The sequence below is a fragment of the Streptomyces sp. YJ-C3 genome (genome assembly GCF_053891275.1).
Map to the genome: position 1 here is coordinate 4,721,307 of NZ_CM132685.1, position 56,363 is coordinate 4,777,669.

49 protein-coding genes and 1 pseudogene (2 of these 50 cut by a window edge) are annotated in these 56,363 nt (G+C 70.4%); 24 read left to right on the forward strand and 26 right to left on the reverse strand.

Going from position 1 to position 56,363, the window contains the following annotated elements:
* The 3 genes in view from ACVHNB_RS21055 to ACVHNB_RS21065 are tightly spaced (at most 9 nt apart) and all read left to right on the forward strand, a layout consistent with a single transcriptional unit that may run on beyond the window.
* A protein-coding gene (locus tag ACVHNB_RS21055) for a VOC family protein (RefSeq protein WP_456225555.1) crosses the window boundary here: on the forward strand, nucleotides 1-862 show its 3' portion. 80 nt of this gene lie to the left of the window's left edge; 862 of the gene's 942 nt are visible here — the last part of the coding sequence; its start codon lies off the left edge, out of view; its stop codon occupies nucleotides 860-862.
* Nucleotides 863-871: 9 nt separating this feature from the next.
* Nucleotides 872-2,491, forward strand: a complete 1,620-nt coding sequence (mhpA, locus tag ACVHNB_RS21060; protein WP_456225556.1) for a bifunctional 3-(3-hydroxy-phenyl)propionate/3-hydroxycinnamic acid hydroxylase MhpA — start codon at nucleotides 872-874, stop codon at nucleotides 2,489-2,491.
* A complete protein-coding gene (locus ACVHNB_RS21065; RefSeq protein WP_428957181.1) occupies nucleotides 2,488-4,467 on the forward strand; it encodes an acetoacetate--CoA ligase in 1,980 nt (659 codons plus the stop codon). Before mhpA ends, ACVHNB_RS21065 begins: the two co-directional genes overlap by 4 nt.
* Before the next feature lie 54 nt (nucleotides 4,468-4,521).
* Here ACVHNB_RS21065 and ACVHNB_RS21070 read toward each other — a convergent pair whose 3' ends face one another.
* Both ACVHNB_RS21070 and ACVHNB_RS21075 read right to left on the reverse strand, forming a co-directional pair.
* Complete coding sequence (locus ACVHNB_RS21070; protein ID WP_456225557.1) at nucleotides 4,522-5,517, reverse strand: hypothetical protein; 996 nt, start codon at nucleotides 5,515-5,517, stop codon at nucleotides 4,522-4,524.
* The gene (locus ACVHNB_RS21075) at nucleotides 5,514-6,086 is read right to left on the reverse strand and encodes an RNA polymerase sigma factor (RefSeq protein ID WP_456225558.1); all 573 of its coding nucleotides are present in this window, start codon (nucleotides 6,084-6,086) and stop codon (nucleotides 5,514-5,516) included. Before ACVHNB_RS21075 ends, ACVHNB_RS21070 begins: the two co-directional genes overlap by 4 nt.
* A 245-nt stretch (nucleotides 6,087-6,331) precedes the next feature.
* Here ACVHNB_RS21075 and ACVHNB_RS21080 point away from each other — a divergent pair.
* Nucleotides 6,332-6,549 (forward strand): annotated as a pseudogene (locus ACVHNB_RS21080) (tylosin resistance protein TlrC); the annotation flags it as partial.
* Here ACVHNB_RS21080 and bla read toward each other — a convergent pair.
* From bla to ACVHNB_RS21095, 3 genes are all read right to left on the reverse strand, one after another.
* Nucleotides 6,531-7,514 (reverse strand): class A beta-lactamase, encoded by a 984-nt coding sequence (gene bla / locus ACVHNB_RS21085; RefSeq protein WP_456225559.1) that lies wholly within the window; start codon nucleotides 7,512-7,514, stop codon nucleotides 6,531-6,533. The pseudogene ACVHNB_RS21080 and the gene bla overlap by 19 nt on opposite strands.
* Nucleotides 7,515-7,703: 189 nt before the next feature.
* Complete coding sequence (locus ACVHNB_RS21090) at nucleotides 7,704-8,762, reverse strand: hypothetical protein (protein WP_456225560.1); 1,059 nt, start codon at nucleotides 8,760-8,762, stop codon at nucleotides 7,704-7,706.
* Nucleotides 8,763-8,871: 109 nt separating this feature from the next.
* The gene (locus ACVHNB_RS21095; RefSeq protein WP_456225561.1) at nucleotides 8,872-9,246 is read right to left on the reverse strand and encodes a hypothetical protein; all 375 of its coding nucleotides are present in this window, start codon (nucleotides 9,244-9,246) and stop codon (nucleotides 8,872-8,874) included.
* A gap of 207 nt (nucleotides 9,247-9,453) precedes the next feature.
* Between ACVHNB_RS21095 and ACVHNB_RS21100 the strand changes: the two genes are divergently transcribed.
* From ACVHNB_RS21100 to ACVHNB_RS21110, 3 genes are all read left to right on the forward strand, one after another.
* Nucleotides 9,454-9,756: a hypothetical protein gene (locus ACVHNB_RS21100; RefSeq protein WP_456225562.1), complete on the forward strand. Its 303-nt coding sequence runs from the start codon at nucleotides 9,454-9,456 to the stop codon at nucleotides 9,754-9,756.
* Between the two features lie 74 nt (nucleotides 9,757-9,830).
* Nucleotides 9,831-10,442, forward strand: a complete 612-nt coding sequence (locus ACVHNB_RS21105; RefSeq protein ID WP_428957174.1) for a GOLPH3/VPS74 family protein — start codon at nucleotides 9,831-9,833, stop codon at nucleotides 10,440-10,442.
* 210 nt (nucleotides 10,443-10,652) lie between these two features.
* Nucleotides 10,653-11,015 carry a winged helix-turn-helix transcriptional regulator gene (locus ACVHNB_RS21110; protein WP_428957173.1) on the forward strand — a complete coding sequence of 121 codons (363 nt, stop codon included), beginning with the start codon at nucleotides 10,653-10,655 and terminating at the stop codon, nucleotides 11,013-11,015.
* 128 nt (nucleotides 11,016-11,143) lie between these two features.
* Here ACVHNB_RS21110 and ACVHNB_RS21115 read toward each other — a convergent pair whose 3' ends face one another.
* From ACVHNB_RS21115 to ACVHNB_RS21135, 5 genes are all read right to left on the reverse strand, one after another.
* Nucleotides 11,144-12,115, reverse strand: coding sequence for a quinone oxidoreductase family protein (locus ACVHNB_RS21115; protein WP_456225563.1), 972 nt, complete (start codon nucleotides 12,113-12,115; stop codon nucleotides 11,144-11,146).
* Nucleotides 12,116-12,138: 23 nt separating this feature from the next.
* Nucleotides 12,139-12,390: a hypothetical protein gene (locus ACVHNB_RS21120; protein WP_456225564.1), complete on the reverse strand. Its 252-nt coding sequence runs from the start codon at nucleotides 12,388-12,390 to the stop codon at nucleotides 12,139-12,141.
* Between the two features lie 354 nt (nucleotides 12,391-12,744).
* Nucleotides 12,745-13,086: a WhiB family transcriptional regulator gene (locus tag ACVHNB_RS21125; RefSeq protein ID WP_428957170.1), complete on the reverse strand. Its 342-nt coding sequence runs from the start codon at nucleotides 13,084-13,086 to the stop codon at nucleotides 12,745-12,747.
* Between the two features lie 155 nt (nucleotides 13,087-13,241).
* The gene (locus tag ACVHNB_RS21130) at nucleotides 13,242-13,424 is read right to left on the reverse strand and encodes a hypothetical protein (protein WP_428957169.1); all 183 of its coding nucleotides are present in this window, start codon (nucleotides 13,422-13,424) and stop codon (nucleotides 13,242-13,244) included.
* 98 nt (nucleotides 13,425-13,522) lie between these two features.
* Nucleotides 13,523-13,705 carry a Bax inhibitor-1/YccA family membrane protein gene (locus ACVHNB_RS21135; RefSeq protein WP_456225565.1) on the reverse strand — a complete coding sequence of 61 codons (183 nt, stop codon included), beginning with the start codon at nucleotides 13,703-13,705 and terminating at the stop codon, nucleotides 13,523-13,525.
* 302 nt (nucleotides 13,706-14,007) lie between these two features.
* On the opposite strand from ACVHNB_RS21135, the gene ACVHNB_RS21140 reads away from it, so the two are divergent.
* The 6 genes from ACVHNB_RS21140 to ACVHNB_RS21165 all read left to right on the forward strand — a co-directional run bounded on the left by ACVHNB_RS21140 (nucleotide 14,008) and on the right by ACVHNB_RS21165 (nucleotide 21,068).
* Entirely contained in the window at nucleotides 14,008-14,193 is a 186-nt protein-coding gene (locus ACVHNB_RS21140; RefSeq protein ID WP_428957167.1) for a hypothetical protein, read from the forward strand.
* A gap of 130 nt (nucleotides 14,194-14,323) precedes the next feature.
* Nucleotides 14,324-15,766 (forward strand): aldehyde dehydrogenase, encoded by a 1,443-nt coding sequence (locus tag ACVHNB_RS21145; protein ID WP_456225566.1) that lies wholly within the window; start codon nucleotides 14,324-14,326, stop codon nucleotides 15,764-15,766.
* Nucleotides 15,767-15,847: 81 nt separating this feature from the next.
* On the forward strand, nucleotides 15,848-17,389 hold the full coding sequence (locus ACVHNB_RS21150) for an MDR family MFS transporter (protein ID WP_456225567.1): 1,542 nt from the start codon (nucleotides 15,848-15,850) through the stop codon (nucleotides 17,387-17,389).
* 154 nt (nucleotides 17,390-17,543) lie between these two features.
* A complete protein-coding gene (locus tag ACVHNB_RS21155) occupies nucleotides 17,544-18,272 on the forward strand; it encodes a molybdopterin-dependent oxidoreductase (protein ID WP_456225568.1) in 729 nt (242 codons plus the stop codon).
* Nucleotides 18,256-18,945, forward strand: coding sequence for a cytochrome b/b6 domain-containing protein (locus tag ACVHNB_RS21160; protein WP_456225569.1), 690 nt, complete (start codon nucleotides 18,256-18,258; stop codon nucleotides 18,943-18,945). The genes ACVHNB_RS21155 and ACVHNB_RS21160 overlap by 17 nt, the downstream gene beginning before the upstream one ends.
* A 488-nt stretch (nucleotides 18,946-19,433) precedes the next feature.
* Entirely contained in the window at nucleotides 19,434-21,068 is a 1,635-nt protein-coding gene (locus ACVHNB_RS21165) for a tannase/feruloyl esterase family alpha/beta hydrolase (RefSeq protein ID WP_456225570.1), read from the forward strand.
* A 353-nt stretch (nucleotides 21,069-21,421) separates the two neighbouring features.
* Here the strand turns inward: ACVHNB_RS21165 and ACVHNB_RS21170 are convergent, their stop codons facing one another.
* Entirely contained in the window at nucleotides 21,422-21,955 is a 534-nt protein-coding gene (locus ACVHNB_RS21170) for a hypothetical protein (RefSeq protein ID WP_456225571.1), read from the reverse strand.
* 368 nt (nucleotides 21,956-22,323) lie between these two features.
* On the opposite strand from ACVHNB_RS21170, the gene ACVHNB_RS21175 reads away from it, so the two are divergent.
* A complete protein-coding gene (locus tag ACVHNB_RS21175) occupies nucleotides 22,324-23,928 on the forward strand; it encodes an ISL3 family transposase (protein WP_456225572.1) in 1,605 nt (534 codons plus the stop codon).
* Nucleotides 23,929-23,968: 40 nt separating this feature from the next.
* Here the strand turns inward: ACVHNB_RS21175 and ACVHNB_RS21180 are convergent, their stop codons facing one another.
* Together ACVHNB_RS21180 and ACVHNB_RS21185 are read right to left on the reverse strand one after the other, a co-directional pair.
* Entirely contained in the window at nucleotides 23,969-25,345 is a 1,377-nt protein-coding gene (locus ACVHNB_RS21180; protein WP_456225573.1) for a hypothetical protein, read from the reverse strand.
* 247 nt (nucleotides 25,346-25,592) lie between these two features.
* Complete coding sequence (locus tag ACVHNB_RS21185) at nucleotides 25,593-26,660, reverse strand: alpha/beta fold hydrolase (RefSeq protein ID WP_456225574.1); 1,068 nt, start codon at nucleotides 26,658-26,660, stop codon at nucleotides 25,593-25,595.
* Between the two features lie 402 nt (nucleotides 26,661-27,062).
* Here ACVHNB_RS21185 and ACVHNB_RS21190 point away from each other — a divergent pair, with 402 nt between their 5' ends.
* Nucleotides 27,063-27,860, forward strand: a complete 798-nt coding sequence (locus ACVHNB_RS21190; RefSeq protein WP_456225575.1) for an alpha/beta hydrolase — start codon at nucleotides 27,063-27,065, stop codon at nucleotides 27,858-27,860.
* A 7-nt stretch (nucleotides 27,861-27,867) separates the two neighbouring features.
* Here the strand turns inward: ACVHNB_RS21190 and ACVHNB_RS21195 are convergent, their stop codons facing one another.
* Together ACVHNB_RS21195 and abc-f are read right to left on the reverse strand one after the other, a co-directional pair.
* Nucleotides 27,868-30,642: a helix-turn-helix transcriptional regulator gene (locus ACVHNB_RS21195; protein ID WP_456225576.1), complete on the reverse strand. Its 2,775-nt coding sequence runs from the start codon at nucleotides 30,640-30,642 to the stop codon at nucleotides 27,868-27,870.
* Nucleotides 30,643-31,053: 411 nt separating this feature from the next.
* The gene (abc-f, locus tag ACVHNB_RS21200) at nucleotides 31,054-32,688 is read right to left on the reverse strand and encodes a ribosomal protection-like ABC-F family protein (protein WP_456228920.1); all 1,635 of its coding nucleotides are present in this window, start codon (nucleotides 32,686-32,688) and stop codon (nucleotides 31,054-31,056) included.
* 1,107 nt (nucleotides 32,689-33,795) lie between these two features.
* On the opposite strand from abc-f, the gene ACVHNB_RS21205 reads away from it, so the two are divergent.
* Nucleotides 33,796-34,560: a hypothetical protein gene (locus tag ACVHNB_RS21205; RefSeq protein ID WP_456225577.1), complete on the forward strand. Its 765-nt coding sequence runs from the start codon at nucleotides 33,796-33,798 to the stop codon at nucleotides 34,558-34,560.
* The gene (locus ACVHNB_RS21210; protein WP_428957154.1) at nucleotides 34,557-35,402 is read left to right on the forward strand and encodes a prephenate dehydratase; all 846 of its coding nucleotides are present in this window, start codon (nucleotides 34,557-34,559) and stop codon (nucleotides 35,400-35,402) included. Before ACVHNB_RS21205 ends, ACVHNB_RS21210 begins: the two co-directional genes overlap by 4 nt.
* A gap of 55 nt (nucleotides 35,403-35,457) precedes the next feature.
* On the opposite strand, the gene ACVHNB_RS21215 is transcribed toward ACVHNB_RS21210, so the two are convergent.
* Nucleotides 35,458-36,006: a CGNR zinc finger domain-containing protein gene (locus ACVHNB_RS21215; protein ID WP_428957153.1), complete on the reverse strand. Its 549-nt coding sequence runs from the start codon at nucleotides 36,004-36,006 to the stop codon at nucleotides 35,458-35,460.
* 143 nt (nucleotides 36,007-36,149) lie between these two features.
* On the opposite strand from ACVHNB_RS21215, the gene ACVHNB_RS21220 reads away from it, so the two are divergent.
* Entirely contained in the window at nucleotides 36,150-36,344 is a 195-nt protein-coding gene (locus ACVHNB_RS21220; RefSeq protein WP_428957152.1) for a hypothetical protein, read from the forward strand.
* A gap of 95 nt (nucleotides 36,345-36,439) precedes the next feature.
* Here the strand turns inward: ACVHNB_RS21220 and ACVHNB_RS21225 are convergent, their stop codons facing one another.
* Nucleotides 36,440-36,763, reverse strand: coding sequence for an SsgA family sporulation/cell division regulator (locus ACVHNB_RS21225; protein WP_456225578.1), 324 nt, complete (start codon nucleotides 36,761-36,763; stop codon nucleotides 36,440-36,442).
* Nucleotides 36,764-37,112: 349 nt separating this feature from the next.
* Complete coding sequence (locus ACVHNB_RS21230; RefSeq protein WP_428957150.1) at nucleotides 37,113-37,580, reverse strand: sigma-70 family RNA polymerase sigma factor; 468 nt, start codon at nucleotides 37,578-37,580, stop codon at nucleotides 37,113-37,115.
* Between the two features lie 417 nt (nucleotides 37,581-37,997).
* Here ACVHNB_RS21230 and ACVHNB_RS21235 point away from each other — a divergent pair, with 417 nt between their 5' ends.
* The 3 genes from ACVHNB_RS21235 to ACVHNB_RS21245 all read left to right on the forward strand — a co-directional run bounded on the left by ACVHNB_RS21235 (nucleotide 37,998) and on the right by ACVHNB_RS21245 (nucleotide 40,964).
* The gene (locus tag ACVHNB_RS21235; RefSeq protein WP_456225579.1) at nucleotides 37,998-38,756 is read left to right on the forward strand and encodes an MBL fold metallo-hydrolase; all 759 of its coding nucleotides are present in this window, start codon (nucleotides 37,998-38,000) and stop codon (nucleotides 38,754-38,756) included.
* Between the two features lie 275 nt (nucleotides 38,757-39,031).
* Nucleotides 39,032-39,595, forward strand: coding sequence for a hypothetical protein (locus tag ACVHNB_RS21240; protein WP_428957148.1), 564 nt, complete (start codon nucleotides 39,032-39,034; stop codon nucleotides 39,593-39,595).
* 430 nt (nucleotides 39,596-40,025) lie between these two features.
* Nucleotides 40,026-40,964 carry an alpha/beta fold hydrolase gene (locus tag ACVHNB_RS21245; protein WP_456225580.1) on the forward strand — a complete coding sequence of 313 codons (939 nt, stop codon included), beginning with the start codon at nucleotides 40,026-40,028 and terminating at the stop codon, nucleotides 40,962-40,964.
* A 57-nt stretch (nucleotides 40,965-41,021) separates the two neighbouring features.
* On the opposite strand, the gene ACVHNB_RS21250 is transcribed toward ACVHNB_RS21245, so the two are convergent.
* From ACVHNB_RS21250 to ACVHNB_RS21265, 4 genes are all read right to left on the reverse strand, one after another.
* On the reverse strand, nucleotides 41,022-41,696 hold the full coding sequence (locus ACVHNB_RS21250; protein WP_456225581.1) for a TetR family transcriptional regulator: 675 nt from the start codon (nucleotides 41,694-41,696) through the stop codon (nucleotides 41,022-41,024).
* 134 nt (nucleotides 41,697-41,830) lie between these two features.
* A complete protein-coding gene (locus tag ACVHNB_RS21255; RefSeq protein WP_456225582.1) occupies nucleotides 41,831-42,652 on the reverse strand; it encodes an oxidoreductase in 822 nt (273 codons plus the stop codon).
* 876 nt (nucleotides 42,653-43,528) lie between these two features.
* Nucleotides 43,529-43,906 (reverse strand): VOC family protein, encoded by a 378-nt coding sequence (locus ACVHNB_RS21260; protein WP_456225583.1) that lies wholly within the window; start codon nucleotides 43,904-43,906, stop codon nucleotides 43,529-43,531.
* A 253-nt stretch (nucleotides 43,907-44,159) separates the two neighbouring features.
* Entirely contained in the window at nucleotides 44,160-45,086 is a 927-nt protein-coding gene (locus ACVHNB_RS21265) for an alpha/beta hydrolase (protein ID WP_456225584.1), read from the reverse strand.
* A gap of 244 nt (nucleotides 45,087-45,330) precedes the next feature.
* Between ACVHNB_RS21265 and ACVHNB_RS21270 the strand changes: the two genes are divergently transcribed.
* Both ACVHNB_RS21270 and ACVHNB_RS21275 read left to right on the forward strand, forming a co-directional pair.
* A complete protein-coding gene (locus tag ACVHNB_RS21270) occupies nucleotides 45,331-45,738 on the forward strand; it encodes a DUF2255 family protein (protein WP_456225585.1) in 408 nt (135 codons plus the stop codon).
* Between the two features lie 583 nt (nucleotides 45,739-46,321).
* Nucleotides 46,322-49,117, forward strand: coding sequence for an AAA family ATPase (locus tag ACVHNB_RS21275; protein WP_456225586.1), 2,796 nt, complete (start codon nucleotides 46,322-46,324; stop codon nucleotides 49,115-49,117).
* 47 nt (nucleotides 49,118-49,164) lie between these two features.
* On the opposite strand, the gene ACVHNB_RS21280 is transcribed toward ACVHNB_RS21275, so the two are convergent.
* The 3 genes from ACVHNB_RS21280 to ACVHNB_RS21290 all read right to left on the reverse strand — a co-directional run bounded on the left by ACVHNB_RS21280 (nucleotide 49,165) and on the right by ACVHNB_RS21290 (nucleotide 53,562).
* Nucleotides 49,165-50,115 carry an SDR family NAD(P)-dependent oxidoreductase gene (locus ACVHNB_RS21280; RefSeq protein ID WP_456225587.1) on the reverse strand — a complete coding sequence of 317 codons (951 nt, stop codon included), beginning with the start codon at nucleotides 50,113-50,115 and terminating at the stop codon, nucleotides 49,165-49,167.
* A gap of 139 nt (nucleotides 50,116-50,254) precedes the next feature.
* Nucleotides 50,255-52,969, reverse strand: a complete 2,715-nt coding sequence (locus tag ACVHNB_RS21285; protein ID WP_456225588.1) for an AAA family ATPase — start codon at nucleotides 52,967-52,969, stop codon at nucleotides 50,255-50,257.
* Between the two features lie 134 nt (nucleotides 52,970-53,103).
* Nucleotides 53,104-53,562 carry a hypothetical protein gene (locus ACVHNB_RS21290; protein WP_428957138.1) on the reverse strand — a complete coding sequence of 153 codons (459 nt, stop codon included), beginning with the start codon at nucleotides 53,560-53,562 and terminating at the stop codon, nucleotides 53,104-53,106.
* A gap of 324 nt (nucleotides 53,563-53,886) precedes the next feature.
* Between ACVHNB_RS21290 and ACVHNB_RS21295 the strand changes: the two genes are divergently transcribed.
* Nucleotides 53,887-54,462 (forward strand): TetR/AcrR family transcriptional regulator, encoded by a 576-nt coding sequence (locus ACVHNB_RS21295; RefSeq protein WP_428957137.1) that lies wholly within the window; start codon nucleotides 53,887-53,889, stop codon nucleotides 54,460-54,462.
* A 16-nt stretch (nucleotides 54,463-54,478) separates the two neighbouring features.
* Here the strand turns inward: ACVHNB_RS21295 and ACVHNB_RS21300 are convergent, their stop codons facing one another.
* A protein-coding gene (locus tag ACVHNB_RS21300; RefSeq protein ID WP_456225589.1) for an ATP-binding protein crosses the window boundary here: on the reverse strand, nucleotides 54,479-56,363 show its 3' portion. The gene runs 404 nt beyond the window's last position; the window shows 1,885 of its 2,289 coding nt (coding positions 405-2,289); its start codon lies off the right edge, out of view — the gene reads right to left on this strand; it ends in the stop codon at nucleotides 54,479-54,481.

Here is a 56,363-nt window from a genome sequence, read left to right on the forward strand (position 1 = left end):
GCTCACGCCGTCCGGCGTGCACGGCACCTCGCACACGTTGTCCACCGTGGACGGCGGCGAACAGCTGAGGATCGCCGAAGCGCCGCGGCGCCGTCTGCTCGAGCTCGGCGTCGGCGCCGACGACCCCGATGATCTGGCCCGCGTCGCCTCCCGGTTGACCCGGCTCGGCTTCGATCCCCAGCTCGGCGAGGGTTCCGTCACCGCCGTGGACCCCGGGACCGAGGTACTGGTCCGGGTCGAGATCGCCCCGCGCTACGCGCAGGAACCGACCACGCCCGGCCCCTACAACGCTCCCGGGTCGACGGAGCGGATCGGGCTGCGCGCACCGGGCATCCTGCGTGAGGACCGGGTCCGCCCGCGCAAACTGGGCCACGTGGTGCTCGGCTCCACCGACCAGGAGGGCTCGCAGCGGTTCTTCCAGGAGGGGATCGGCTTCAAGGTCAGCGACACCGTCCCCGGCTTCGCCGCCTTCATGCGCTGCTCCACCGATCACCACAACATCCTGGTGCAGCAGGCTCCCGTGGCCTTCCTGCACCACACGTCCTGGCAGGTGGACGACATCGACGAGATCGGCCGTGGCGCTTCCGCCATGCTCGAGGCCGATCCGGAACGGCACACGTGGGGCCTGGGCCGGCACTTCATCGGCTCCAACTTCTTCTGGTACCTCAAGGACCCGGCCGGCAACTTCTCGGAGTACTACTCCGACCTGGACTGCATCGTGGACGACGAGCTGTGGAAGCCCGGCGTCTGGGAAGGGGCCCGCGCGCTGTGGGCCTGGGGGCCGCCTCCGCCTCCCTCGTTCCTCGCTCCCGAGGATCTGGCCGGTCTGATGACGGGCGCTCACAGCGCCCCCGCCAATTAGGCGGCAGGCATGGACCGTTCCCTTCCTGACAGCGATGTGCTCGTCGTCGGCGCCGGCCCTGTCGGCCTGGCGCTGGCCCTCTTCCTGGCCCGCGACGGCGTACGGACCACCGTCGTCGAACGCTGGCCCCATCCCTACCGGCTGCCGCGCGCGGTCCACTTCGACGACGAGGTCGCGCGCCTGCTCGCCGGGGCCGGAGTCGGCGCCTATGCGGCTGAGCGGGTCGCGCCCGCGGACACATACGAGTGGCGCAACGGCGCGGGCACGCCGCTCCTGCGCTTCGACTGGTCCGGCACGGGGCCCTCGGGGTGGCCGACCGCGTCCATGTTCCACCAGCCGGAACTGGAACAGGCGTTGGAGGAGGCCGCACGCCTGCGCCCGGAGATCACCCTGCTGCGCGGCCTCGATGTCGTGTCCGTCCGTCAGGACGCCGACGCGGCACACCTGACCGCACGCGCCGCAGACGGCACCGAGCGCCGGCTCAGCGCCCCCTGGCTGGTCGGCTGCGACGGCGCGAACAGCTTCGTGCGCGCCGCGATGGACACCACCGTGACCGATCTCGGCTTCTTCTACGACTGGCTGATCGTGGACGTGCTGCCCCACGAGGAACAGCCGTGGTCGCCGACGAACATCCAGGTGTGCGATCCGGCCCGGCCCACCACCGCCGTCTCCGCCGGACCCGGCCGACGCCGGTGGGAGTTCATGCGGATGCCCGGTGAGAGCCGCGAGGACCTGAACACGGAGGCCACCGCCTGGAAGCTGCTGGAACCCTGGGGCATCGCACCGGAGAATGCGGCACTGGAACGGCACGCCCTGTACACCTTCCAGGCCCGCTGGTGCGACCGCTGGCGCGACGGCCGGCTGCTGCTGGCCGGAGACGCCGCCCACCAGATGCCGCCCTTCGCCGGACAGGGCATGTGCTCGGGCATCCGTGACGCCGCCAACCTCGGCTGGAAGCTGTCACTGGTCACCGGCGGTGCGGCGGACCCCGCGCTGCTGGACACGTACACCTCGGAGCGGACCACGCACGTACGCCATGCCATCGGCATTTCCGTGGAGTTGGGCAAGGTCATCTGTGTGACGGACCCGTCCGCTGCCACCGCCCGGGACGCCGCGCTGCTCGGGGCGGACTGCGACCCCGCGCGGGCTCTGCCGCCCGTGCCACCGCCCGCCCTCGGCGACGGCCTCGTGCACCATGGCCTCGACGGCGCGCCCGCCGGTGCGGCCGGGGCACTCAGCCCGCAGGGACGCGTCCGCCACCGGGGCGTGACGGACCTGCTGGACCAAGCCGTCGGAGCCGGTTTCCTGGTCTGCGCGAGCGAGGACCCGCGGGCCGCGCTGGACAGCGACGACCTGGCCTTCCTCGACACCATCGGTGCGCGCACGATCCGGTTCACCCCGCCGCAGGACCCGGGCGACGGTGAGCACGACGCGGTGGACGTCGACAACTTCTATCTCCCGCACCTGGCGGCCGCCGGGCATCTGGGCGCGGTGGTCCGCCCCGATCACTACGTCTTCGGCTCTTTCGAGGACGCGGACGGGCTGCGTGCCGTCGTCGCCGCGCTGCGTGCGGACCTCACGGGCGCCGACAGCCCCTCGATCGCCCCGGCCCTTGCAGGTGACGCATGAGCGCCGCCGTCGGGCCCATCTGGGTTCCTTCTCCAGAAATCGCAGATGCCTCGCGGCTGGCCGCCTTCACCGACCTCGCCGCCCGCCGCTCGGCCGCGGCTCCGCGCGATCCCTACGACTACGCCGCACTGCACGCCTGGTCGGTGTCCGACCTGGACGGATTCTGGTCGGCTGTCTGGGAGTTCTTCAAGGTCCGCTCCTCGACTCCGTACACGGCGGTGGTGGAAGGCGCGATGCCAGGCACCCGATGGTTCCCCGGTGCCCGCCTCAACTACGCCGAGCACGCGCTGCGCCACCCCGGTGGGGACAGCCCCGCGCTGATCGCCACGGGGGAGGACGGCACGTCCCGCGAGGTGGGCTGGGACGAGCTGCGCCGTCAGGTCGGGGCGCTCGGCGCATGGCTGCGGGGGCGCGGGGTGCGGCCCGGCGACCGGGTGGCGGGATACCTTCCCCATACCGAGCACGCGGTGATCGCGTTCCTGGCCGCCGCGTCCGTGGGCGCCGTCTGGTCCGTGTGCGCGCCCGACTACGGCGCGGCCGGAGCCGCCGCCCGTCTGGGGCAGCTCGAACCGGTCGTCCTGTTCACCGTCGACGGCTACCGCTGGAACGGCCGTGAACACGACCGGCGTGCCGAGTCCGACGAGCTCCGCACGGCGCTGCCGTCGGTGCGGGACACCGTCCGTGTCCCCGGTCCCGGCCCCACCGCAGGCACGTCGCCCCCGGCAGGGACCTGGTCGTGGGCGGAGGTGACGGACGGAGCGGCGGAGCCGGTCTACGAGCAGCTGCGCTTCGACGCCCCGCTGTGGGTGCTCTTCTCGTCGGGCACGACCGGCGTGCCCAAGGGCATCGTGCACGGCCACGGCGGCGTCCTCCTCGACCACCTGAAGGTCCTGGGGCTGCACATGGATCTCGCGCCGGGCGAGCGTTTCTGCTGGTACACGACGCCGAACTGGATGATGTGGAATCTCCTCGTCTCCGGTCTCCTGCACGGTGCGACGCTCGTCCTGTGCGACGGGGCGCCGGCCCATCCCCGCCCGGACCGGCTGTGGCAGGTCGCGGCGGAACACCGTGTCTCGGTCCTGGGGACCAGCCCCGGCTATCTGCTGGCCTGCGAGAAGGCGGGCGTCGAGCCGGGTCGCGATCTCGCTCTCGATGCGCTGCGCGTGGTCGGCTCGACCGGCGCGCCACTGCCGGCGAGCGCGTACGCGTGGGTGCGCGACCATGTCGGCCCCGGGGTCCAGCTCGCCTCGACGAGCGGCGGTACGGACGTGGTCAGCGGTTTCGCGGGCGGCGCACCGACCGTCCCCGTGTGGCCGGGCGAGATCTCCGCGCCGCTGCTGGGGGTGGACCTGCAGGCGTGGGACGCCGACGGCAGTGCCGTCACGGACGAGGTGGGCGAACTGGTCGTGACCCGGCCGATGCCCTCGATGCCGCTGCGGTTCTGGAACGACGCGGACGGCGAGCGCTACCGCTCGGCCTACTTCACGCCCTGGCCCGGCGTGTGGCGGCACGGCGACTGGACCACGGTGACCGCACACGGCAGCGTCGTCATCACCGGCCGTTCCGATTCCACGCTCAACCGGCACGGAGTACGGCTCGGCAGCGCCGACGTCTACGCGGTGGTCGACGAACTCCCTTACGTGGCGGATTCGTTGGTCATCGGCGCCGAACTGCCCGACGGCGGCTATTGGATGCCGCTGTTCGTGGTGCCGCCTGACGGTGTCACGCTCACCGACGCGCATCGCGAGGAGATCCGTACCGCACTGCGCACCCATGCCTCGCCGCGGCACGTCCCCGACGAGGTGATCGAGGTGCCCGCACTCCCTCACACCCGCACCGGCAAGAAGCTGGAGGTCCCGGTCAAGCGCATCCTGCAGGGCGGCGCCCCGGAACGGGTCGCCGGCCGGGAGGCGATCGACGACTTCGCGGCGCTCGCCTACTTCGCGCGGTTCGCGCCGGGAGCGGCAGCGCGGTGAGTCCGTACGTGCCGCACAGGCCCCTCCGTGGGGAGGGGCCTGTGGGGTGCTGGATCAACCGATGCGGTTCACCGGGCCGTTGAAGAGGAACGTCTGCCGACTGGTCAGATCGCCCTCGGACAGGGATGGCGTGCACTCCTTGTCCACGCCGTTCGAGGGCTCGCATCCCGAGCCGTCGTGGTCCTCGGCGGCGGTGCGGTTCTCCTCGAGGATTCCGCCCGTGGCCGGGTCGATGATCCAGTGCGGGGTGCTGGTGATGCCCGGACCGTCCGCGGCGGCGTACTTCCAGGTCACCTCCGTGCCCGTGCGCCCCTCCGCGTCGCTCGCTCCGGTGCGGATGCCTGCGCCGGGGGTGGTCGCCATCACCCGGTAGAGCGCGGCGCGCAGTTCGGCCCGGGCCGGGCTGAACGAGAGCAGTGCCCCGGCCTCGGTGACGACCTGCTCGTCCGCTGCCGCCCCGTCCTTACCGGCAGCCAGCCTGGCGCGGAGCGCCGACGGGTCGGTGGGGAGGTCCCTCAGTCCGTTCCAGTCCAGCCGCTCGTCTCCGACGGACCAGCTCATGCCGTGCGGCTGGGGTTTGGAGAGCGTCTCGCCGTTCTCGACGGCGGTCAGCCCGTCGGGTCCGAGGTAGACGGTCCGTGTCCTGGTCTTCGTGCCCGGACCGGACTGCGTCGAAGTGATCTTCCAGTACGGGCCGTTCGCGCCGGTGGCCGCCTTGTCCGCCATCGAGTTGAAGAACGCCGCGGCCTCCGCGCCGGCCGCCGGCCTGCCGCCGTCCAAGCTGACCACAGGGGCGACGATCGCCGCGGCGGCGACGGCCGCGACCGCTGCCGCGGAGGCGAGGAAGCGACGCCGGCGGTACAGGGGGACGACCACACGGGGGCCGACGGCGGCGGGGGCCGGAGCCCGCCCGGTCTCGTCGTCGATCGCGCCGCGGACCGCGGACAGCGCCGCGGACAGGACGGCGGGGTCGGGTTCGGGTGTACGGCCGGCGGCGACCAGTTCCGCGGCGCCGGGGAAGTCGAGTACCTCGTGTCGCTGCGCGCTCATGCGAGTTCTCCCGTCAGGGTGTTGAGGGTGCCGTCGGACAGGCGGGACCGGAGCCGGGCACGCGCCCGGTGCAGCCTGGAGCGGGCGGTGCCGGCGGGGACACCGACGACGGCCGCGGCCTCGGTGGGCGTGAGCCCCTCCCAGGCCACGAGGAGCAGCAGCTCCCGCTCGACCTCCGGCAGCTCGGCGAGCTTGCGCCGGATCAGCGGGCCGGCCGCCACGGCATCGAGCCGCTGATCGACCGCCTGCCACGGGTCGCCGCCCGCGGGCTCCCCGGCGGGCGGCGCGCCGGGGTCGCGGGTGAGGCGTTGCCAGTGGCGGGCCAGTACGTTGCGCGCCACACCGAAGAGCCAGGCGCGGGCTGCTCCGCGAGCGGCGTCGAAGGTGTGCCGGTGGGCGAAGGCCTGCAGCCACACCTCCGACAGCAGATCGTCGGCTGCGGCCGGCGCCCGTCGTGCGAGATAGGCGTGCAGCGCGACGGAGTGCCGGGCGACCAGCGGCTCGAACGCGGCCGGTTCCGCGGCGGAACGCACGAGCAGGTCCTCGTCCGCAACGGGATCGGGATCCATGAACCCCCCTGTCCTTGACCGCCCGGACGGCGGTCTCACCCCCTACTTGCGCCCGGCGGGGCAGAGCGTTCGCGCGGGCCCTGCGCCGGTGACACCGGACACCCGGCACCGAGCAAGACGGTACGCACGGTCTGCCAAAAGACACCCCGGCGCGTCTCGACGCGGCTCTCAGGACGTACGAGGGTCATCTCGCCCTGTAAGAGGGACGCGACGGCCACCGGGCCGAGGCGCGTGTCGGCATCACGCAGCCGGAATTGCCGCTGCTCGACGAGGCGACCGACGACCTGGAGGACCAGGCCGTCGGCGGGCTCGAGGCGCACCTGCGCGAGCACCGCGGCACCGTCGTCGCGGTCACCCACGACCGGGTGTTCCCGGAGAATCTGACCAGCTCGTCCTGGAGGCGGGAGAGGGCAGAGTCACCCGGTACGGCGACGGCTACGCCGGCTACCGCACGGCGAGGGCGGTGACCGCGGCCTTCGCCGTGTCGGCCAGGAGCCTGTCGTCCGCCGTGGCGTTCTTCGCCCCGTCGCGATACGTGAGGATCGCCATCACCAGCGGCTTGCGGCCGGGCGGCCAGATGACCGCGATGTCGTCGCGTGCCGCGTAGTAGGAACCGGTACCGGTCTTGTCCCCGACGATCCAGTCCTTCGGCAGCCCGGCGCGGATGGCCGTCCCGCCGGTGGTGTTGGCCCGCAGCCAGCCGGTCAGCTGACGCCGCTCGGCCGTGGGCAAGGCATCGCCGAGGACGAGGCGGCGCAGGTTCGACGCCATCTGACGGGGTGTCGAGGTGTCACGCTGCTCCCCCGGGCTCCATCGGCTCAGGTACGGCTCGATGCGGTCGGTGCGGGTGGTCCGGTCGTTCAGTTCGCTCTGGAGGAACGCGCCCAGGCGGCCGGGGCCGCCGATGTCCTTGAACAGAACGTTGGCGGCGGTGTTGTCGCTGTAGCGGACGGTGGCGTCGCACAGCGCGCGCAGGCTCATGCCGGTGTCCACGTGCTTCTCGCTGACGGGCGAGTTGGCGGCGAGGTCGGAGCGGTCGTAGCGCAGGACGCGGTCCATGCCGTCGATGCCGTTCTTCTTCAGCACGGCCGCGGCCAGGAAGGACTTGACGGTCGAGTTGTACGAGAAGCGCCGCGTGTCGTTCCAGGTGACCTCACGGCCGCTGCCGGTGTCGACCGCGTAGAGGCCGATGTGCGCGCGGTACTTGCGCTCCAGGTCGGCGAACGCCCCGTTCTGAGCGGTCGGCCGGTCGGACGTTGTAGTGGCGGCCGGTCGGTCGGACGTCGTGGTGGCGGCCGGCCCTCCGGTGCTCGCGCGGTCGTCCTGCCCGCACCCCGTCGCGGACAGCAGGGTCAGGACGGCCCAGACGCCGATGCCCGCACGGCGGGTCCGGACCGATCGGCGGCCATTCGGTCGGTGATGCTGCATCGGTCGAGTCCCTCCGGTGGGCCCCGGCCGCGGGACGTGCTGGGTCCCGGACGCGGGGAGCGGACGGCCGGTCCGCGAAGGGGCCCCGGCCGGGGCGTCGGTGACGCCCCGTTGCACACACTCGCCGATCAAGCGGTGCGGCGGCCACTACATTCGCCCCCGTTTCGTCGGACGCCTCGCGTACGACCTTCAGGACTTGCTCCATGCGTCGCTGAGGACGATCCCGGTGAGCTGAGCAGGGCTCAGTACCGGTGTGCGACGGGTTCCCTGAAGCCGGTAGGCCCGGGCGTTGACTTCGGTGGCGAGTACGCGGAGCCCGTCGGTGCGCAGGGAGTCGGCGCGCCACTCGATCGCTCCCTTGCCGCCGTTCGTGGCCGGACCGGTGCCGGTCGTGAGGAGTGTGCCGTCGGCGAGTTGCCGGGCCTTGCCGAAGATCTTGCCGATGGTCCGGTCGCCCGGCTTCCAGCGCTGCACCGTGACGGCGATCAGGCACTTGCCGTGTCCGTCGTCGACGGTGAGGTGGCCGTACCCGGGCTGACCGCTCCTGTCTGCTACCAGCACTCCTCGGGGCAGCACGTCAGCAATGAGGTGTGTGATCCGGCTCGCGGGCAGGGACTGGTCGATGTCCGGTGCGGGCCGGCGCGCCGGAGCGGGCAGCGCGGCGAGGATCGGCTTCCAAGTGGCTGATCCAGCGATGTCGGCGAGTTGTTGCCGGGTCAGCGGCAGAGGCGGACTCTGCCGGGCGGAGTCCTGCTTCGACAGAGCCGCGGGGTCGTTCGACTCGGCGATCGCGAGCTGCCGACCGTCCGGATACGTGAGAACGGTGGTGAGCCGGCGGGCAGCGGTGGGGCGGGAGTCGTCGACCGGGGAATTGTCGGACATCATTGTCGCCCCGCGAAATTTCTTCGTCGTGCATTTGCTGTACGGATGGAGGGCGCTGTCCGGACAACGCGCATTTTGCGGGAGAACCGGCACCGGGAGGCGAGTCGTGGCGACTTCCACGCGCCCGGCCATTCCGTTTCTCTCGAAGGTCAGACGGGTAGAAGTCGACGGCTTTTCCTGCCGACCCGGGGTTTCTGGAAGCTCCGTAGACCGTCCTTGCGGAAGCAGTTTTTTCAGGGTCTGCGCGAGCTGATTCGGGGATGCCTTCGCCACCTGTTGTTCCGGCGCGCCGCAACCGGCCACAAGTACGGCACCGATGGCCAGCAGAGGCAATGTCCGTACCGCACGATCGCGGATCGATGTCACAGTTCCTGACTCCCGTGGGGTGCGGTCACGCGTGTTCACGTACGGAGAGGGCTGAGGGGCGGGCCGCCGCATCCGTCCGGATCGACGGCCCGCCACGGACGCCCCTAGCTCAGCAGGGACGACCGGAGGAGATGGAGTCGTTGTAGGGGTAACTGAGCGTGCCCCACGTGTAGTTGTTCTGGAACACGCCCTGGATGCCGCCGTAGTTGTTGTCGGTGAAGAGGCACCATGTCCTCCCCGAATAGTTGCTGATGTAGGAAATGCTGTCCTGGAAGTTTCCGTCGGCTCCATAGGTCAGGTTCGGGACCGGGGCGTACTCGTAGTCGCACGGCCCTCCCGAGTTGTAGGCGTTCTGGCACAGCTTGATGGTGCTGGTCGCGGGGGCGGCCGGAGCGGCCGACGCAGGTGCCGTCACCGACGCGATCAGGGCGCCTGCCGTCATCGCCACACCGACGCTTGCCATGACCTTTTTTGCCAGCTTCATGAAAGCTCCTCGACCCGAACGGGCTCGTTGGAATTCAAGCTCCAGGTACCGGTCAAACCGGACGTCATCACGATATGCAGCGACCACACGAAAGGCAACGAAAACTCGATTAAACGAAATATCGGGCGAAATGGTTCACGTGAAGGATGTCACAGGATTTTCTTCAGGGTTTCGGGTTTGATGGGCATGATCAAAGGGGTGGGGACAGTGGTCAGACGGTGGTACACGGCGCTCGGGGTCAATCTGCTCCTCGGAATCCCCGCCGTGATCCCTCTCTGGATGCTCTGGTATCTCGCCGCGACCTTGGCGCACCCGGCGCCGACGGAGAACGACGGCATGGCGGTCGTGCTCGTGGTGCTCGTCCCCGTCATCGCCTGTTGCGGCTTTCTCTGGTGGGCGGCCAACCGCCCCTTCGCCCGCAGGACACACCTCAGCCGTCCCCAGTACTGGCTGCTCAGCGGCGTCGGCGCACTCCTGCCCGCCGTCACCCTCTTCTGCATGGCACCCTGAACGGACCCGGGGCGACAGCCCGGGGAACGCCGGGACACCCGCCCCGCACTCGGCCGATCGACATGGAGACATGGATGAACACCGCACGCGATCTAGCGATCATCGTCATGTCGGCGTCTGATCGCGAGGTGGGACAGGGCGACCTGTCGCTCGCGCTCGCCGGGGCCGAGGTTCTCGACCTCGTCGAGGCGCAGGTCGTCGGGCTGGACGGCGACCGGCTGGTGCCCGGGACCGGGTCGGCGACCGGCGACCGTCTGCTGGACGAGGCCGCTGCCTCGCTCGTCCGGCAGGCTCCCTACGAGCCGGTCGAGGACTGGCTGTGGCGCCGGGGGCGCGAACTGTCCGCGGCCTACACGGACGAGTTGGAGCGGACCGGGGTGCTCATCCGTACACGCGGCCACCGGATCCTGTCGCGGACGGAGCGGAAGGTTCTCGTCGACTCCCCCGCCCGTCGCGAGGCCGAAGAGCGCCGTGCGTCGGGCGAGCCCGTGCTCGCCGCGCTCACGGGCGCCGTCGGGCTCCACGACGGGGCCGACGACGACAAGGACGCGGAGCTGGGCCTCAGCGATGACGTGACCACGAGCGTCCTGGCCGCCGTGGGGGACGCGGTGATGGAGCTGGAGGCCGTGCGTCAACGGCGCTCGATCGAGAACGCCGCCTTCGACAACATCTGGCGCGGCCTGTAAGACACCGCTGCTGATGGCGGCACACCACCGTCCGGTCGGTGATCGACGACGAGATCACAGCGGGCCGGTGATTCCTGAGCGACTGCCTCGTGGGTCCGCTCGCCAGGCGGGAAATCGTGCTCAACCTGCCCGAGACAGGCCGCAGTTGGAACGGAAATACATGTATCCGCCTCTTGTCGTCCGCGCAGTCCAGCGAAGTACGCTCACGCTATGACGGTCGAGCAGAATCATGACGCCGCCGCATGCCGGCAGGTCAGCACCGGGATCACCCGGGTCTTCCACCTGCTCGGGAAGCGCTGGACCGGCCCGATCGTCGCCGTGCTGACCGGCGGGCCGGCGTACTTCGCGGACCTGCGCCGGGCGGTTCCCGGGATCAGCGAGCGCATGCTCTCCGACCGGCTCAGCGAACTGGGGGCCGCCGGGCTCGTCGAGCGCGAGGTGGACGCGGGGCCACCGCTGCGGGTGACGTACCGGCTGACGAGGTCAGGACGTGCCCTGGAACCGGCCCTCGCCGCACTCGAATCCTGGGCGGAGGCACACCTGCCGGAGAAGGATCAGCTCGGCGGCTGCTGACAGGGTCGTCACGGTGAAGGACCGACAACCCGGCAGGATCGGGCCCACGGGCACATGTTCTCGGTGCACTGTAGGGACAGCCCGTCAGTGCTCGGGCCGCGCCCGTGGGGTCCGCTCCATCGTCATGGTCACCGGCTCGGGTCGAGCAGCAACTTGCCGGAGGTGCGCCGGGATTCGATGTCGGTGTGGGCTCGGTCGGCCTCGCCCAGTGGGTAGCGCCCGGTGATGTCGATGCGCAGCCCGCCCTCGCGGATCTTGTCGAACAGGTCCCCGGCGTGCCGGAGCAGCAGTTCCCGGCTGTGGATGTGGTCGGCGAACACGGCGTAGGTGACCTTGATGCTCTTCGGCAGGTCGAACAGCCGCACCGTGGGGATGTCGCCGATCAGCGGGCCGAAGTAGACCAGCGTGCCGGACCGCCGCAGTACTTCGGTGGAGGGCCAGAACGTGCTCGCCCCACCGCCGTCGAACACCGCGTGCACGCCCTCGCCGCCGGTCAGATCCTTGACCCGGTCGACGAAGTCACCGTCGAGGGAGACGAGGACCTCGTCCGCGCCCGCGCTTTTCGCGGCCGGGACCTTCTCCTCGCGGGAGACCAGGCCGATCACTCGGACACCGCGCAGTTTGAGCAGGTGGGTGAGCATGCGCCCCACGCCGCCGGCGGCCGCGTGCACGAGCGCGGTGTCGCCCTCGGCCAGCGGCGCCGACTCGGTGACGAAGTGGTGTGCGGTGATTCCCTGCATCATCGTCGCGGCGGCGACGTCACTCGGGATGTCGTCCGGTACGGGGACGACACGGTCAGCGGGGACCGCGATCCTCTCGGCGTAGCTGCCGGGCACCGAGACCCAGGCCACCCTGTCTCCGACAGCGAAATCGTGGACGCCCTCGCCGATCGCGGAGACCCGGCCGGCTCCCTCGACCCCAGGGACAAGGGGGAGTTCGCGAGGCAGCGAGAATCCGACGCGCGTCCCGGTGTCCATGAAGTTGACGCCGGCGAACTCGATGTCGACGACCAGTTCGCCCGGACCGGGTTCGGGGTCGGGCCATTCCCGCAGCCGGAGCACCTCCGGCCCACCCAGCTCGTTCAGCACCACAGCACGCATGGTTCATACCTCTTTCTGTCCGGTCAGGCCTGCAACAGGGCGGACGCGTAGGCGGGGTTGGTGTAGTCGCGCCAGGCCGCGATCCGGCCGTCGCGGAGCTCGTAGACCGCCATGTTCATCACTGGGGCGAGCTTCTTGCCGGGCAGCGCGAGCCCATGGATCTGCTCGGCGATGACGACGTCGTCGGTCAGGAACAGGGCGAGCGCGTCGGCGACCTGCGCACGGAAGGTGTCCACGAAGTCGCGGACCAGAGTGTCCTTGTCAGGGGCGGACATGGCGGGGTGCCTCCGGGATCGAATCGGTCGGGTCGGCGTCGTCCGCCAGGGGGGCGTGGTCAGGAAAGAGGCCACGCCGCGCCCCCGGAAACGGCGGGCCGTTGCGTCACGACCGTGAGCGTAGGACGCACATTTTGGACCAGCAAGTCCAGACGCGACGAGCCGAAGCGGCTCCGGCACATGCCGCTGCCGCTACCCGGCTGCCTCAATGGCGCGGGCCTCGTGGTCCCACAACCGATCAGCGGTGTCGGGGGCGAGAGCGAGGACACATGTGGCTCACTCGTCTTCAGTGATCCCTGCGTCCTGCGGACGCGTAGGTGTCTCAAAGGGGCTGAATGCGGCGGCCGTCGAGGGTCAGGATGCCTCTGTGCGTGCGTCGGTCGAGGACCGCCGCTCATGTTCGGTGCGCGCCGCCTCCAGGAGGTTGCTCCATGAGGTGACCTGGGGACGTCGGCGCAGCAGGGCCCGCCGCTCGCGCTCGGTCATGCCGCCCCAGACTCCGTGGTCGATGCGCCGGTCCAGGGCGTGCGCCAGGCACTCGGTCTTGACCGGGCAGGCGGCGCAGACGCGTTTACCCGCCGACTGCGCGGCGCCCTCGGCGAACAGCTCCTCGCCGTCCTCCTGTTGACACGCCGCTCGTTCCCACCACGTGTCCTGCTCACCACTCACAGCTTCCGCACCGCCTTCCGAAGCCATGACAGTACGCCACGCTGATACCCAACAGGCATTCCAGCACCGGTAGTTGAACGCCGGGTGACGATTTCCGGCCCTGCGGGCCCCGCGTCGCGGTCCTTGCGCGGCGGGACGACGCGCTCCGGGGGCTGCGGCGACGCTCTCGCCGAACGGGCCGGTCAGGTCGCGGCAGTGAGGTAATCGCTGGCCGCTTGCAACCGCGCCCGAGCGGCCTCCACTTGCACGCCCCGGTCTCCGGACATGCGTCGTTCGGTGCGGTGCTTCTGCTCAAGCGTCTCGATCGCCCTGTCATCGCCCCAGAGGGCCCAACGCCTGAAGGTGCCGCGGTTCTGTCGTGCCATGATCCCCTCCGATGGGTGTTTGCGGATTCTTTGCAGGTTTATATCGGCTTGCGTAGGTATGCGCCGTCGACGAAACGTGCCCCTGCCGGCGACCCGCGTCAGTAGACGTCGTCCTCCCTCACCAGCGTGAGCAGCCGCAGCGTTTCCACGTAGAGCCACAGCAGAGTGAGTACGAGACCGAAAGCCGCCGCCCAGGAATCCTCCGGGCGAGCAGCACGGCGGCGAAGACGGTCATCGTGCCGAGCACCGCCTGGACCACGATGGTCTGCACGATGGCCCACTTCAGTGTGGTCGGCGACCGGTGGCCGAGTCGGCCGGAAGGTGACTCGGGACAGCGAGGCTGGAACCGCCGCTTCCCGAGATCGACACGAGACTCACACAGACTCCGTAACCAGTCAATACGGTGACATGCGCGAATCGAGTCCGTCCGTAACCATCTTGACAGGTGACGCCTATCGCAACCATGCTTGCCGTAACCGCTCCAACTAGTGATGAAGCGAGTTGCACCGTTCACAGCAACTCGCCATCCACCCGAAGGAAATCGCCCCACCTCACAACGAGGAACTCACAGGCAGGCGACACCATGTCTCACGCGGCACACATCAACGAAGCAACAGCGGCGGCAGCAACGGCGGCGGCGCGACACACGCCCACTGACTCAGAACCGTCGCCGAAGACCGACACCCGGCCCGACCAGACGCAGCTCTGGAGCTGGTCGGGAACCGCCGTCATGTTCGGCTACGGACCGGACAGCAGCGCCTTCCTGTAGGACGCCCCCTCGCGGCCGGCCGCCCACCCACGGGCCCGCTCACACGTCCACACAGATGAGCCAGTAAGCTATATAAGTGCTACATTCGAGTGACAGATAAGAGAGAGCCTCTCTCCCTAAGGAGCGCACCATGACCGTCTACGACCGTCTCTTCATCGCCGGAACCTGGACCGCACCGAGCGACCCCGAGCTGCTGGACATCCGCTCCCCGCACGACCGGTCCGTCATCGGCCGCGCCGCCCAGGCGCAGCCCGCCGACGTCGACCGCGCCGTCGCCGCCGCCCGCGCCGCCTTCGAGGAGGGCACCTGGCGCGAGACGCCGCCGCTGCAGCGCGTCGCGGTGTTGCGCCAGTTCAACGCCCTGCGTGAGGCGAACGCGGAGCGGATCGCCTCGCTGATCTCCGCGGAGAACGGCTCGGCCGGCTGGTTCACCCTCGCCGGTCAGCCCGGACTGACCCGTCAGGCGAACGCGTACCTGAAGGCGGCGGAGCAGTTCGGCTGGGAGGAGACGCTCGAACCGTCGGACCCCGCCGCCCCGTTCCGCAGCGTGGTGCGTCGTGAGGCCGTGGGTGTGGTGGCCGCCGTGATCCCCTGGAACTCACCGTTCTCCTCCGCGACCTCCAAGATCATTCCTGCCCTGCTGGCGGGCAACTCGGTGGTGCTGAAGGTGTCGCCGGAGAACTCCCTGAGCATGGGCTTCCTGGCCGAGCTGCTGGAGCAGGTAGGTCTGCCCGAGGGTGTGATCAGCGTGCTGCCCGCCGACCGGGAGACCAGCGAGTACCTCGTCTCGCACCCCGACGTCGACAAGATCGCGTTCACCGGCTCGACCCGCGCCGGCCGTCGGATCGCCGCCATCGCGGGCGAGCAGCTGAAGCGCGTCAGCCTGGAGCTGGGCGGCAAGTCCGCCGCGCTGATCCTGCCGGACGCGGACGTGCGCACGGCGGTGCAGGGGCTGAAGTTCGGCTCGCTGCTCAACAACGGCGAGTCGTGCATCGCCCAGACCCGCATCCTCGCGCCGCGCGTGCAGTACGAGGAGGTCGTCGACGCCGTCAAGGAGCTCGTGGAGTCCCTGAAGGTCGGCGCTCCGGAGGACCCCGACACCTTCATCGGCCCGATGATCCGCCCCGACCAGCAGCAGCGCATTCGCGACTACATCGAGATCGGCATCAAGGAAGGCGCGCGTCTGGTCACGGGCGGCCCGCAGATCCCCGAAGGCCTGGAGAACGGCAACTACGTCACCCCGACCGTCTTCGCCGACGTCGACAACTCCATGCGCATCGCGCAGGAGGAGATCTTCGGCCCGGTCCTGGTGATCATCGCCTACGACGACGAGGACGACGCCGTCCGTATCGCCAACGACTCCGAGTACGGCCTCTCCGGCGGCGTATGGTCCGCCGACACCGAGCACGCCCTCGCCGTCGCCCGCCGCCTGCGGACCGGCACCATCACCGTCAACGGCGCGCCGATCGGCTTCGACGGCCCCTTCGGTGGCTTCAAGAACAGCGGCATCGGCCGCGAGTACGGCGCGGTCGGCCTCGGCACGTACACCGAGTACAAGACCGTCACCCTGTGACCTGGCCCTGCCAGGCAGCTCCACCAGCCCCCCACCCACGTCGACTCCCGCCCCACCTGGCCTCTGAAAGGCTCCTCTCCGATGTCCACCACGGCACAGCTCTCGAGCGCGCCCCGAACCCGCGGCGTCGCCGCAGCCATGAGCGCCCTGATTCTGGCGGTGCTCCTGTCCGGACTCGACCAGACCATCGTCTCCACCGCCCTGCCCCGCATAGCCGAGGACCTCGACGGATTCGACGACATCGCCTGGGTCAGCGCCGCCTATCTGCTGGCGTCCACCGCGGTCACACCGCTGTGGGGCAAGCTCGGCGACATGTTCGGGCGCAAGCGGCTCTACCTCGCCTCGACCGGCATCTTCCTCATCGCCTCCGTCGCGTGCGGCATCGCGGCGAACCTGCCTGAACTGATCGGCGCCCGCATCCTGCAGGGCATCGGCGGCGGAGGCATGATCGTGCTGACGTTCGCGCTGGTCGGTGACATCGTCGCGCCGGGCGAACGCGGCCGCTACCAGGGGATGTTCGGCTCCGTCTACGGCGTCGCCAGCATCGCGGGACCACTGCTCGGCGGCATCTTCACCGACCAGCTCTCCTGGCGGTGGGCGTTCCTGATCAACCTGCCCGTCGGCGCGGTGGCGCTCGGCATCGCCGCCCGCATGCTGCCGGCCGCAACGAGGAACGCCAAGGCTGTCCGGATCGACTACCTCGGCGCACTGGTCCTGGCCGCCATGGCCACCGGCCTCGTCCTGATCACCTCGTTCGGCCGGCGCTGGGGCTGGGCCTCCCCCGGCATCATCGGCCTGATCGTCGCCACCGTCGCGCTCGCCGGCCTGGTGGTCCCGGTCGAGCGCCGCGCCGCGGCCCCCGTCCTGCCGCTGAGCATGCTCACCTCGCGCACGGTGGTCCTGACCTCGCTGATCGGCTTCGTGGCCAACGCGGCCATGTTCAGCGTCCTGGTCTACCTGCCCACGTATCTGCAGATCGTCGACGGCGTCTCCGCGACGCTGTCCGGCCTCCACATGATTCCGCTGGTGGCGGGCCTGGTCATCAGCCAGTCGCTGGCGGGACGGTGGGCGCGCCATGTCGAGCGGCTCCGGCTCATCCTCGTCGTCGGCATGCTGCTCAACGTCGCGGGCCTGCTCCTGCTGGCCACTGTCGGCGCGGCCACGAACGCGGTCGTCCTCTGCGTCTACTTCCTCGTCACCGGTGTGGGTATCGGCATGGTCCCGATGGTGGTCCTGACCGCGGTGCAGAACAGCGTTCCCACCACGGATCTCGGCGCGGCCAGCGCCGTCGTCACCTTCGCCCGGTCGATCGGCGCCGCCTTCGGAGTCGCGGTCTTCGGCACCCTGCTCACCAGCGGGTTCGCCGCACGGCTCGCCGGCAGCGCGGTCAGCGACGGCTTCGATGCCTCCCGGCCCGACACCATCGCCCAACTGCCCGCCGCGGTACGCGACACCGCGCAGGACGCCTTCGCCCACGCCATCGGCTCCTCGTTCCTGTGGATCACGCCCCTGGTCGTCGCCGGAACCGTCCTCGCATTCCTGCTCAGGACCCCGGGCGGCGTCCGGGAGGCCCCCACGAACGCCGCCTCGCGTCCCGCCGACGAGCATGTGACGGCCGTCTGAGGGGTGCATCCCCAGGCCAGCCGGGCACCGCCACCTACCGGGCAGCACACATCGCCGTATGGCGGGTGCCTCGCCCCACATAAGAATCGCAACCACTCAATTCCGTGACGACATGCGATGGGTTGCTCCATCACACCGACAGGACGGTGAAGACATGGCAGACCAGCGCAAGGACACCGAGAGCGGCCCTCCCATGGCCCGGCGGGCGATGCTCGCCACCCTCGTGGCGGGTGCCGCGGGACTCGCCACCGCCCCTTACCTGCAGCGCGGTTGGGAGAGCGTCCTGGGCGCCGCCTCCCAGATCGACGCGACCGGAGTCACCGGGCTGCTGCCGAACCCGGGCGGATTCCGGTACTACAGCATCGTGGGATCGGTGCCGCGCAAGAACACCACGAACTACGAGCTGCGGATCGACGGTCTCGTCGACCGGCCCAGGATCTTCACCCTGCCGCAACTGCGGGCGATGCGGCAGACCCGCGTCGTCCACGACGTGGTGTGCACCGACGGCTGGCGCGTGGAGAACACCCCCTTCGAAGGTGTGAAGCTCGCCGACATCCTCGATGCCGCGGGAGTACGCCCCGAGGGCAAGGCCCTCCGCTTCACCTGCTTCGACGGCGCCTACAGCGAGAACCTCACGCTGGAACAGGCGCGCCGATCCGACGTGATGGTGGCCCTGAAGATGCAGGACAAGCCCATCACCCACGAACACGGCGGACCGGTCCGGCTGTACACGGCCGCGATGTACTTCTACAAGTCGGCCAAGTGGCTGTCGGGCATCTCGGTCACCGACGAGGTGATCCCCGGCTACTGGGAGGAGCGCGGCTACGACATCGACGGCTGGCTCGACGGAGAGGACAGGCACGGCGATGGCACGGCTGCCTGAAAGCGACGGCAAGGTCCGCCGGTTCACCCGGGCCGAGCGCCTGGTCCACCGCGCCACCGGCTACCTGATGTTCCTGTGTCTGGTGACCGCGGCCTGTCTGTACCTGGGTCCGCTCGCGCAGCTGGTCGGGCGGCGCCATCTCATGGTCACGGTTCACGAGTGGTCCGGGATCCTGCTGCCGGCCCCGTTCCTGCTCGGCCTCCTCTCCCCCGCGTTCCGCGCCGACCTGCGCCGGCTGAACCGCTTCGCGCCCTACGACAGGAAGTGGCTGCGCGCGGCGCGCCGGCGGCTGACCTCGTCGTCAGCGCGTCCGGCCGGGAAGTTCAACGCGGGCCAGAAGCTCTACGCGGGCTGGATCGCCGGTGCCGTGCTGCTGATGATGTTCACGGGCCTGCTGATGTGGTTCACCGGGCTGCTGCCCGCGATCTCCCGGACCAGCGCCATCTTCGTGCACGACTGCCTGGCCTGGGGCATCACCTTCGTACTCATCGGGCACATGCGTCAGGCGGCCAAGGACCCGGAGGCTCGGCTCGGCATGCGGACCGGGTACGTGTCGCCGCAGTGGGCCCGGGAGAAGCATTCCAAGTGGCTGGGGGACGACGACCCGCAGGCCGGGACGGGGAGCGCCGGCGCAGCCGAGTCGCGCCACGGCCGAAGCAGTCGAATGACTTAGCACCCGGGCGGCCGCCCTTCTCTACCCAAGGTGTGCGACCGCTGTGCGCCGCCTGAGAACACACTGACCAGCTCGGCCCCGGGTCCGCCCGGGGCCGTCGCATGTGCCGGTCCGGTCGAGAGCCCACCGGGACTCACCGTCATGTGACTGATGTGCGCCGCCTCCGCCGCGGGCGAAAGTATGAGCACAAGCAGCCACCCCGGCACACACAGCCAACCACACTCATCACGAGTAACCCTCTTGACCGGTGATACAGACTCGTGGGAGCCTCTTCCCGAAGCCGACGAGCGCGGGGCGAGCGGCGCAGTGGCGCCCTTGCCCGCCAGTCGGTGAACGGATCGAGCACTCCTGAACCAGCATGCGCAGACGGGGTACTGCCCGACGACCTGCGGACGACGAAACCGGGGGACGACCCTCGGACCGGATCGCTCAGCACGCACACATGTGTCTCCGCCGCGCGGCAGACACTCGATCGATTAAGGAATGTCATGAGACGACTTCTGACCGTCCTCGCGGCCGCGGTGCCGCTGGTGACGGCAGCGGTGTATCTGCCCTCGGCCACGGCGGAATCCGCGGACTCCGCCGCCGCGCCGTTCCGGTGCGCGTCCACCCCTCTTCCGCTGAAGGCTCCTGCCGGCACCAGGATCGAGTCCGTGACGGCCGTGAGCCGGCCGGCGGGGGACGTCGAGGTGCCGCCCGTGTCGCCGCTGCCCGGGGACACGGTCAAAGACGTCCCGGCCCACTGCGAGGTGACCGTCACCGTCAACCACCTGGGCGCCGAGGACCACGCCAAGGTCCAGGTGTGGCTGCCCGAGTCCTCCTGGAACGGCCGGTTCCAGGGCGTCGGCGGCAGCGCCTACGCGGCCGGTGACTACGGCGCCGCGCTGTCCGCCGCCGTCAAGAGCGGCTACGCCACCGCAACGACCGACGCCGGCGTCAGCACCTACGTCGACGTCGACTGGGCCCTGGACGACCAGGGGAAGATCGACCGGACGCTGCTGAAGAACTTCGCCTCGCGGTCCGTGCACGAGGCCGCGGTCGTCGCCAAGCAGGTCATCAGCGGCGTCTACGGCCGCTCCGCCTCGTACTCGTACTTCAACGGCTGCTCGACGGGCGGCCGGCAGGGCTACGCCGAGGCGCAGGCCCACCCCGACGACTTCGATGGCATCCTCGCCAACGCGCCCGGCATCAACTGGGACGAGTTCGAGGTCGCCACGCTCTGGCCGCAAGTGGTGATGAACGAGGAGCACACCTACCCCACGAAGTGTGAACTCGACGCGGCGACGCAGGCCGCCGTCAAGGCGTGCGACACACTGGACGGCGCCGCGGACGGAGTCATCGGCGATCCCGCCGCGTGCGGTTACGACCCGCGCAAGCTGATCGGCACGACCCTGGAGTGCGACGGCAAGCAGGTGACCTTCACGGCCGCCGACGCCGCCGTGATCCGCAAGATCTGGGACGGTCCGCGCGACACGCACGGCAAGAAGCTGTGGTTCGGCCCCACCATCGGGTCCGAACTCAACGACCTGGCGGCATCGGCGCCCGACACCGACGGCACCGTCAAGGGCCAACCGTTCCAGGTGCCCGCCGAGTGGGTCTCGACCTTCGTGAAGAAGCAGCCCTCCTTCGACGTGACGACCATCGGCTACGCGGAATTCGAGAAGCTCTTCCGGCAGTCCCAGGCCGAGTACGACAAGGCCATCGGCACCGACGACGCGGACCTGTCGGGCTTCCGCAACTCCGGTGGGAAGCTGCTGACCTGGCACGGCCAGGCCGACCAACTGATCCCCACCCAGGGGACGGTGGACTACCGCGAGCGGGTCGAGAAGAAGCTGGGCGAGGCGCAGCGCATCGACGACTTCTACCGGCTGTTCCTGGTGCCGGGCACCAACCACTGCGCCGGCTACGGCAACACCGGTCCCGTGCCGACCGACGCGCTCGGCGCGCTGACCAAGTGGGTCGAGCAGGGCAAGGCCCCGCAGACGCTGAAGGCCTCGGTCACGGATGCCGCGGGCAGCACCGTCACCCGTGACGTGTGCCGCTACCCGCTGGTGCCCCAGTACAAGGGCCACGGTGACATCGCGGACGCCGCCAGCTTCCGCTGCGTGCGCTCGCACCACTGATCTGCTGCACCACCCCATGAGTGAGGGGCGGGCCCGGACCGATCACCATCGGTCCGGGCCCACCCCTTCACGTCGTACGGGCGCCGGCGTACCGCCCCAGAAGAATGAGGTGGCCGTCGGTCCTGACGGGGGAAGCCGCGACCGACGGCCATCTCGGCCTGCCACCCGGCCGACCAGTCGGCCACCGGGCGACAGGAGCCTGTCTCTGCCTCTACAACGTGTCGCGAGGGCACCGGAGTTCACGGTTCCCCGAAGTATTTCGGGAAACGCCGAACGGCGGTTCAAGGGGCAACGTGGTTATGTCCGTGGTTGCGGGCTCTGGCCCACTTCTTGTGGAGCTGCGCTACATCGCATCAGGACAGGGTCAGCGGTGGCTGCCACCGGCCCGAATGGCCTGCCGGCAGCTCCATGTCGCGCCGGATCACCGTGTAGTACTTCTCCCGGGCCGTTCGCTGCTTCTCGAGCTGCGCCGACCATGTATCAGCGGTGCAGCCAGGAGCACCCAAAAGGCCTTCCACCTCCATCACGGTGAGCGCCCATCCGTGCGCCGCCTCTACGACCTCGGGAGAGCCGAGCATCAGCAGCCCTTCTCCGGCTGCGGAGCGGGCGTCGGCGGCGTCGACCAGGAGGGAAGTAACCTCTGCGGGCGGCAGAGGGTGCGGATAGCCGTCGAGGCCGAGATGCGCCGCGACGCGGCGATGAAGCGTGACGGTCCTCTTCAGCGTCAGCGCGTAGTCGGTGTAGGCCGCGAGCTGACGCTCCTGCCACCGAGCTGCGTGCTCCCGGCGGAACCTCGCCCGATCGCCACGCATGACCACCACGTACGAGCCGAAGGCTCCGATCATTACCCCAAGCAGGGCGGGCAGTTGCTTTATGAAGTCTGACACCGCCGCATGGTAGTGCTCTATAGATCCAAGGTGGCAGCCGTCCCGGCTCTAGCACCGAGCTGCGCGACGTCGAACCCGCCGGGCAGCGGCAGGGCCGACACGGCGCATGTCCTGCGCCTTCCCCGGACTCGAACGAAGGTTCCCGTGCCTGCTCCACAGAAAGTGGGCCAGAGCCTGGTTGCGGGAGTCGTTTGTCGATGAGTTTGGGGTTCTGGCACAGATCTTGGGGAGCCGTCGCGGAGCGTCACCGCGGTGTTCGATTGCAAGGACCCGGATTCCTGTGAGGCCGCGTACGCCTTCCCGCCTTGCAGCAGGGAGTGACGCTCCGTCAACTCTGCGCTCGACCTCTCCGGTGACCGCAACGAGCGGTGGCGGTGCTGGTCATGCAGGCCGATGCAACGTTCTGGGACTCGCTCGTGTTCGACGGAATCGACGACGTGGGCGTCGAAGCGGTGACCGCCACCTTCGGTACGGTCGACGTCACGGCCAGAGGCCGGGCACCCGGGGCAGCCTGTCCGGACTGCGGCCACTCCTCGAACCGAGTACACGACTCCTACCAGCGCAGACTGATGGATCTGCCGCTCGCTGAACAGAGTGTCGTGATCCATCTGACGGTCCGGCGTTTCATCTGCGTCATGGACGACTGCCCGCGTCGCACGTTCGCCGAGCCGTTCGCTCAGTTGACCGTTCCGTACGCGCGCTTCACCACGCGGCTGGGCCACATCCTGGAGCGCGTCGGGCTCGCACTCGCCGGACGGGCCGGCGCCCGGCTGACCGCCCAACTGGGCTTCCAGGTGGGACGGATGACCCTGCTGCGCAGGGTCATGGCGCTGCCTGACCCACAGCTCAGCACGCCGTGCGTGCTGGGTGTGGATGACTTCGCTACCCGCCGTGGGCAGACCTACTCCACCGTCTTGGCCTGCGGAGAGACCCATCGCGTGGTGGACGTGCTTCCGACGCGCGACTCCGGGCCGCTGGCCGCGTGGCTGGCCACCCACCCGGGTGTGGAGATCATCTGCCGGGACCGGGCGGGGGCCTATGCCGAGGGAGCGCGACTCGGCGCTCCCGCCGCGATCCAGGTCGCCGACCGGTTCCACCTGTGGCAGGGCATCGGCCGAGCCGTGGAAACCTGCGTCGCCGCCCACCGCGAATGCCTGAACGGACCCACAGCGCCACCACGAACGGGCGTTGAGGCGTCGCCCAATGACTCGGTGCGCGGCGGACCGGACCTTGATGGCCGGCGGGCCCAGCGCAAGAAAGCCGTGCACGCCCTGGTCCACGAACTGCTCGCCCAGGGCCACTCCCGCCGGGCGATCGCCCGGCATCTGGGCTGGGGGCTCAACACCGTGCTGCGCTACGCACGTGCTGCCACCTGGCAGGACACCCTCCGGGAGAACCGCCCCCGGCCCAGTCGTCTGGATCCCTACAAGCCCTATCTGGAGCGCCGGTTCGCCGCGGGATGCACGAACGTCACGCGCCTGCATCACGAACTGATCGCTGCGAACGCGCCCGTCACCTACCAGATGGTCCGCGCCTACATTGCCACCCTGCGCGCTGCACCGCCGCAGGCGCCGCCCCCGCCGCCGACCGTGAGGCGGGTCACCGGCTGGCTTACCCGTCACCCCCCAACCCTGAGCGAAGACGAGCGCGCCGCGTTGAAGGACGTCCTGGCTCGCTGCCCTGAACTGGGTATCGCGGCCGAACATGTCCGCGGTTTCGGCGAGATCCTTGCTCACCGGCTGGGTCCCACACTCCCCGCATGGATCGAGGCCGTCGATGCCAGCCAGCTGCCCGGCCTCACCATCTTCGCCCTCCACCACCTCCGAGACCTCGATGCGGTGACCGCCGGCCTCACCTTGCCCTGGAGCTCCGGCGGCACGGAAGGCGCCGTGAACCGCATCAAGAAGATCAAGCGGCAGCTCTACGGCCGTGCCGGATTCGAGTTACTCCGCAAGATGATCCTGCTTCAGTGATACTCCGCGCCCACTCTTGGGGAGTGGGCGCGGAGTGTTCCTAGAACGGAGGCTCCAGGGAGTACCCGTTCTCGCCCATAGGAACGGGCTTGCGCTCCTGCTCGGCGGTCCGTTCCTCGGCTACCGTTGGATGAAGGGCCATCGCCTCGACCGCGCGCCCATGGCGGACCAAGACCTCCAAGAGTTCCTTACGTGCCTTGATCGTTCCGAGGGAGCGCAGTTCAGCGGCGGCGGCTTCATGGCGGCCAGCGGCGCTGAGAAGGTGAGCCTTCACGATGCCGAGGTCGGTCCAAGGGGACGGGTCGGCTTCGGCCACAGCGATCGCCTCATCGATACGTCCCAGACCGGCCAGGGCCCAGGCCCGCCACCAGTGCTGGAACTCCTCGTGGCCATAGTGGGGCACGACACTGGAGTGCTCCACCAAGTAGAGAAGCTCCTCAGGACGGTTGAGAAGTGGTGCGACAAGCGGCCACAAAAGGTTGGAGCAGTCGTACGCGCCGAAGCCAGGTTCAGCGACGGCGATCGCGTCGTCGAGGCGGCCGTCCGCCAGCAACGTCGTGGACAGCCAGGCGCGATACCCGGTCCAGTCGTCGGCAGCGATGGCGTCCCTCATCACGGCTTCGGCCTCCGCTGCCCGCCCATGGTCGCGCAGGGCGCCCGCGTAGATGTCCAGGACCGTGTGCGCGTGCTCTCCAGTGCTCAGCTCGCGCAGCTCGGCGAGCCTGCCGTGACGTGCCAGCAGCTCGGCGTAGGCGGTAAGGGTGTCCTGGGAGAAGCAGTGGCCTGCGGTTATGTCCCGGCCGAGGATCCGGATCGCCTCGTCGGGGCGGCCGGCGCGCTCCAACACCTGGGCCTGTAGCTCCTGCGCGTTCCAGAAGCTCTGGTTCCACCGGTCCTCGCCGCGGGCCCGCCGCGCAGCGTCGGCGTGCGGGGCGATCAGCTCCAGCACCTGTTCGTCACGGCCCTGCCCCTCGGTGACCTCCACCAGGACCGACAGCCTCCACCAGCCGTCGACGTGCCGAACCAGCAGGTCGATCGCCTCATCGACGCGCCCCGCTTTGACAAGCAGTACCGCGAAGTCATGGCACTCGGCCTTCGATGCGCGGCCGACTTCATCGAGACGAACCAGGTCCAGAGCCACTTCCGTTCGGCCCGCCTGAAGCAAAATGTCGGCCTTCGCCCACAGGGCAGCCCGCCAGCCGATCGTGACGAACGGCTCCACCACCTCCAGAGCCCGGTTGAACTCTCCCGCCCGGCACAACTCCTCCGCCGCGCCCGTGGCGCAGAACCACTCCCCGCGTTCCGCCGCCGCCTGGATCACCAGGTCCAAGTGGCCGTGCTCCAACAGAAAGCCCACATTTCTCGGGGACAGTCCGCCAAGAGTGCGAGCCTGCCATCCAAGATCATCGATGTTCATGGGCGCGAGCCTAGAAGCACCCACTGACATACGACGTCATGCAATCGAAGAGCTCAGCTACGATCCGCGACGGCTCCCCAAGATCTGTGCCAGAACCCCCTACAGACCGACATAGCCAGGCGACGCATATCTGCGCCTTGAACCGCCGTTCGGCGTTCCGGACGACTGCTCCGGCCGACCGGATGCACGGTCACAACACAGGTGCGGGGCCGGCCATGGTGGCCGGCCCCGCACCTGTCCGCCTCGGTCAGAAGTGGTCCACGTCCACGACGGCCTGGGCGAACGCCGTCGGGGCCTCCTGCGGCAGGTCGTGACCGATGCCGGCGAGCGTGCGGTGCTCGTACTTACCGGTGAACTTGGAGCGGTACCCGGTGTCTCCGCCGGCCGGGGTGAACGGGTCGAGCTCGGCGTCCACCGTGATGCTGGGCACCGCGATGGACGGCCCCGCCTCGAGCACGTTCTCGTACCGGTCGTAGCGGCGTTCCCCCTCCTCCAGGCCCAGGCGCCAGCGGTAGTTGTGGATCACGATCGCGGCGTAGTCGGGGTTCGAGAACGCGGCGGCCGTGCGGTGGAACGTCGCGTCGTCGAAGCCCCAGCTCGGCGAGACCAGGTCCCAGACGAGCCGGGTGACCTCCAGGCGGTGCTCCTCGGACTCCATGGCGAGCTTCCCGCGCTCGGTGGCGAAGTAGTACTGGTACCACCAGGTGTGCTCGGCCTTCGCGGGGAGCGGCGTGAGCTGCGCCTTGCGGTTGGTGATGAGGTAACCGCTCACCGAGACCAGTGCCTTGACGCGCTCGGGCCACAGGGCCGCGATGATGTCGGCGGTCCGCGAACCCCAGTCGAAGCCGGCCAGCACGGCCTTGTCGATCTTGAGGGCGTCCATCAGGGCGATGATGTCCAGGGCGATCGCCGACTGCTGGGCGTTGCGGAACGTGCGCGCGGACAGGAAGCGCGTCGAGCCGTGGCCGCGCAGGAACGGGACGATCACCCGGTAGCCCTGGTCGGCCAGGAGCGGCGCGACGTCCACGTAGCTGTGGATGTCGTAGGGCCAGCCGTGCAGGCAGAGGACCACCGGGCCGTGCGCCGGGCCGAGTTCGGCGTAGCCGACGTTCAGCAGACCCGCCCGGACCTGCTTCACCGACGGGAACGAGGTGTGGGTGCCGGGGGCGATCGTCGGGACGACCGGCACCTTGCCGCCGCTCGCGCCGGAGGAGCTGGTGGCGGCGCCCGAGACGCCCTGCAGACCGGTCAGCGAGACGGCGGCCGCTCCCGTGCCGATACCCACTGCCTTGGTGAAGGTGCGCCTGTTGATCATGTGAAACCCCTCGTACGTTTCCGATGTGTGGCCCTGCGTGGCCGGTCTGCGCGCGCTTCGACACTGACACACAATGCGTCACCAGTCAAAGGGGTGACGCGAGGTATCGCTCTTGCTCTCGAATGCGGCGAGTGATCGGCGCTCCACACTGTCGTCCTGGACCACCCCTCGGCACATCAGTCACTTGACGGTGATGTGTGACGTGCCGGAACCCGCTCCACGGCTCTCCCGGCCGGAGGCCACCGCGCGAGGCGGCGGCATCCCCCGCGGTCCGGACGGCCCGCGGCCGGTGCATTAAGTCATTCGACTGTTTCCCCGGCCGCGCGCGTGGTTGATCCTGGCGGTGTCGCCCCCCACACGCCCGTGCCGGGTGCTCATCCACGCTCACGGAGGGACTGTGCCGTGCCCCGGACTCCCGTCGTCCTCATCCACGGCCCCTGGCTGCACTCCGCGTCCTGGCGGCCGTGGGTCACCCGCTTCACCGACCGCGGTTTCGCCGTGGTCGCGCCCGGCTGGCCGGGAGAGCCCGAGACCGTCGGTGAGGCGCGCCGCTCCCCCGGCGCGCTGCCGGAGATCGGGCTGGATGCCCTGACCGAGCACTACGAGGACATCGTCCGTTCCTTCGACATCCCGCCCGTGGTCATCGGCCACTCGGTCGGCGGGCTGATCGCCCAGTACCTGCTCGGGCTCGGGCGGATCCGGGCCACGGTGGCCATCGCGCCCGCGCCCATCGAAGGTGCCCCGCCCGGTGCGGTGTTCACCGATCCCGCCCGGTGGCCGGATTCGGCGGGTCCGTCGCCGACGGTGTCACTCAGCGCCGAGCAGTTCCGCGCCGCGTTCGCCAACACCGTGCCCGAGGAGGCATCACGGCTCTTCGAGCACTACGTGATCCCCTCGTCGCGCCGCCTGCTGTCCGACCTGTCGGACGGGCCCGGCTCTGCGCAGCGCCGGCGGACCGTCGACACCGCCAACAGCCGGCGCGGACCCCTGCTGCTGGTGTCCGGGCAGGAGGACCGCATGGTGCCCGACGAGGTCAACCGGGCGGTCTACAAGCTGTACGGCGACGCGGCCGCGCAGAGCAGCCTGAAGCAGTTCCCCGACCGGGCGCACTCGCTCACCATCGACAGCGGATGGCAGGGCGTCGCCGACCACGTCCTCGTGTGGCTGGCCCAGCACGGCATCCACGGTGACCAGCCGTAGGGAGCGGTCAGCGATGGTCGCCCTCGGGAGTCCTGCCGAGGGCGTCGCGCAGCGCGGCGCGCGAGGTGATGCCGAGCTTCGGGAAGATGCGGTACAGGTGGGAGCTGACGGTGCGCGGCGACAGGCGCATGCGCTCGCCTATCTCCTTGTTCGTCAGCCCGCCGGCCGCCAGTTCGGCGATCCGCCGCTCCTGCCAGGTCAGCGCCGCCAGGTGCAGCGCGGACGTCCGGGTGGACAGCCCCGAGGCCCGCAGCTCGGCATGGGCGCGCTCGGCCCAGGCCGCGGCCCCGAGGCGGTCGAACGTCTCGGCGGCCCGGGTGAGCACCGGCCGGGCCGTCCTGGGCCCGCTGGTGTGCCGCAGCCGGATGCCGTGGGCGAGACGGATCCGCGCGAGCTCGAAGGGGAGATCGCGCGCCGCCGGGTGTGCCTCGGCCCGGGTGTACAGATCCTCCGCCTCCTTCGGGTCCTCCGCCGTCATCGCGAGGGCCCCGAGCGTGATGAGCGCCAGCCGGGGAGACACGTGCGGCAGCCCCACGTCATGCGCTGCCAAAGCGTGTTGGCGCCCCTGCTCCCCGCGCCCGGTGTGCACCGCCGCCTCCACGAGGTCGAGCAGCGTCCGGGAGGCCTGGTGCGCGTACGGTTCGAAGGAACCGGGCCGGGTGATACCGATCGCGTACAGGTACGCGGCCTCGTAGTCGCCCTCGCTGAGTGCCGCCGCCGCTCCGGTGGCCTCCGAGATCTGGGTGAGGAAGCCGACGCCGCGCGGCCGCGCCCAGGCGTCCACGGCCGCTTGCAGTTCCCGAGCTCGCTCAAGGCGGCCTTGCGTCGCGGCCAGCAGGCCGAGGTAGGCGCGGCTGTGGTGGGCGAGCAGCGTGTATCCATGAGCAAGGGCCAGTTCGAGTGCGCGCTCCCCGGTCTCCTCCGCCTCGGCCCACCCTCCGGACGCCATCTGGTCCAGCATGATCAGGTGGAGCATGGTCATGGCGTTGGAGACGGCGCCGTTGTCCTTCTCGCGCTCCACGGCCCGCCGCATGTACGGGCGGTGCATGCTCAGCGTGTCCACGTGGTACGCGGCGACGGTCAGCCGGGTCACGTCCCAGGGCGCCAGTGTCTCCTGCGCGGTGAAGGCCTTCTCCACACGCTCCCGCAGTCCCGAACCGTGCAGGACGACATCGCCCCACGCGTCGCGCAGGATCGCGGTCAGGGTGTGCACCCGCTCGCCGAGCGAGTCCAGGAGGCTCTCGGTGCGCCGCCACATGGCCGCGTCGCTCGCGTACTGGCAGATGGCGAGCAGCACGGCGAGCAGACGGTTGAGGACCTCGTCCGTTTCCGGGTCCGGCCCGTCGTCACGGAGCCGCTCCACCGCCGCCATGACCTGCTGGTGCGTCGGTCTGACCTCGCCGTCCTGGAAGAAGCCGACGTAGGCCGTGGTGATGACGGAGGCCATCGAACCGGCCGCCCCGAGCCCCGGATCCGCGTAGTGCACGAGGGTCCGCGCCTGGTCGAGGAGGGCCGCCTGGCCCGCGATGTAGGCGGCGTCACCGAGGCGCCGGGACCGGTCCGCAGGCTGCTCGCTGAGCTCCGCGGCCCGGGTCAGCCAGGACACAGCGGCAGCCGCGCCGCCACGCCGGGTCGCGGATCCGGCCGCCGCCTCCAGCGTGGCCGCCACCTCGTCGTCGGGGTCGATCGTCGCCGCGGCCAGATGTCCGGCACGGCGTTCGAGGTCGGTCCGGTGCACCCGTGCAAGCTCGGCGTGCGCCGCGCGGCGCTGATTGGGCGTCGCCAACTGCGCGACGGTGCCGCGGATCAGCGGGTGCCGGAAGAGGAAGTCACCGCTGACCGGGTCGACTTCGAGCAGCCCCGCGGCGGCCGCCTCGTCCACGTTCTCCATCCGGTACTGCGCGCCGTGGGCTCGGCCTCGGCCGTTGCCGGCCCCCACACCGTCGAGTGCGCCCCGCAGCAGCTCCGTGCGGACGGCGGGTGCGAGACGCTCGATGCGGACGCCGTAGACGTGCTGGAGGCGGCGCGGCAGCGACACCCCGCCGAAGCCGGCGAATTCCGCTGCCATGCGGGCGCCTCGGCCGCTGCCGACCACGTGCGGGGGCAGTTCGAGCAGCGCCAGCGGGTTGCCTTGCGCGTGCTCGAGCACGATCTGCCGGCTCTCCTTGTCCATCTGCGGATGGCGCAGGTCGAGGAGTTGCCCGGCCGCCTCGTCGGAGAGCGGCTCCACCACGACTTCCGGGAGGGCCGCGGTGTCGAAACGTGAACGGACGTCGGAGCGCAGAGCGACCAGCATCCTGACCGAGCTGCCGGAGAGCCGGCGCGCCACGAACCCGCACACCTCGGCGCTGGAGTCGTCCAGCCACTGGCCGTCGTCGATCAGAAAGGTGAGCGGGTCGCGGGCGGAGGCCAGGGCGAGCAGGTCCAGTACGGCGATGCCGAGCGCCATGACGGACGGGGGCGGACCGGCGCTGAGCCCGAAGACGACGTCGAAGAGCGCACGGTGCTGCTCGTCGAGCTCGGCCGTGCGGTTCAGCAGGGGGTGGAGAAGCTGGTGGAGTCCGGCGAACGGGAGCTCGGACTCCGTCTCCACACCGGCGATCCGGATCAGCCGGTGTGCCTCGTCGGCCGCCAGCCGGGCCACCTGGTCCATCAAGGTGCTCTTGCCCACGCCGGTCTCGCCCCTGAGGACGAGGGCACGTCCCGCGTCCTCGGTCACGAACGCGGACAGCGTCTCCTGCTCGCCGGCCCGGCCGACGACGGTGGTGCCGAGCGACTCCACGGCGTCCCCCTTCCTTCCCCTGATGACATGTCGCGCGGTCGTGCCGCGCACTGCCGCCCACCCACACGTGTCTCGCACAGCCGCATGCTGAGAACACGCACACGGCCCGTGACCCGAGACGTCTTCGTCCGGTGGCCTTCAGGCCGACTCCCGCCGCCGGAGGCCCAGTTGGGACGAGGGGTCGGGTGCGTGAACGGCCGCACGTCCCACCGCCATACCTTTCGGGGCATCGAGCAGCCTAAGCGTAGGGGGTGGGCTTCGTCACGGCTGTCTTGAAAACACCTGGCATGTTGTCGGCCGACGCGACGCGTCGCACGGCCCTGCGGACATATGGCCGCCGGGTGCGTCGCAGGTTTGTCCGGATCCGCTCCCCGCACCGGACGACAGTCCGGCGCGGGGAGCGGGCCGGCCTCACACCTCGGGAGCTGCGACCTCGGTCAGTGCACCGTGCTCCAGCCGCAACCACCGGTCGACGCCGATCTCGCTCAGGAACCGCTCGTCGTGGCTGACGACCACGAACGCACCCTGGTAGGAGGTAAGTGCGCTCTCCAACTGCCCGGCACTGACCAGGTCGAGGTTGTTCGTCGGCTCGTCGAGCAGCAGGAGCTGGGGAGCGGGTTCGGCACACAGCACGCAGGCCAGGGTGGCACGCAGGCGTTCACCACCCGACAGGGCGCCCACGGGGAGGTGGGCCCGAGCGCCCCGGAACAGGAAGCGCGCGAGCAGGTTCAGCCGCTCGGCCTCCGTGCGGTGCGGCGCGTAGGCGGCGAAGTTCTGGGCGACGGTGCGGTCGAGGTCCAGTAGGTCCAGGCGCTGCGACAGGTAGGCGATCCGGCCGTCGGCGCGCCTGATCTCGCCGCCCTCCCCTTCGAGTTCGCCGTTGATCAGGCGCAGCAGGGTGGACTTGCCCACGCCGTTGGGCCCGGTGAGCGCGATCCGTTCGGGACCGCGGATCGACAGGTCGATGCCGTCGCCGGCGAACAGGGACCGGTCCCCGTGCCGGACCCGCAGGTGCTCACCGAGGAAGACGGTGCGCCCGGTCGGGATCTGGGTGTCGGGCAGGTCGAGGGTGATGCGCTGTTCGTCGCGCAGCGCGCGTCCGGCCTCGTCCAGGCGGGACTTGGCCTCACTGACCCGGGCCGCGTGCACCTGCCCCGACCGGCCCGCGGCTTCCTGCGCCCCGCGCTTCATGTTCCCGGCGAAGATCCGTGGCAGACCGGCGTCCTTGAGGTTGCGGGCGGCGTTGCTCGCCCGGCGCTCGGCACGCTCGCGGGCCTGCTGCATCTCCCGCTTCTCCCGCTTCAGCGCCTGCTCGGCGTTGCGGACGTTCTTCTCGGCGATCTCCTGTTCGGCCTTGACCGCTTCCTCGTACGCGGTGAAGTTCCCGCCGTACATGCGCAGTTCACCGCGGTCGAGTTCGGCGATGCGGTCCATGCGGTCGAGCAGTACGCGGTCGTGGCTGACCAGGATCAGGCAGCCGTTCCAGTCGGCCAGGACGTCGTGGAGCCGGTGCCGGGCGTCGAGGTCGAGGTTGTTGGTCGGCTCGTCCAGGAGCAGGACGTCGGGTCGCTTGAGCAGTTGGGCTGCCAGACCGAGCGAGACCACCTGTCCCCCGCTGAGGGTCCCGAGAGCGCGGTCGAGTCCGATGTCGGACAGTCCCAGGCGGTCGAGCTGGGCGCGGGTGCGTTCCTCGATGTCCCAGTCATCGCCGATGACAGTGAAGTGCTCCTCGCTCACATCGCCGGATTCGACGGCGTCGAGCGCCTTGATCACCTCGGCCACACCGAGGACCTCGGCAACGGTGAGGCTGCTGGTGAGCGGCAGACTCTGCGGGAGGTAGCCGAGAGAACCGGAGACGGTCACGGATCCGGCGGTGGGCCGCAGCGCACCGGCGATCAGCTTGAGGAGGGTGCTCTTGCCGGCGCCGTTGGGCGCCACGAGGCCGTTGCGGCCGGGGCCGACAGTGAAGGACAGGTTCTCGAAGACGGGGGTGTCGTCGGGCCAGGCGAAGGACAGGTTCGAGCAGATGACGGCGGCGTCGGACATCATGAGTTCCTCGTGTGGAACGCGGGAATGCGTGGAGCACTCCACCGCGTAAGGGAGTTCAGGGCATGAGAGGACGACGAAGGGACCACACCGGCGGACGCGTCAGGCATCCATCGACGGGTGGCCATCACAACCGGGTATCACCCGGAGATGTCGTCTTCACCTGCCACAGCAGTCTCCTCAACACACGACGAAAGGGAGCTTGAGCGTAGCAAACGCATCGCCGCGTCCGCACTGCATTTGAACGATGCGTCCTTCCGGAGCTCGCACACGCCGCCAGCTCAGCGCAACTTCCCCCATCGAGGTATGGACGAGCCGGACCGTTTAGGCATAATGCGAGATACGTGTTCGGCGTTGCACACCTCACACTCACAAGTCACCTCACTAGGCGGTTCTCGGATGCTGAGGTGTGCCACCGCCGTTTCGCCGGTGTCGACGACGCAGGTCCACGACTTCATCAGCCTGATACGAGGAGACGGAGACGATGAGCACCAGCTACACCGCGTGGTCACGGTGACGGGCGAGGGCCGTAACGGCGGCCATGTCGCCGCGAGCGACAGGCTCCTCACGACCGGACTGGCCGTCCCGAAGGAGCTCGGCTGGGCAGGACACCGCCTCCGCCCTGGGCGAGGCCGCGCACCGGACCTGCCCCTGCTCCAAGGCCACGCGGGGCAACATCCCCGCCACCGTCAAGGCCACGGCGTTGGCCTGACCGGGCGAAAACCCGGTGCCCGACCTGCCCGCCGGGGTGTGCCGTCCCCCTTCCACCCCGGCGGGCACGGCGATGCGACCGCTCCTCCGCATCATCACGTACAAGAGGAGAGCGCACCGCCACACACACCTCCGCACCCACCAGAAGAAACCGTGCACAAGGATCGACGCGTACACCCCCTGGCTTCGCCCGGACAGGTCACGGCCATCGGCCGGGCCGCCTCGACGTCCGCACCGGTAGGCCCCGGTGCCGACCCGGCCCAGGTCTTCGTGGCCCATGAATCCCAGGCGTACGCAGCCCCTGGAAAGGCTTGGGCATCGTTCACCTGCCGATGGAACTGGACCGCATCGCTGCCCCACGCGGTGCCGGTGCCGACGGCGGGGAGCTCGCCCGCCGTGCGGCCGGTTCCGGGCGGCTTCGCACTCTCCGGTGGCTGGCGGGTACCGGCCTCTGCAGGCCTCGGGCCCTGGCTGGTGCTTCCGCTGCCCCGGCCAGGGCAGGGGCCCGACGACACCGAGGCGGACCACCGCCTTCCCGACCTCTACGTGGTCCCCTCCCGCAGCCTGCCCGCATCGACCGGCATCACTGGCGGCTGCGTCAACGCCCCGCTCGCTCCGGGCGCGGCTTTCCCGCTGCACGGCTTCTTCGTGCCGACGGGCCACGCAAGCCACTCCTCCGGCCGGGCGCTGTACGGGGAGCACTCCTCGTTCGTGTGGACGGCGGTCACGGGTATGGCCCTGGGCGCGGCCGGACGGCTGACGGGCGAGCTGGCGGCGCTGGGCGCGGCCGCGGACTCCTCGCGCGTTGCGGCGACCTCCGCTCTGCAGCCGAAGGCCGTGGCGACCGAGCTGGCGGCGCTGCTGCGCCACGAACGCCTCGGGTTCACGGCGGACCTCCACAACGGGCCCGGCCTGGGCCGGCTCGTCTCCCTCGCCGCCCGCGCGCCCCTGCCGGACCGGGTCGGACGGGCCGCGGCACTGGTGCAGCGCGTCGTGACGGCCGCGTACGAGCACACGGTCCTGTTCCCCGCGCACGACGCGCGCCATCCCCTGGAGTCTCTCCTCTTGGACAGCTTCGCGGCGTTGCAGCACCTTCGGTCTACGGTTGATCTCCTGCTGACCGACGGCGCCAGCTCTCCGACCGAAGGTGAACCACCGTGACGAGCGTCGCATACCAGGGCGAATACGCTTCCAACTCGGCAACCGCTGCCCAGAAGCTGTTCCCCGGATGCACAGAGCTTCCCTGCACCAGCTTCGAACAGGCGCTGGACGCCGTCACGCTCGGCGCCGCCGACGTGGCGGTGATCCCCGTCGACAATTCGGCGGCCGGGCGCGTGGCCGACGTGCACCATCTCCTGCCGGAATCCGGCCTGTTCGTCGTGGGCGAGTACTTCCTCGCCATCCGCTTCGACCTCGTGGGAGTGCCCGGTGCGTCGCTCGCGCAGGTCGAGCAGGTGCGCAGCCATGTGCACGCGCTCGGGCAGTGTCGCAAGGTGCTGCGCGAGGGCGGCTGGCGCACGCTGATCAGCGACGACACGGCGGGAGCGGCCCGTGAGGTGGCGGAACTGGGCGACCCGCGCCACGCGGCGCTCGCCCCGCCCGCCGCGGCCCGGCACTACGGCCTCGAGGTGCTGCAGGCGGGCGTCGAGGACGATCCGGACAACACGACGCGCTTCGTCATCCTGTCCCGCGACGCGGACTTCGCGCCGCTCTCGGACGAGCCGACGATGACGAGCCTGTTCTTCGCCGTACGGAACATCCCCAGCGCCCTCTACAAGGCTCTCGGCGGCTTCGCCAGCAACGCGGTGAACCTGACCAAGATCGAGAGCTACCAGATGGGCGCGGGCCTCAACCCCAGCTGCTTCTACGTCGAGATCGAGGGGCATCCCGACGAGACCCGGGTCGCGCTGTCCCTGCAGGAGCTGCGCTTCTTCTCCTCGGAGGTCCGTGTTCTCGGCGTCTACCCGGCGCACTCGCACCGGCTGGGCGGGCGCACCGCATGACGCACGCCGCCGGGGCGGCGGGCTCGTCGGCGGCGGGTTGCCGTACGCGCGTGCGTCAGACTCCGGCGGTGCTCTTGCGGGCCCGGTAGGCGGCGGCCTTGACCCGGTTTCCGCAGGTCCGCATGGCGCACCACTCGCGCCGGTGACCACGCGAGCGGTCGAGGTAGACCTGGGTGCACTCGGGGCGGGCGCACTCGCGCAGCAGGGCGCCCTCGTCGCCGCCGAGGATCTCGACCGTGGCGCGGGCCAGGGCCGCGAGGCCCTGGGAGACGGACCCGGTGTGCCGCACTCCGTCGGGACCGAGCTGCACCTTCACGGGCAGGCCGGCAGCGTGCCGGTTCACCTCGGCGACGTCGGCGGCGGGCAGAGTCTCGCCCGCGAGGCGCGCCGCGACCAGGGAGTAGATCGCTTCGCGCAGGTCGATCGCGGTCTCCAGATCGACCTCGTCCGCGTCGGGCGGCGTGTCCAGCATCTCGGACTCGACGAACCAGTCGTCGAGCAGTTCGGGCGTGGCGAGCTTCTCGGTCGGTGCCTCATTGCGCCGTGCGCGCAGAGTGCCGACGAAGTCGAGTGGGAGCGTCCCACAGGGGAAGGCATGATTCACGTAACCATATTGACTGGTGACTGCCGAATATGCAATGCCTCGCCTCCCCGATCGACCACAGGGCAGCAGCCAGGGATCCGGCAGTGCATCACGTCACCTGTTAGAGTGGTGTCGACTCAATGGCCGGCACCCGGGAGGAATCCATGCGTACGAAGCGGCAGCGCAAGGAGCGTCGACAGTGCACGCCGAGCGTGGACGAAACGATGCTGGCCCTCAACCGCAAGGTGAACTGCAACGACGCCCGTACGTCGGACCCCGCCGCAGCCCTGGCCGTGGAGATGGCCACCCAGCGGGCGCGCGGCCTGGCGGTCGCGGCCTACCTCGGCGCGGCGCTCTGACCGATGGCGTCCTGGCCGGACGGGCGAGCCTCCGCTCTCCGGTCCGCCCGGAGCGTCATCGCCGTGACCTGCGGCGCGCCACCGGCCCAGGCGCGTCAGCCGGACGGCAGTTCGCCGCTCCCGAGCAGGTCCTCCAAAAAGCCGTCCCAGTCCAGCAGGCCGGACTCCGCCTCGGCCGGGACCGCCTGGTAGGTGGACTCGATCCACTCCGCCATCGTCGGGACCGGCAGTTCGAAGACGGCACTCGCGTCCCGGGACTCGAGCATCAACCACGTCCGCTCCTCGTCGAAGCGCGTCGGCCACATCTGCACGTCACCGTCGCCGCATTCTTCGTAGAGGCCCTGGCGAAGGAGCTCCCGGCTGATGTGCCAGGTCACGCTGGAGCCCCGGCCGTGCGCGAACGTGGCAGAAATGATCATGGGTGCGTCCGGATCGAAGCGGAACTCCGCACGCAGAGGTATCCGCACGTACTCATCCAGTACGCGCTGGAGGGTCAGGGAGAGTTCGGGCAGAGTCCGAGGTTCCGCCTGGTGAACCCGTAGTTCGGATTGCTCGCCGTTCATGACGGGGTCTCCCCTTTCGTGGAGCGCGTTCGTTGTCCTCACTCTTGTGCACACCGGCGTCCCCACCATCAGTCACTTGACCGTCAGACGTGAGACGCCGAGGCGCCGGCGTCCGCAGACGGCCGGCTTCAGACCGGCCGTCCCTGGTCCGGATCCTGCACCGCCCACCCCCGCCGCGCCTCGCCCCTCGCCCCGTCGCCGCGGATCAGGCCGCTTCGAGGGGCGCCAGGGCTCTTAACTTCCGCAGGGCATTGTGGTGACGGGACTTGACCGTTCCTGTCGGCACACCGAGGATTCCGGCGGTCTCCTGGATGGTGCGGTCGCACAGGTAGAGGTGGACCAGGACCGCGCGGTGCTCCGGTGACAACTGCCGCAACAGGGGCCCTGCGACCAGCGAGTCGTCCACCCGGTCGGTGCTGTGGCGCGCGGACAGCGGATCGTCGTACCGGGCTCCCACCACCTCCCGGCGCGCATGGGGTTTGCGGACCCAGTCGATGACCAGGTGGCGTGTGACGGTGAAGAGCCAGCCGCGGACCGATCCCTCCGTCCCGACGAGGCGATCGATGTTGCTCCAGGCCCGGACCGCCGTCTCCTGCACGATGTCCTCGGCGAGCCCGTGGTCGCCGAGCATCTTCTCGGCGTAGGAAATGAGTCCGTCCCTGTGTTCTCGCATGATGACACCGAGCAGGTCCGACCCGTTCACCACTGTGGAAGGTATAGCCATAGTCCTCTGAGCCGTCCCGAGTTCTCTCCATGCAGCCGGTGGAGGCCGGACGTGGCCACCGCGGCGCGCCACCGGCAGGCTCCCGTACCGGAACCCCGCCGCTTGTGTGCCGTTCACCTGTCATGAGTACATGTGTCGCCGTGGAACACGGTCACACCCTGGAGTCGACCAAGCATCCCAGTACATGCCCTGCCCTCACAGTCTCACACCTCAAGTGTGAGGCATCTCGCCCGTCGACACGTGTACACACACATGTTTCCGCACAGCCCATCGTGAACGCGACACCAAATGCACGTTGCTAGCCTGGTGGCACTCACGGCGTCGGCCGTCCGTACGGCCGAGCAGCCACCATCGGGAGGTACCGGTATGCAGAAGGTCCTGAGCGACGACGCCGTGGTGCGCGTCAACGACTCGGTCCACCTCGTCTCGGGAAGCAACACCAACTGGGTGATCGTCAAAGACGGCGACAGCTGCACGCTGATCGACACCGGCTATCCCGGCGACCGGGAGGCCGTGCTGGCGTCCCTGAGCGCTGTCGGCCTCGCCCCGGAAGCCGTCAGCGCCGTTCTCATCACGCACGCCCACAATGACCACATCGGTGCCGCCGAGCATCTGCGCACCACCTTTGGCACACCAGTGCTGATGCACGAGGCGGAAGTACCGCACGCCCGGCGCGACTTCCTCCATCAGGTGACCGCGGGCCAGGTGCTGGCGCAGGCTTGGCGGCCCGGTGTGCTCCCCTGGGCGCTGCACGCCGTGCGGTCGGGCGGAACGGCGCACATGAAGATCGGCGATCCCCGCGCGTTCCCCGCACCGGGCCCGCTCGACCTGCCGGGCGGCCCCGTCCCCGTGCACACACCCGGGCACACTCAGGGGCACGCGGCCTACCACCTGCCCGGAAGCGGCATCCTCGTCACCGGCGACGCCCTGGTGACGGCCCATGCCACCTCGCGTATCAAGGGCCCGCAGCTGCTCCCCGGCATGTTCCACACCGACCGTGCCCGGGCGCTGGAATCGCTCTCCCTCCTCGAGCCCGTGCCGGCCGACGTGGTCCTGCCCGGGCATGGTCCTGCGTACCAGGGCGCGGTGAAACATGCCGTCGACCTGGCGCGCGAACGTGCCTGAAGGGCCGCACACCCCGGCCGGGCCGGGAAGCGGGCGCCACCATCTGCCGCATCCGCTGCGCCGGCCTCTTCAGAGAGGTACGTTCGGGGTGAGTACCCAGGTCGGCGCGTGGGGCCGGTGTGTCACACAGTCCAGGCGACGCACGACAGTGTTCGAACAGAAATGACATACATCCTGGCAGTACGGGGAAGAAAGTTGTTCGCGAACTTCGGTGGCCGTCACTGGTCTGGGTACGATGCCTGCCACCATTCAACGCAAGGGAGAGTGAACCGGTTGTGGCCAGCCAATCAACCGAGACGCTCCGGTCGCGGTACGTCGAGCAAGCCGCATCGGACCTCGAGGAGAACCGCCGCCAGCAGCGGGAACTGTCCGAGAAGATCAAGATGTTGAAGCAGGAGGAAGCTCTCCTGACCGACATCCTGAGCCTCACGGAGCGGTTCCAGGGCCCGGTGGAGGCACCGCCGCTGCCGGAGCAGGCACAGGACGAAGCCACGTTCACACGCCCGCGGTCCACCACGAAGTCCGCAACCTCCGCTCCCGGCAAGGCACGTCGCCCCGCGGCGGCGCGGTCCGGCAAGAGCTCCGGCAAGGCCGGCGGCAAGGAGAAGCCGCGTCAGCCGCTGCTCGGGGAGCTCCTGACAGAGCTGCTCTCCGCGTACAAGGAGCCGCGCCTGGCGAAGGACCTGCGCGACGAACTGCTGGAGAAGCACCCGGACCGGACGCCGACGCCGCAGGTGGTGCGCAACACCCTGGAGTCGCTCGTCGCCAAGGGCCGTATCCGGCGCCACAAGCAGGAGCGTTCGGTGATGTACACGCTCGTCGAGCCGGACAAGAAGTAGCCCGCGACGGTACGGGACGGACCGGTCGTCGCGTCTCCCGGTTGTGAGCCGGTGCCATCCGTCCTGGCACCGGCCACCGCGCTGCACGTCACCGTCCGCCCACGGCATGGACGCCGGACGCACGGCGCCTGAAGCTCCGAAGGAAATCCGGGTGATTCCCCGGAGCTCCATACATGTGTTGCGTCGTAGCCGCCCGCTCCGCACACATGACACCGGTGATTCATCACAGCGCTTCATGGGCCGACGCGGTGCGCAACGGCAGCATCCCCTCGACGTGCAGGCGCCGGATGACGGAGACCCTCACCAGCCGCGGTCCACGCATTACCAGGAGTGGCGCAGGTCACAGCGGAGGAACCGAACTTCGGCGGCTGCCTCAGCATCGTGTCGGTGTCATCAGCTGTCTTCCGTCCCTGTTTCGAACGGAGCCACCATGAGCGTCACCGCGAACACCCCTGGCCAGCACGGGAGTTCGGACACCCCGTCCGGCCCGCTGTCCCCGGGCACGCACTCCGTCACCGTCGGCGGCATCACCCAGCGCTACCACGTCCACGGCACCGGCCCGGTGTGCCTGGTCCACTCCGGCGGGCCCGGCATCCTCTGGGACTACATGCGCATGCCGCTGCTGGAACAGCACCTGACCATGGTGTACGTGGAACCGATCGGGACCGGCGCGTCCGGCCGGCTGCCCTCCCACCCCCATGGCTACACGCGCGACCGGTACAGCCGCTTCCTGGAGCACCTGGTGAATCAACTGGGCGTGGCCAAGGTGTACTTGCTGGGCCACTCGCACGGCGCTTTCGTCGCCGCGTACCACGCCGTCCACCGGGCCGACCGGCTGGCCGGTGTGGTGCTGTACGGGGGCGCGCCGGTCACGGGGCCCGAGCACGGTGCGCAGGCCGCGCGCATGGTGGAGAAGTTCGCCGCCGAGCACGCCGGCCACCCCGGCCTCCCGGACGTGCTCGCCGCCTTCGGCGCCATGTCCCGTATCTCCAGCGACGAGGAGACCGCGGCGGTGGCGCGCGGAGTCCTGCCCTCGTACTTCGCCGACTACTGGGGCAACGAGGAACGCTGGGCGCCCTTTCGCGACGCGGTGCGAGCGGTGTTCATCTCCGGTCTGGACGAGAACCTCCGCCCTGATGTCATCGACGACCGGGTCTCTCTCAAGGCGCTGGGCGTCCCCGCGCTGATCGTCGTGGGCCGGCACGACGTGATCTGCGGTGTGCGCTGGAGCGAAGAGCTGCACGACCTGATCCCGGACGCACGGCTGGTGATCCTGGAGCGCAGTGGTCACCTCGGACACGTCGAGGAACCCGAGCTGTTCGACCGGGCCGTCTTCGGCTTCGTGTCCGAGACTGAGGCCGCGGCATAACAGCGCCCGCTCCCCTCGCTTGCGCGACGGCTCGGGCCGCCGTGTCCTGCGCGGAGATCAGTCCAGGCTCAGCAGCCCGATCACCGCGATGTGCAGGGTGCGGCCCAGCCGATCCGCGAAGTCGACGCGCGTGTCGGCGAGTTCGGGAGCCTGCTGGGCCTCGGCCACGGCAGGCGAGGGGTGGGCGAAGGGCCAGAGTCCGGCCGTGCAGACCACGGTCAGCGAGACCAGCTCGCGAGCGGTGGCAGGGGTCAGCCCGGCGATGTGCTGGCGCAGCAACTGGGCGAGTTCGCCCAGCAGTTGGACGTGGGCGAGCTTGAACACGCGGGCCGACTCCGCGGAGATGTTCCGTTCGAGTTCCGAGCCCAGCGAGCTGAACAGCTCGCACAGCAGGGACCGGCGGGCGAGGGATCGGGCGAAGGCTTCCACCACGGCCCGCGTGGACACCGTCCCAGGCTCCCGGGCGGGTGGCAGGTCTGCGGGCAGCTCCTCGATCCACTGCGCGAGGGAACGGTTGAGCAGCTCGAAGAACACCGCTTCCCTGGTCTCGAAGTACCGCACGACGTTGGTCTTCGACAGTCCCACCCGCCGGCTGAGCTCCCGCAGGCTGATGTCGCTGACGGGCATCTCTGCGAGCAGTTCCGTCGCGACCTCGAGGATGGCCTGCTTGCGGGCCTCGCGCTGCTCGGCGCTGCGCGCGCGCTGAAAGTCCGTCGGCCGAACGTCTGTCATCGTCGCTTCCTCGAAGAGCACCCGCACAGCGCCCCGACCGGCACCGCCCGCGCAACCCTACGCCCCCGCCGGTCCCGTCTCCGGCCCGGTGCTCTTCGGGGGCGTGGCGCAGGCCGGGGCGGAGGCGGCACGGGTCATACGGACTCGCTGACGTGCCGCCACACGGCGTCGGAAGCGGCGAGGGACCGCGCCGCGTCGCCGGCGACGGCCACCGCGTCCCTGCCGAGCAGCAGGTGCAGGGGCGGCTCCGGAGCCTCCGTGAGGTCCAGGAGGACCTGGGAGATACGGGCGGGGTCACCGGGCTGCTTGCCGTCCTGGCTCCGGATGCCCTCGATGGTGGCGCCGACGACCTTCTCGTACGGGGCGCTGACCGGTGGGGTGCTCATGGACGAGCCCGCCCAGTCGGTGCGCATGCCGCCCGGCTCGGCGACGGTCACCTTGATGCCGAGGGGGGCCACCTCCTTGGCGAGGACCTCGGAGAAGCCGCCCACCGCCCACTTGGCTGCTTGGTAGGCGCCCAGGCCCGGGACGCCCACGCGTCCGCCGACGGAGGAGATCTGGATGATGTGCCCGGAGCCCTGCGCCCGCAGGACGGGCAGCGCGGCCCGGGTGACGTTGACGACGCCGAAGAGGTTGGCCTCGATCTGGTCGCGGAAGGCCTGGCCGGACATGTCCTCGATCGCGGCCATGTCCGCGTAGCCGGCGTTGTTCACGACCACGTCCAGGCGGCCGAACGCCTCGACGGCGGCCTGGACCGCCCGCTGTGCGGCGTCGGCGTCGGTGACGTCCAGGGTGACGAGGCGGACGCGGTCGCCGTACTTGTCGGCGAGCTCCCCCAGAGCCTCGGTGCGCCGGGCGGTCGCGACAACGTGGTGCCCCGCCTCCAGCACCGATTCGGCGAGGACGCGCCCCAGTCCGCGGGAGCTTCCGGTGATCAGCCAGGTCTTGGTGCTCATGGTGACGCCTCGGTTTCTGTGTCGTAATTCGTTACGGGGGTGGGTAGTTGGTCGATCGGTGCGTGAGGTGCGCTCATGTGCGGGATCCGGCGCGCAGGCCGGATCGGCGACGTTTCCCGTAGGCCGTGAAGTGCGCTGCCCGGTCTCGGCGTGCCACGTCGTGGCGTGCGGGCTCCGTACCGGCCGCACTCGAGCCGCGACCTGACCCGGGGCGCGCCCCGTCGCCGTGGCGAACTACTGCAGGGCGTCGACCAGTTGGCGGTTGAGCTCGACGTTGGCGCCCTGGAGGGTGGGCAGTGTCGACCGGAAGTCGCCGGGGTCTGACTCGGCGCCCGAGGGTGACGCCCAGGCGCTGGCATGCCGGGAGCACCTGTGCCTCGATGCCCGTGGGCCCGGCGAAGGCTGGCCTCGCAGGCGGATCTGACGTACCCAGGGTGGCCGTCGAAGGTTGCTCGTTGAACCCGAACCCGGCCACCGGTCGCCCCGGGGGCGCCGCTCGCCTCGTAGCAGCCCGAGATCGACGGGCCGCACCAGCACGCCGGAGCCGCCCAGAGGTGTGCGGGCCAGGTGCGCGGCGCTTGTGTTTGCCATCCGGACCACACCCGCTCCCATAAGAGGCCACCGGACCTTTACGTCATCCACCATAAAGGTCCAGTGGCCTCTTGTCGAATCGCGGGGGTGCGGATGTGCGGTGTGAGCGTGTCGAGGCGTGTACTGACGCAGGCGTGAAGTGGGGCCGCAACAGAGCGAGGTGACGCTGCTAACGGCCTGACCCATCACCGTGGGGATGCAGCGCGGGACGCGACGTATTCCTTCACCGTCCGCTCGCAGTTCGGCGGGCCAGGCCGGAGGTGGAGCCTCGGCCTGGCCTCGTATCTATTGCGCAGTGTCGATGCTGTCCGGGGGATCGAATACGCAGAACTCGTTGCCCTCCGGGTCGGCAACGACGATCCAGCGAAAGCCGTGTTCGCTGAGTTCTTCAGAGAGTCTCGTAGCGCCCAGCTGTTCGAGGCGATTGACCTCGAGCATCAGGTCTGCGGTGCCGAAGTCGAGATCAAGGTGCATGCGGTTCTTGCCCTGTTTTGGTTCTGGAACCTGTTGCAGGAGAAGAGTCGGTGCAGGAGTGGGCCCGACCAGGCTCAGGTAGGGAGGTCCATGGAAGCCGCGCTGATAGTCCAGCGGAGCGAGCGCGGCCAGCCAGAATTCGGCTTGCGCCTCGGTGTCGACACAGTCCAGCGTCACAACGATCTGCATGGCGGGAGGGTAGGAGGATCACCCCGCCCTGACGATCCATTTTTCGGCAGCCGACGCCCCCTGCTCGCGCACGGACCCCTCATCGGATACGCGACACACGATCGCTCCGCCTACGTCGCAGTCATGCACTCCGCCATCCCCTTGGCACCCACCGTCGGACGGCTCGTCGCGGACGAACTCGTGACCGGCAGACCGGCCCCCGAACTACGGCGCTGCCGTCCGCACATCCGCTGACCCCGACGCGGTCGGTGAATCAGAGCTCCTGGGCGAGGTGCTCGGTGTAGAAGTCGGCGAGCTTGTCGACGGCGAGGTCGATGGCCTCCTTCTTGTCGTAGAGGTCGACGTGGCTGGCGCCCTCGATCCAGTGGAGTTCCTTCGGGCCGGTGGCACGCTGGTGGACGTCGACGGCCATCCAGGACGTGACGGCGCGGGTACCGACGATCTGCAGCAGAGGGCGGGGGCCGATCAGCGGGACGGCGTGGAAGGCGTCGAAGAAGGCGAGCTTGTCGAGGCTCTCCCAGGCGAGGAACTTGGCCGAGCGCTCGTGCTCGCCGCGCGGGGTGCAGTAGTACTCGAATCCCTCGATCCCGTGCTCGCCGCCGAGCGCGCCGGCCTGTTCCGCGGTCTCGGGGAACATGGTCATCACGCCGGGGTCCTCGCCACGGGCCGCAGCGGTGCGGGCCCGGGCGGCGGCGTCGAGCAGGGTCCGGAAGACGGCCGGGTCCTGGGTGCCGTCGGCGCCGAGCCGGAACTGGCGGGCGACGTCGACACCGCTGACGGTGGCGACGGCCTTCACGCGGTGGTCCCCGCCGGTGGCGGACAGCGAGTAGCCGCCGGAGGCACAGATGCCCAGCAGGCCGATGCGGTCGGCGTCGACGTCGGCGCGGGTGCCGAGGTAGGAGACGGCCGCCTTGAAGTCCTCCACACGCTGGGCGGGGTCCTCCAGCCCGCGGGGCAGCCCGCCGGACTCGCCCTGGTACGCGGCGTCGAAGGCGAGGGCGACGAATCCGCGCTCCGCCATCCGCCGCGCGTAGGTGCCCGAGGTCTGCTCCTTCACGCTGGTGCCGGGGTGACCGACCACGAGCGCCGGGCGCGGTCCCGCCTCCGGGGTGTCGGGGGTGTAGAGGTGCGCGGCGATCCGGATGCCGGCGCTGTCGAAGGTGACGCTGGTCTGGGACATGGAGGTCTCCTCGGGAATCCGTGGGGCGTTCGGGCCGGAACAGGGTCCGGTTCCGGTGGTTCGTTCCTTCGGCTGTGTGTCCGGGAACGTCTCTACGATCGCCTTGGATCCAGGGAGGGAAAAGAGACAGGTTTCTGCCTGGGAAAGAACCTTCCCCCTCACACGTGTTCCGCATGGGTGTCTGCTGCGGCGAGACTGGCGTCATCGATACGCCGGGCACCGGCAGACCGGAGGAACCGACCTGATGGCCCCCTGGACACCCGCAGACCTCGCCCTGCTCGGCCGAACCGATTCCCTCGTCCTGACCGCCGGGGACGTCGGACACCCCGGCGTGGAGACCGGCATGGTCCTGGTCCACGGGCAGTTGTACGTACGCGCGTTCCGGGGCGTCGGTTCGGGCTGGTACCGGGCGGCGCACGAGCACGGGCACGGCCGGATCCGGGTGGGTACGGTCACCCGCGACGTGCTCCTGCGGACCGATGAGGCCGGGCCCGTCGCCGCCATCGAGGCCGCCTACCGTGCCAAGTACGGGTCGGCGGCCTCAGCTCTCGTCGCGAGCGCCGCTGCGCGGGCGGCGACCGTACGGATCGACCCGGCCCCGCCCGCCGGTGCGTCGACGCAGACGCTCGCCGGGGCCGACCGCACGGGCTGAGACACCCTGGTCATGGAGCGATCCGCAGGTCTGTGCCGATCATCACGCGGCAGTCCGCCGATCAACTCCTGTCACGAAGCGATACGCCACGCCTGCCGCCGCGAGCCCGGCGGTTCCGCCTCTCCCGGCCGCTGCGCGACGGCTTCCGCGGGCAGGGTCTTGCGCTGCTCCTTCCATTCAGCGAGGAGCGCGTCGTAGATCGGCGTCTGCGAGGAGTCTGCGGGCCCGTCCTCCGGTGGAGCCGCGGAGGAGTCTCCCGCCGGAACGATTCTTCCAGCGTCATTCATGACAACCATGAACAAGGAATCCCCGCCATGAGACGCATCTCTTTGCGGTACTGGGCGCCCGCGGTTCGCTATTGACCGTTCTCCTTCAAGAGTGACGTCGTGCAGGCGATTTGGGGCGCCGCGATGGCCGCGGCATGCCCATGCCGTCCGCCCCTGGCGCATCCTGCGAGTCCGGCGGGAACCAAGCTGCATGCGAACTGCCTGTTACGGCGGCCGTGTGTCCGGTGGGATGGGGACCAGGCAGGAGGGCCCCTGGTTCGCACGGGAACGCTCGACGGCCGAGAACGGGGGTACCCATGAACACGCGGGCCGAGATCGCCGCCCCTTCGGCCGACGAATTCGGCCACCACACGCCGCCGCCCGGCACCGCCGTACCGAACGAGCCTGTGGCCGCTTCCGTACTCATCGGGCGCGATGCCGAACTGGACGCACTGCGCGCGTTCGTGCACGACGCCCGGACCGACGGAGCCGCGCTGGTCGTGAGCGGTGTCGCGGGATCGGGGAAGTCGGAGTTCCTGGACGTCGGCGTCGAACTGGCCGTGGCCGCCGGAGTGCGGGTCCTGCGGTGCGACGGCGTCCGCGGCACCCGGCCCCCCGAGCTCGCCGGGCTGCTCCAGATCCTCTGGCCGATCCTGGGGGACGCGCGTCGGCCCCTGAACGACCGGCAGTTCCAGGCGCTGGAGGCACTCCTGGTCGACGGGGCGCCCGCGGAAACGGACCGGGCACGGCTGCCCTACACCGTGCTCGGCGTCCTGGAAGCGGTCAGCGCCGCGCGGCCGCTGCTGGTCGCCGTCGACGACTGGGACGCGCTGGACGGACCGACCAGGGATGTCCTGTCGTTCGTAGCTCGAAGGACCGCGGGCCGTCCTCTGGGTCTGTTGATGACCTCACGGCCGTCGCACACCCGCCCGGTCTCACCGGAGGGCCCGCCGGAGCTGCCGCTCCACCCGCTGGCGCCGGCCCAGTCCGCCGCCCTGCTCGCGATGAGGCGCCCGGGCAACGATCCCCAGGCCGTGCGCGAGCTGCTCGCCACCGCGGCCGGCAACCCTTTGGCACTCCTCGAACTCCCCACCAGGATCGACGGCTCCCTCCCCCACCTGCCCGCCTCGTCCGACCGGCTGGCCTCCGCCCTCGCCCCCGGAGCCGTCCACCTTCCCGCGGGGACCCGCGATCTGCTGCTGGTGGCGGCCCTCCACCCAACGGCGGACATCCCGGTCCTGCTGGCGGCCGCTGCGCGACTGGCGGGCGGCGCGCTGGACTTCGCCGCCGTGGAACCCGCCGAGCGCCAGGGCATCGTGATGTTCGACGGCATGCGGCTGCTCTTCAGCCACCCCGCCACAGCCGGTGCCGTGGTCCACGGCACCGGCCCCCGACGCTGCCGCTCCGCGCACGCGGCCCTGGCCGCCGAACTCAAGCAGGGCTCCGTCCGGCAGATGTGGCATCTCTCCCAGGCGGTCCAGGGGCCCGACCCGGACCTCGCCGGCCGCCTCGAGGACGTGCACCGCACCGCGCTGCGACAGAACGAGACGGCCACGGCCGTGCGGCTGCTGCGGCGCGCGGCCGACCTGCACAGCAGGCCCGAGGATCAGGGGCGCTGCCTCCTGCGGGCGGCCCAACTCGCGTACGGCACGGGCTGGGTGCGCAGGGCGCGGACACTTGCGCACCGCGCGCTGCGTCATCCGCTGGGGCCGCTGGGCACTCTCTGGGCCGAGACGCTGACGCGGCCGGGAGGTGGCGCCCCGGCACGGTCGACGGACCCCGAGACCTGGCCGGCGCCGGTCGACGCCGACGAGCAGGAGAGTGCGCTGGAGCTGGCCCAGTTGGTGGCTCCGGCCGTCATCAGGGACACCCAGCGCGTGAACTCGCTCCTCGGCTTTCTCGACCGGCTGCCGGACCGGGCGGACGACCCTCGGCTGCTGTACGCCACGGCCACGGCTGCCCCACTGCGCCGGGCCACGGCCGTCATCGAACGCCTGCCCGCGTTCGGTGAGCGAGGCAACCTGCCCGTACAGCACCTGGAGCGTCTGGGCGAAGCGGCCCTGCTGGCCGGGGCTCCCCTGCGGGCCCTGGACCTGTACCGGCAGGCGGAGCGTCGCTGCCTCTTCCATGAATTGCACGACCGGATGCCGAGCGTTCTCGTCCGACAGGGCCTGGCGCATCTGGTGACCGGCGACTGGGGGCAGGCCGAACGGGCCTTCCGGCAGAGCGGTGAGAACGCCGAGGAGCACGGCCGGGACCACCACATGACCGCTGCCGGGCTCCTCGAACGCCTCACACGGGGTCTGCGCACCGGCACCGTCCCCCTTGCGGCCGACGCCCGTGAACTCGACGTCGCCGAACGGTCCGTGGCCCGGGTGGACGAGATCATCGCCGTCGGGATCGGCTGGGCGCACGTGGAGAGCGGCGACTTCGCCACCGGCTACGCCATGCTCTCGCGGCTGCTGGCCACACCGGGGCACTGCACCGCGGCGCTCTTCGCCCTCGTGCCGTACGCGGAGGCGGCCGCGGCCGCGAACGCGGCGGACGAGGCACGCGAAAGGCTTCGGCAGCTCGCGCGGGAGCTGGGCCCCGAACACGCCCCGATCGTCGCGGTCGGACTCGCCGTGGCCCAGGCCGTCCTGGCGCACGACCGGGACGGAGCGTCACTGTACGAGCGGGCCTTCACCATGGACCTGTCCGAGCACCACTTCGCGGAGGCCTCCCTGCGCCTGGCCCACGGGCGCTGGCTGCGGCGGCGGCACGAGTTCACCGATTCCCGCGTCACCCTGCGCCAGGCGGCGGCCACCTTCGCCATGATGGGTGCCGAGGCCCGGGTCGCCCGGATCACCGAGGAACTGCGGGCCTCCGGGGAGCGGGCGGTGGCGATCACCTCGGCCGCGCCCCGGCCGGTGCCGGCAAGGGATCTGCTCAGCGCGCAGGAACTGCGCATCGCCACCCTCGCCGGACGCGGCCTGTCGAACCGTCAGATCGGTGCGGAGTTCGGGCTGTCGCCGCGCACCATCGGCGCCTATCTGTACCGGATCTTCCCCCGGCTGGGAGTGACGGCCCGATCTCAGCTGGCCGCGGCGCTGCGCGACGAACCGACCGACTGACACGGCCGGTTCGGCCGGGCCGTTCGCGTCCCTCCCGACCGTTCGGGCTATGCAAGGGCGGTATCGGGAGCGACGCCGGTCAGGTCGCGGCTGGCATCCCACAAGCGGGCGGCGACGGACGTGTCGGCGAGGTGGTTCCACAGCGGCTCGTTCCGGGGCTCGCCGCGCAGGCCGAAGACGCGCGGTCCCCAGAGTTGGCCTCCGCGCACGGCCGGGTCGAGCACCGCCCGGACGGCGGGCCACGCGCCCGCATGCTTGCCCTGGACGAGGAGGGCCGCCGGTGCCGCGGTCAGCCGCGCGCTGGTCGGCCGCACATGGATCGGGGGCCGTGACGGGGTGAGGGAGTCCAGCGCGCCGCCGGGATGGACCACCACACTCCGCACCGCGCTGCCGGCAGCGCGCAGGCGGCGGTCGAGTGCGAGGCCGAAGTGCATCTGGGCCAGCTTGGAGCGTCCGTAGGTCCGCTTGGGACGGTAGTCCTGCCGGGACTGCAGGTCGTCGAGGTCGAGCCGCTCGGACTTGGCCGCGAAACTGCCCATGGTCACGACGCGGGCCGCCGGCGCGGCGGACAGCAGCGGCATCAGCCAGTGGGTCAAGACGAAGTGTCCGAGGTGGTTCGTGCCGAACATGAGCTCGTGGCCGTCCCCGGTCTCCTCGCGCGGCGGGTCGTCGAGGGCGACGCCGGCGTTGTGGACCACCGCGTCGAGGCGTTCGACCTTCAGTGAATCCACCACCGTTCGCAGCGACGCGAGGTCGGCGAGGTCCAGCCGTACGGCCCGTACCCGCGCACCGGCGACCCGCGCACGGATCGAGGCCGTGGCGGCCTCGGCCTTCGTAGGGTTCCGGCTGCCGAGTACGACGGTCGCTCCTGTTGCCGACAACTGCTCCGCGACGAAGTATCCGATGCCGGCGTTGCCGCCGGTGACCAGGAAGACGCGGCCGTCGGCACGCGGCAGCCGATGGACATTCCAGGGCGGGGCGGAGGATACGGGCGACATGGCGGCGGGACTCCCTTGCTGATGAGGACGGCTGCGGCGGCTTGCCGGGCAGCACGGCCCCCACAGTCACAGCCACCACCGACATGTCGCCGATGGATCACCGACAGTCCCGCCACGGCACTGTTGCGGGTGAGCAAGCTCAGCGCAGGTCCGTCTTCTCCGCGAGCTGTGCCCGCGACGTGACGTTGAGCTTGGGGAAGATCTGGTAGAGGTGCGAGGCCACGGTGCGGGCGGACAGGTGGAGGCGTTCGCCGATGGCTCGGTTGGTCAGGCCCTGGGCGGCGAGGCGGGCGATGGTCAACTGCTGCGGGGACAGGATCTGCGCCGCCGCGGTGGCCCCGGGGCCGGCGGTGTCCGGCCGGCCTGTCGCCCGCAGTTCCGAGGCGGCCAGCTCCGCGCGGGACTTGGCTCCGAGCGACCGGAAGACGGACTCGGCCTCGGTGAGCGGGGCGCGTGACTCGACGACGCGGCGTCGGCGCCGGAGCCAGACGCCGTGGCTGAACCGGGTCATGGCATACAGCAGGGGCCATTGGTCGGCTCCGTCGCCGAGCGCCTCGCGGAAGCGGTCCTCCGCCTCGTCGTCCGGGGCGAGCGCCGCGTCGGCGTAGGCGAGGCTGTGGGCGAGCAGGGGCGCCCGCCCGGTGCGGGTCCGGCTCTTGATCTCCGCTACGACGGCCCTGGCATCGTCCGTCTCCCCCGCGGGCAGGGCCGCCTCGACCAGGAACGGCAGCCCCCAGAACTGCTCGAACGAGTAGGGAGTCAGCAGTTCGGTGAAGGACGAGCGCAGCTGGGTGTAGGCCTCGGCGTACCGTCCGGTGCCGGAGGCGGTGAGCACCCGGGCGAGGGTGGCGAGGCTCAGGTGCTGGCCCTGGCCGAGGTGCAGGGAGGCCGCCTCGATCTCGGCGGCGCACTCAAGTGCCTTGTCATGTCTGCCCTGCAGGGCGGCCAGGACGCCTTCGGCGCCGATCGCCCTGGCCTCGTAGGGGCGGTGCTCCAACCTGGCGGCGATCATCCGGCCCTCGGCGGCCCGCGCCTGGGCGGTGTGCCATTCGGCGCCGAGCCAGATCGATCCGAGGGCCCGGGCGCCCAGGATGTGCGGCAGCCGTCCGTGGCGGCCCTCGGCGCGCGCGGTGGCCTCGGCTTCGTCGAGGAACAGCGCCGCGCGGGCGAGATCGCCGGTGAGGTGGGCGACCTGGCCGAGGATGAGCCGTTCGTCGGGGTCGGGCGGCTCCGAGGTGCGCAGGGGTACGTGGCTGATCGACAGCGGGTCGGTCAGCGCCAGGGCGGCGAGTTCGCGTGCTCCCCAGGGCGGGGTGCGCAGGTCCTTCAGCGTCCGCACCACCAGGCGGCGGTCGGCGGCGCCGGTCTGCTGCCACCAGCACCGGCCCGCGGCCGCGTGCAGCAGTTTCTGCGCGAGTACGGGGTGGGTCGCGGCGATGGCACGGGCGGTGGAACACAGGTGCGCGATCCGCTCCCGGCCGACCGGGTTGTTGCCCGGCACCAGGTCGTGGAGCCACAGGAGCATGGCGTGGCCGAGGTCGCCGAGTTCGGCGGGGTCGATGCCGCGGGCGTACTGACGGGCCTGTTCGGCCAGTCCGTGGTGGCAGGCCAGTTCGGCGGCGCGCAGCAGCCGCTCCGCCCGGCGTTCGGGGTCCGGGGAGAGGCGGGCGGCGCATTCGAGTGCGGCGAGCGCCGCCAGCAGGTCGGTGCCCGCCCAAGGGCTGTCGGCCAGTGTCTCCAGGCGCTTGGCGAGTTCCTCGTCGGTTCCCGCCGCGCACTGGGCCGTGTGCCAGGCCGCGTGGGCCGGGTCCGTGACGCTCCGTCCGAGGGCCGCGTGGGCGGTCATCCGGCGTGCGGCCGATTCCGCGTGCAGGATCGCGAGGCGGATCAGCGGTCGCGGGAACCGGATGTGCTGTTCGCTCATGTCGACGAGGCCGCGCTCGGCGAGCTCTGCCAGGCCGGTCCGGGCGGTGCGCGCACCGCCCGGCAGTCCCGCGCTCGCGGCCAGGATCTCCTGACGGACCGTCGAGATGCTCAGCGCCGCGGTGAGCAGGACGCCCCGGCCGGCCGCCGACAGGGCCCCCAGTTCCTCCGCGTACGCCTCGGCCAGCTTGGGCGTCGCGGGAAGCATGCCGAAGCCGGCCGCGTCCCCGAGGCCGCTGCCGCTCAGCGACAGTTCGGTGAGTGCGAGCGGGTTTCCCCGGGCCACGGCGAGAATGAGTTCCGTCTCCGTGTGGGTCGCCGCCGGGCTGGAGCGGTGGACGAGTTCACGGGCCGCGGGTTCGGGGAGTGCCATGAGGGTGGCGCTGAGCGCGTCGGGCGGCAGCCAGGCCCCGGGAGCGGCCCGCTCCGCGACGACCATGGCCACCTGCGTCCGCTCGCAGAGCCGGGTCATCGCGCCGATCGTGGCGCGGCTGGCCGGGTCGAGCCGGTCGAAGTCGTCCACGCAGGCGAGGACGGGCCCCGGTGTCAGGGTCAGCAGCCGCAGCGCGGCCCGTGCGACGTGCTCCGGCGTCGATTCCGCGGGGTCGCCCCCCAACGCCGACTCCAGCAACGAGCTTTCCTGTTGCGGAAGTTGACCGATCCGTGGCAGACGGGGGTGAAGCAGGCCATGCAGGGCGGAGTACTGAAGGTCGCGTTCGGCGGGGGCCCAGGAGGTCGACAGTACGGGGATCTCGCGCCGCGCCGCTTCGTGGGCGGCGAACCGCAGGACGGCTGTCTTACCCATGCCCGGATCACCGCCCAGGTGCAGGGTGCGGCTGCCGTCGGGCCGGGCGGCCAGCAGCTCCGACACCAGCTCCCGTTCCCGCTCGCGGCCGATCAGGCTGCCGTTCCCCGGTATGTGCGCACCCACGTCGCGCCCTCCCCAGCCAGGATCTCGCATCACACACGTGTCGTCCGCGGAGCCATCGACCCTGCGGACGAGTCAGCTTCTGGGCGACAGAAATGACAGGCGTACGACTCCGAGAAGCGGTGAAACTTTAACATTCAGGTATGCGTCGGCGGCGCCGGAACACCGGCCACGGAGGGACTCGGGCCGGGTGCGCCGTCGCGTCCGGCCGCCGCATACAGGGCGCGGACACTGAGGTCGCTCCCGTGCTCGAGGCGGCGGAACACCCAGTCGATCGGGTCGCATTCAATGGCTCCGGGCAGTTCCACGACGAGCGGGAACTCCCGGTGCGGGGCCGGGGCGTGACGCCAAGTGCCGGATGCGTGGCGGACCAGGATCTCGCCGACGTAGCAGCCGAAGGCGACGAGCGATTCGGCCATCTCGCCGGACGTGGCGCCATCGCTGCGGAAACCGTCGACGATGTCCTCCACCAGCGCGATGCTGTCGGGGCCGTAGTCCAACTCGATGCCGCTGATGTCGGACGCGGCCGCGACGACGGCAGCCGCGAGCCGGGGCGCACTGCCGGGCTCCAGCGGGTACTTCAAATGCAGCTGCATGTTCACCCTCGGACGGTTGCCGTCAGTGTTTGTCGAGGCTAGCCGCAGAATCCCGGCTGGACATGGCTCCCAACATAAGCATTTGGTCACTACTGCGCCACCCCCCTCCGGCACAATCACCGCACGGGCAGGTGATGTCGGGTGTCACACGGTCACTTCACGGGATGAATTAGGGAGAGAAGGAATACCTGTCGTCCTGCCCGACCCCCAATTGACATGTGGCTGACGTCCTTGGCCCGGGTTCTTGCAGTCGGTCGACTCATGCCGCCCGCCTGGACGACTGGCACAGTCGTGGGCACACCCCGCCCCGAAAAGGACATCACCATGGCACGCCCTCGCGGATTCGACACGGACCTCGCAGTGGAGCGAGCCATGCGTCTCTTCAGCAAGCAGGGGTACAGCGCCACGCCGTTGCCGCAGTTGACGGCCCGGCTGAACATCGGAAGCGGCAGCCTGTACGCGGCGTTCGGTTCCAAGGAGGGCCTTTACGCCCGCGCTCTCAAACGCTACTGCGAGGGCCTCGTCGACGACCTCGCGAAACGGCTGGACTCCGTCTCGGACATCCGGGCATCGCTGCGCAGCTCACTGATCGCGATGGCCGCGGCCGACGTCACCGACCCCGAGCGGGGCTGCCTGCTCGTCAGCGCGGCGACCGAGCGCGCCGCCCATCCCGCGACGGTCGAGCAGGTGCGGTCGACCATGGCCGCCGTGGAATCCGTGCTCGTCGACGCGTTGGAGCGCGCCCGGGCGCGCGGCGAACTCGGCGCGGGACACAGGCCGGTGGAACTGGCCCGCTTTCTGACCACGTTCATTCAGGGCCTGCACGTCATGGGAAACGCATGGGCGGACCGCGATTTCCTGGAGTCCGCGGTGTCCGGAGCACTGCGGGCCCTGGACTGAGCGGAGGGGACGTGCCTCATGAAGGCTCGTGCGCGCCCCCGCGGGCCGGACCGGCCTTCTCCCCCTTGTCCAGCGGAAGTTCCTCGGCCTTGGCCCACATCTGCTCGGCGCGTGCGCTGCGCAGGGTGGTCAACAGCTCGGCGGCTCGCGTCCAGTTGGCCCGCGCCTGTGCGCTGTGCCCCAGTTCGCGCTGGGCGGACGCGAGATGGTCCAGGACCCCGACCTGGCTGTAGGGGTCGAGCAGGTCCGCGAAGATGCCCAGTGACTTCTCGTAGCTGGCGACCGCCGCGTCCAGATCGCCCAGCCCCTGCTGGGAGCAGCCGATCGCGTCCAGGGCCCCGGCCTCGAAACGGCGGTCCCCGGTCTCCCGCAGCAGCGGAAGCGCCTCCTCACACGTGTCGATGGCTTCCCGGTACTCACCGAGCTGGGCCAGGATCCAGCCGATATTGCTCAGGGTGCTCGCCACCCCTTCGCGCTGACCGGTCTCCCGGTAGAGCTCCAGCGCCCTGCGCGGGTGCTGCAGGGCCTCGGCGAAGCGTCCCTGGCGGCAGCGGAAGAACCCGATCTCGCACTCGATACGGGCGCGTGACGCCGGTGGAATCAGGTGCAGTTCGCCGAGCATCACGCCGATCGACGCGTCGGCCTCGTCCGCGTGTCCCGTCTCCAGCAGCGCGCGGCTCAGGTTCGAGCGGCTGCGCACGGTGGCGACCGGGTCGTCGAGTGCCAGGGCGGCGGCGAGTCCGACGCGTGCGGCAGGGATCTCCTCGGCCCAGCGTCCCATGACCTCGTTGTAGCCGATCCACTCCCGTGTGCAGGTGCCGCGCAGGGCGAGCAACCGCGGGTCCGCCAGGGACTGCACCGCGGGTCCGACGGTCGACTCCTCCTGACGGAACCAGTCCAGGGCCTCGTCACGGTTGTCCATCGCGACGCAGACCACGCCGTCGAGCAGCGGGAGGACCGGCACGGGCTCCAGTTTCGACACGTGCTGGTTGGCCGTGTGGGCGTTGTGGCGAAGGTAGTCCAGCAGGCGGGCCTGGGCGCCGAGCCGGTCGTCGCCTTCCTGGTCGGCCAGTTCGCCGCCGTAGGCCCGCACCAGGTCGTGCAGGACGAAGCGGCCGTCGGCGTCACGGGAGAGCAGGCTGGCCGCGGTCAGCTCCCGCAGGTGTCGCCGGGCCGCCGTCATCCCCGTGCCCGCCAGCGACGCGGCGGCCTCGGCGGACACGGCCGGCCCCGGGTGCGCGGACAGGTGGCGGAAGAACCGGGCCGTGGTCGGCGTGAGCGATCGGTAGGACCAGGAGAAGACGGCGCGGACGTCCACGCGTCGGTCGTCGGTGGAGAGGGCGTCCAGGCGCGGCTCGGCCTGCCGCAGTTCGCGCACCGCATGGCTCAGTGGTACCCGCGGCGTGGCGCTGAGCTGTGCGCCGACCACGGCGATCGCGAGCGGCAGGAATCCGCACAGGTCCACCAGTTCGGCTGCGGCCTCGGGTTCGGCGGCGCAGCGCTCCTGGCCGATCCTGGCCGCCAGCGCCGCGAGCGCCTCCTGTGGTGGCCACACGCCGAGGGTGATCACGGAGGCGCCTTCGGCCGCGACCAGTCCGGAGAGCTGATTGCGCGAAGTGACGATGGTCAGGCATCCGTCGGCGGCGGGCAGCAGGGGCCTGACCTGCTCCGAGTCACGGGCGTTGTCCAGCACGACGATCAGCCGGCGGGTGGCGGTCCGCTCCCTGAACAGGGCACCGCGGGCGTGGGTGCCGGCCGGTATGTCGCTGCTCGGCACGCCGAACGCGCGCAGGAATCCGCCGAGCGCCTCGCCGGGATCCAGGGGCTGCTCCGACGCCTCGAATCCGCGCAGGTTCACGTACAGCTGACCGTCCGGGAAACGGTCCGCGACCTGGTGCGCC

Excerpts from the sequence above, each read along its gene's own strand:
- ACVHNB_RS21245 (WP_456225580.1), top strand. The coding sequence starts at position 40,026 with ATGAGCGTCACCGCGAACACCCCTGGCCAGCACGGGAGTTCGGACACC.
- ACVHNB_RS21125 (WP_428957170.1), bottom strand. The coding sequence starts at position 13,086 with ATGGCTTCGGAAGGCGGTGCGGAAGCTGTGAGTGGTGAGCAGGACACG.
- ACVHNB_RS21250 (WP_456225581.1), bottom strand. The coding sequence starts at position 41,696 with ATGACAGACGTTCGGCCGACGGACTTTCAGCGCGCGCGCAGCGCCGAG.
- ACVHNB_RS21130 (WP_428957169.1), bottom strand. The coding sequence starts at position 13,424 with ATGGCACGACAGAACCGCGGCACCTTCAGGCGTTGGGCCCTCTGGGGC.
- ACVHNB_RS21220 (WP_428957152.1), top strand. The coding sequence starts at position 36,150 with ATGCGTACGAAGCGGCAGCGCAAGGAGCGTCGACAGTGCACGCCGAGC.
- ACVHNB_RS21095 (WP_456225561.1), bottom strand. The coding sequence starts at position 9,246 with ATGAAGCTGGCAAAAAAGGTCATGGCAAGCGTCGGTGTGGCGATGACG.
- ACVHNB_RS21070 (WP_456225557.1), bottom strand. The coding sequence starts at position 5,517 with ATGAGCGCGCAGCGACACGAGGTACTCGACTTCCCCGGCGCCGCGGAA.
- ACVHNB_RS21180 (WP_456225573.1), bottom strand. The coding sequence starts at position 25,345 with ATGAACATCGATGATCTTGGATGGCAGGCTCGCACTCTTGGCGGACTG.
- ACVHNB_RS21155 (WP_456225568.1), top strand. The coding sequence starts at position 17,544 with ATGGCAGACCAGCGCAAGGACACCGAGAGCGGCCCTCCCATGGCCCGG.
- ACVHNB_RS21185 (WP_456225574.1), bottom strand. The coding sequence starts at position 26,660 with ATGATCAACAGGCGCACCTTCACCAAGGCAGTGGGTATCGGCACGGGA.
- ACVHNB_RS21235 (WP_456225579.1), top strand. The coding sequence starts at position 37,998 with ATGCAGAAGGTCCTGAGCGACGACGCCGTGGTGCGCGTCAACGACTCG.
- ACVHNB_RS21270 (WP_456225585.1), top strand. The coding sequence starts at position 45,331 with ATGGCCCCCTGGACACCCGCAGACCTCGCCCTGCTCGGCCGAACCGAT.
- ACVHNB_RS21290 (WP_428957138.1), bottom strand. The coding sequence starts at position 53,562 with ATGCAGCTGCATTTGAAGTACCCGCTGGAGCCCGGCAGTGCGCCCCGG.
- bla (WP_456225559.1), bottom strand. The coding sequence starts at position 7,514 with ATGCAGCATCACCGACCGAATGGCCGCCGATCGGTCCGGACCCGCCGT.
- ACVHNB_RS21150 (WP_456225567.1), top strand. The coding sequence starts at position 15,848 with ATGTCCACCACGGCACAGCTCTCGAGCGCGCCCCGAACCCGCGGCGTC.
- ACVHNB_RS21140 (WP_428957167.1), top strand. The coding sequence starts at position 14,008 with ATGTCTCACGCGGCACACATCAACGAAGCAACAGCGGCGGCAGCAACG.
- ACVHNB_RS21145 (WP_456225566.1), top strand. The coding sequence starts at position 14,324 with ATGACCGTCTACGACCGTCTCTTCATCGCCGGAACCTGGACCGCACCG.
- ACVHNB_RS21065 (WP_428957181.1), top strand. The coding sequence starts at position 2,488 with ATGAGCGCCGCCGTCGGGCCCATCTGGGTTCCTTCTCCAGAAATCGCA.
- abc-f (WP_456228920.1), bottom strand. The coding sequence starts at position 32,688 with ATGTCCGACGCCGCCGTCATCTGCTCGAACCTGTCCTTCGCCTGGCCC.
- ACVHNB_RS21295 (WP_428957137.1), top strand. The coding sequence starts at position 53,887 with ATGGCACGCCCTCGCGGATTCGACACGGACCTCGCAGTGGAGCGAGCC.
- ACVHNB_RS21280 (WP_456225587.1), bottom strand. The coding sequence starts at position 50,115 with ATGTCGCCCGTATCCTCCGCCCCGCCCTGGAATGTCCATCGGCTGCCG.
- ACVHNB_RS21115 (WP_456225563.1), bottom strand. The coding sequence starts at position 12,115 with ATGCGTGCTGTGGTGCTGAACGAGCTGGGTGGGCCGGAGGTGCTCCGG.
- ACVHNB_RS21275 (WP_456225586.1), top strand. The coding sequence starts at position 46,322 with ATGAACACGCGGGCCGAGATCGCCGCCCCTTCGGCCGACGAATTCGGC.
- ACVHNB_RS21160 (WP_456225569.1), top strand. The coding sequence starts at position 18,256 with ATGGCACGGCTGCCTGAAAGCGACGGCAAGGTCCGCCGGTTCACCCGG.
- ACVHNB_RS21165 (WP_456225570.1), top strand. The coding sequence starts at position 19,434 with ATGAGACGACTTCTGACCGTCCTCGCGGCCGCGGTGCCGCTGGTGACG.
- ACVHNB_RS21120 (WP_456225564.1), bottom strand. The coding sequence starts at position 12,390 with ATGTCCGCCCCTGACAAGGACACTCTGGTCCGCGACTTCGTGGACACC.
- ACVHNB_RS21255 (WP_456225582.1), bottom strand. The coding sequence starts at position 42,652 with ATGAGCACCAAGACCTGGCTGATCACCGGAAGCTCCCGCGGACTGGGG.
- ACVHNB_RS21225 (WP_456225578.1), bottom strand. The coding sequence starts at position 36,763 with ATGATCATTTCTGCCACGTTCGCGCACGGCCGGGGCTCCAGCGTGACC.
- mhpA (WP_456225556.1), top strand. The coding sequence starts at position 872 with ATGGACCGTTCCCTTCCTGACAGCGATGTGCTCGTCGTCGGCGCCGGC.
- ACVHNB_RS21075 (WP_456225558.1), bottom strand. The coding sequence starts at position 6,086 with ATGGATCCCGATCCCGTTGCGGACGAGGACCTGCTCGTGCGTTCCGCC.
- ACVHNB_RS21265 (WP_456225584.1), bottom strand. The coding sequence starts at position 45,086 with ATGTCCCAGACCAGCGTCACCTTCGACAGCGCCGGCATCCGGATCGCC.
- ACVHNB_RS21110 (WP_428957173.1), top strand. The coding sequence starts at position 10,653 with ATGACGGTCGAGCAGAATCATGACGCCGCCGCATGCCGGCAGGTCAGC.
- ACVHNB_RS21230 (WP_428957150.1), bottom strand. The coding sequence starts at position 37,580 with ATGCGAGAACACAGGGACGGACTCATTTCCTACGCCGAGAAGATGCTC.
- ACVHNB_RS21105 (WP_428957174.1), top strand. The coding sequence starts at position 9,831 with ATGAACACCGCACGCGATCTAGCGATCATCGTCATGTCGGCGTCTGAT.
- ACVHNB_RS21260 (WP_456225583.1), bottom strand. The coding sequence starts at position 43,906 with ATGCAGATCGTTGTGACGCTGGACTGTGTCGACACCGAGGCGCAAGCC.